This window comes from Sulfurimonas sp., from assembly GCF_050296975.1.
Lineage (GTDB): Bacteria > Campylobacterota > Campylobacteria > Campylobacterales > Sulfurimonadaceae > Sulfurimonas.
The window spans coordinates 57,672-115,342 of sequence record NZ_JBNKRX010000031.1; the positions used below are offsets into that span (position 1 = coordinate 57,672).

Annotated in this window: 60 protein-coding genes (1 of these 60 only partly in view); 23 read left to right on the forward strand and 37 right to left on the reverse strand. The window is 33.8% G+C overall.

The features are described from left to right. Positions 1-70 precede the first annotated feature (70 nt). The 26 genes from murD to ACQY56_RS09380 all read right to left on the reverse strand — a co-directional run bounded on the left by murD (position 71) and on the right by ACQY56_RS09380 (position 26,774). Positions 71-1,270, reverse strand: coding sequence for a UDP-N-acetylmuramoyl-L-alanine--D-glutamate ligase (gene murD / locus ACQY56_RS09255; RefSeq protein WP_428737965.1), 1,200 nt, complete (start codon positions 1,268-1,270; stop codon positions 71-73). After that, on the reverse strand, positions 1,267-2,010 hold the full coding sequence (gene murI / locus ACQY56_RS09260) for a glutamate racemase (RefSeq protein WP_428737966.1): 744 nt from the start codon (positions 2,008-2,010) through the stop codon (positions 1,267-1,269). The genes murD and murI overlap by 4 nt, the downstream gene beginning before the upstream one ends. Before the next feature lie 13 nt (positions 2,011-2,023). Next, positions 2,024-3,376, reverse strand: a complete 1,353-nt coding sequence (gene rho / locus ACQY56_RS09265; RefSeq protein ID WP_428737967.1) for a transcription termination factor Rho — start codon at positions 3,374-3,376, stop codon at positions 2,024-2,026. Between the two features lie 96 nt (positions 3,377-3,472). Continuing rightward, positions 3,473-4,561, reverse strand: a complete 1,089-nt coding sequence (locus tag ACQY56_RS09270) for a methyl-accepting chemotaxis protein (RefSeq protein WP_428737968.1) — start codon at positions 4,559-4,561, stop codon at positions 3,473-3,475. A 29-nt stretch (positions 4,562-4,590) separates the two neighbouring features. Further along, positions 4,591-5,388 (reverse strand): sulfite exporter TauE/SafE family protein, encoded by a 798-nt coding sequence (locus ACQY56_RS09275; protein WP_428737969.1) that lies wholly within the window; start codon positions 5,386-5,388, stop codon positions 4,591-4,593. 7 nt (positions 5,389-5,395) lie between these two features. Next, positions 5,396-6,181: a class I SAM-dependent methyltransferase gene (locus tag ACQY56_RS09280; protein ID WP_428737970.1), complete on the reverse strand. Its 786-nt coding sequence runs from the start codon at positions 6,179-6,181 to the stop codon at positions 5,396-5,398. After that, positions 6,172-6,642 carry a hypothetical protein gene (locus tag ACQY56_RS09285; RefSeq protein WP_428737971.1) on the reverse strand — a complete coding sequence of 157 codons (471 nt, stop codon included), beginning with the start codon at positions 6,640-6,642 and terminating at the stop codon, positions 6,172-6,174. Before ACQY56_RS09285 ends, ACQY56_RS09280 begins: the two co-directional genes overlap by 10 nt. After that, complete coding sequence (locus ACQY56_RS09290) at positions 6,632-7,384, reverse strand: hypothetical protein (protein WP_428737972.1); 753 nt, start codon at positions 7,382-7,384, stop codon at positions 6,632-6,634. The genes ACQY56_RS09285 and ACQY56_RS09290 overlap by 11 nt, the downstream gene beginning before the upstream one ends. A 9-nt stretch (positions 7,385-7,393) precedes the next feature. After that, positions 7,394-9,364 carry a TonB-dependent receptor plug domain-containing protein gene (locus ACQY56_RS09295; protein ID WP_428737973.1) on the reverse strand — a complete coding sequence of 657 codons (1,971 nt, stop codon included), beginning with the start codon at positions 9,362-9,364 and terminating at the stop codon, positions 7,394-7,396. 15 nt (positions 9,365-9,379) lie between these two features. Beyond that, entirely contained in the window at positions 9,380-9,793 is a 414-nt protein-coding gene (locus ACQY56_RS09300; RefSeq protein WP_428737974.1) for a TOBE domain-containing protein, read from the reverse strand. A gap of 11 nt (positions 9,794-9,804) precedes the next feature. Continuing rightward, positions 9,805-10,773 (reverse strand): LLM class flavin-dependent oxidoreductase, encoded by a 969-nt coding sequence (locus ACQY56_RS09305; protein WP_428737975.1) that lies wholly within the window; start codon positions 10,771-10,773, stop codon positions 9,805-9,807. Then, positions 10,770-11,780 (reverse strand): ABC transporter substrate-binding protein, encoded by a 1,011-nt coding sequence (locus tag ACQY56_RS09310; RefSeq protein WP_428737976.1) that lies wholly within the window; start codon positions 11,778-11,780, stop codon positions 10,770-10,772. The genes ACQY56_RS09305 and ACQY56_RS09310 overlap by 4 nt, the downstream gene beginning before the upstream one ends. Position 11,781: 1 nt before the next feature. Continuing rightward, the gene (locus tag ACQY56_RS09315; RefSeq protein ID WP_428737977.1) at positions 11,782-13,977 is read right to left on the reverse strand and encodes a TonB-dependent receptor; all 2,196 of its coding nucleotides are present in this window, start codon (positions 13,975-13,977) and stop codon (positions 11,782-11,784) included. A 15-nt stretch (positions 13,978-13,992) separates the two neighbouring features. Continuing rightward, a complete protein-coding gene (locus ACQY56_RS09320; protein WP_428737978.1) occupies positions 13,993-14,574 on the reverse strand; it encodes a globin in 582 nt (193 codons plus the stop codon). A gap of 10 nt (positions 14,575-14,584) precedes the next feature. Further along, the gene (locus tag ACQY56_RS09325) at positions 14,585-14,980 is read right to left on the reverse strand and encodes an ExbD/TolR family protein (RefSeq protein ID WP_428737979.1); all 396 of its coding nucleotides are present in this window, start codon (positions 14,978-14,980) and stop codon (positions 14,585-14,587) included. Positions 14,981-14,991: 11 nt separating this feature from the next. Next, positions 14,992-15,429 carry a TonB-system energizer ExbB gene (exbB, locus tag ACQY56_RS09330; protein WP_428737980.1) on the reverse strand — a complete coding sequence of 146 codons (438 nt, stop codon included), beginning with the start codon at positions 15,427-15,429 and terminating at the stop codon, positions 14,992-14,994. A gap of 12 nt (positions 15,430-15,441) precedes the next feature. Further along, the gene (locus tag ACQY56_RS09335; RefSeq protein WP_428737981.1) at positions 15,442-16,089 is read right to left on the reverse strand and encodes a class I SAM-dependent methyltransferase; all 648 of its coding nucleotides are present in this window, start codon (positions 16,087-16,089) and stop codon (positions 15,442-15,444) included. Beyond that, entirely contained in the window at positions 16,068-16,796 is a 729-nt protein-coding gene (locus ACQY56_RS09340; RefSeq protein WP_428737982.1) for a class I SAM-dependent methyltransferase, read from the reverse strand. Before ACQY56_RS09340 ends, ACQY56_RS09335 begins: the two co-directional genes overlap by 22 nt. After that, complete coding sequence (locus tag ACQY56_RS09345) at positions 16,793-17,812, reverse strand: ABC transporter substrate-binding protein (RefSeq protein ID WP_428737983.1); 1,020 nt, start codon at positions 17,810-17,812, stop codon at positions 16,793-16,795. Before ACQY56_RS09345 ends, ACQY56_RS09340 begins: the two co-directional genes overlap by 4 nt. Before the next feature lie 8 nt (positions 17,813-17,820). Further along, complete coding sequence (locus tag ACQY56_RS09350; protein WP_428737984.1) at positions 17,821-19,860, reverse strand: TonB-dependent receptor plug domain-containing protein; 2,040 nt, start codon at positions 19,858-19,860, stop codon at positions 17,821-17,823. A 70-nt stretch (positions 19,861-19,930) separates the two neighbouring features. After that, positions 19,931-20,899 carry an ABC transporter substrate-binding protein gene (locus tag ACQY56_RS09355; RefSeq protein ID WP_428737985.1) on the reverse strand — a complete coding sequence of 323 codons (969 nt, stop codon included), beginning with the start codon at positions 20,897-20,899 and terminating at the stop codon, positions 19,931-19,933. After that, the gene (locus tag ACQY56_RS09360) at positions 20,896-21,687 is read right to left on the reverse strand and encodes an ABC transporter ATP-binding protein (RefSeq protein WP_428737986.1); all 792 of its coding nucleotides are present in this window, start codon (positions 21,685-21,687) and stop codon (positions 20,896-20,898) included. Before ACQY56_RS09360 ends, ACQY56_RS09355 begins: the two co-directional genes overlap by 4 nt. Next, positions 21,678-22,706, reverse strand: a complete 1,029-nt coding sequence (locus tag ACQY56_RS09365; protein WP_428737987.1) for a FecCD family ABC transporter permease — start codon at positions 22,704-22,706, stop codon at positions 21,678-21,680. Before ACQY56_RS09365 ends, ACQY56_RS09360 begins: the two co-directional genes overlap by 10 nt. A gap of 8 nt (positions 22,707-22,714) precedes the next feature. Beyond that, on the reverse strand, positions 22,715-24,952 hold the full coding sequence (locus ACQY56_RS09370) for a TonB-dependent receptor (protein ID WP_428737988.1): 2,238 nt from the start codon (positions 24,950-24,952) through the stop codon (positions 22,715-22,717). Then, positions 24,949-25,974 (reverse strand): ABC transporter substrate-binding protein, encoded by a 1,026-nt coding sequence (locus ACQY56_RS09375; protein WP_428737989.1) that lies wholly within the window; start codon positions 25,972-25,974, stop codon positions 24,949-24,951. Before ACQY56_RS09375 ends, ACQY56_RS09370 begins: the two co-directional genes overlap by 4 nt. A gap of 11 nt (positions 25,975-25,985) precedes the next feature. After that, the gene (locus ACQY56_RS09380; protein WP_428737990.1) at positions 25,986-26,774 is read right to left on the reverse strand and encodes a TonB family protein; all 789 of its coding nucleotides are present in this window, start codon (positions 26,772-26,774) and stop codon (positions 25,986-25,988) included. A gap of 183 nt (positions 26,775-26,957) precedes the next feature. Here ACQY56_RS09380 and ACQY56_RS09385 point away from each other — a divergent pair, with 183 nt between their 5' ends. Further along, positions 26,958-27,569: a hypothetical protein gene (locus ACQY56_RS09385; protein WP_428737991.1), complete on the forward strand. Its 612-nt coding sequence runs from the start codon at positions 26,958-26,960 to the stop codon at positions 27,567-27,569. On the opposite strand, the gene ACQY56_RS09390 is transcribed toward ACQY56_RS09385, so the two are convergent. The 5 genes from ACQY56_RS09390 to ACQY56_RS09410 are packed head-to-tail and all read right to left on the reverse strand — an operon-like array spanning position 27,556 to position 32,174. Further along, positions 27,556-28,332 carry a TOBE domain-containing protein gene (locus tag ACQY56_RS09390; protein WP_428737992.1) on the reverse strand — a complete coding sequence of 259 codons (777 nt, stop codon included), beginning with the start codon at positions 28,330-28,332 and terminating at the stop codon, positions 27,556-27,558. The genes ACQY56_RS09385 and ACQY56_RS09390 overlap by 14 nt on opposite strands. Before the next feature lie 57 nt (positions 28,333-28,389). Further along, positions 28,390-29,841 carry a hypothetical protein gene (locus ACQY56_RS09395; RefSeq protein ID WP_428737993.1) on the reverse strand — a complete coding sequence of 484 codons (1,452 nt, stop codon included), beginning with the start codon at positions 29,839-29,841 and terminating at the stop codon, positions 28,390-28,392. Then, complete coding sequence (locus ACQY56_RS09400) at positions 29,838-30,638, reverse strand: metal ABC transporter permease (RefSeq protein WP_428737994.1); 801 nt, start codon at positions 30,636-30,638, stop codon at positions 29,838-29,840. Before ACQY56_RS09400 ends, ACQY56_RS09395 begins: the two co-directional genes overlap by 4 nt. Beyond that, positions 30,635-31,333: a metal ABC transporter ATP-binding protein gene (locus tag ACQY56_RS09405; protein WP_428737995.1), complete on the reverse strand. Its 699-nt coding sequence runs from the start codon at positions 31,331-31,333 to the stop codon at positions 30,635-30,637. Before ACQY56_RS09405 ends, ACQY56_RS09400 begins: the two co-directional genes overlap by 4 nt. Beyond that, complete coding sequence (locus ACQY56_RS09410; RefSeq protein ID WP_428737996.1) at positions 31,320-32,174, reverse strand: metal ABC transporter solute-binding protein, Zn/Mn family; 855 nt, start codon at positions 32,172-32,174, stop codon at positions 31,320-31,322. The genes ACQY56_RS09405 and ACQY56_RS09410 overlap by 14 nt, the downstream gene beginning before the upstream one ends. 135 nt (positions 32,175-32,309) lie before the next feature. Here ACQY56_RS09410 and dksA point away from each other — a divergent pair, with 135 nt between their 5' ends. The 19 genes from dksA (at position 32,310) to ACQY56_RS09505 (ending at position 49,611) form a co-directional block, all read left to right on the forward strand. Further along, entirely contained in the window at positions 32,310-32,687 is a 378-nt protein-coding gene (dksA, locus tag ACQY56_RS09415) for an RNA polymerase-binding protein DksA (protein ID WP_428743753.1), read from the forward strand. Next, the gene (locus ACQY56_RS09420; RefSeq protein WP_428737998.1) at positions 32,684-33,049 is read left to right on the forward strand and encodes a Fur family transcriptional regulator; all 366 of its coding nucleotides are present in this window, start codon (positions 32,684-32,686) and stop codon (positions 33,047-33,049) included. Before dksA ends, ACQY56_RS09420 begins: the two co-directional genes overlap by 4 nt. 11 nt (positions 33,050-33,060) lie before the next feature. Continuing rightward, the gene (ribA, locus tag ACQY56_RS09425; protein WP_428737999.1) at positions 33,061-33,636 is read left to right on the forward strand and encodes a GTP cyclohydrolase II; all 576 of its coding nucleotides are present in this window, start codon (positions 33,061-33,063) and stop codon (positions 33,634-33,636) included. Between the two features lie 47 nt (positions 33,637-33,683). Continuing rightward, positions 33,684-34,472, forward strand: a complete 789-nt coding sequence (surE, locus tag ACQY56_RS09430; protein WP_428738000.1) for a 5'/3'-nucleotidase SurE — start codon at positions 33,684-33,686, stop codon at positions 34,470-34,472. After that, entirely contained in the window at positions 34,465-35,106 is a 642-nt protein-coding gene (locus ACQY56_RS09435) for a tRNA threonylcarbamoyladenosine dehydratase (RefSeq protein ID WP_428738001.1), read from the forward strand. The genes surE and ACQY56_RS09435 overlap by 8 nt, the downstream gene beginning before the upstream one ends. Further along, on the forward strand, positions 35,103-35,345 hold the full coding sequence (locus ACQY56_RS09440) for a thiamine biosynthesis protein ThiF (protein WP_428738002.1): 243 nt from the start codon (positions 35,103-35,105) through the stop codon (positions 35,343-35,345). Before ACQY56_RS09435 ends, ACQY56_RS09440 begins: the two co-directional genes overlap by 4 nt. A 237-nt stretch (positions 35,346-35,582) precedes the next feature. Further along, positions 35,583-38,426 (forward strand): subtype B tannase, encoded by a 2,844-nt coding sequence (locus ACQY56_RS09445; RefSeq protein ID WP_428738003.1) that lies wholly within the window; start codon positions 35,583-35,585, stop codon positions 38,424-38,426. A gap of 170 nt (positions 38,427-38,596) precedes the next feature. After that, positions 38,597-38,836, forward strand: a complete 240-nt coding sequence (locus tag ACQY56_RS09450; protein ID WP_428738004.1) for a hypothetical protein — start codon at positions 38,597-38,599, stop codon at positions 38,834-38,836. A gap of 8 nt (positions 38,837-38,844) precedes the next feature. Next, positions 38,845-39,342: a transcription elongation factor GreA gene (gene greA, locus ACQY56_RS09455; RefSeq protein WP_428738005.1), complete on the forward strand. Its 498-nt coding sequence runs from the start codon at positions 38,845-38,847 to the stop codon at positions 39,340-39,342. Continuing rightward, positions 39,329-40,342: an N-acetyl-gamma-glutamyl-phosphate reductase gene (gene argC, locus ACQY56_RS09460; protein WP_428738006.1), complete on the forward strand. Its 1,014-nt coding sequence runs from the start codon at positions 39,329-39,331 to the stop codon at positions 40,340-40,342. Before greA ends, argC begins: the two co-directional genes overlap by 14 nt. Next, positions 40,332-41,060 (forward strand): UDP-2,3-diacylglucosamine diphosphatase, encoded by a 729-nt coding sequence (locus ACQY56_RS09465; protein ID WP_428738007.1) that lies wholly within the window; start codon positions 40,332-40,334, stop codon positions 41,058-41,060. Before argC ends, ACQY56_RS09465 begins: the two co-directional genes overlap by 11 nt. A 13-nt stretch (positions 41,061-41,073) precedes the next feature. Continuing rightward, positions 41,074-42,015, forward strand: coding sequence for a chemotaxis protein CheV (locus ACQY56_RS09470; RefSeq protein ID WP_428738008.1), 942 nt, complete (start codon positions 41,074-41,076; stop codon positions 42,013-42,015). An 11-nt stretch (positions 42,016-42,026) separates the two neighbouring features. Then, complete coding sequence (locus tag ACQY56_RS09475) at positions 42,027-44,441, forward strand: hybrid sensor histidine kinase/response regulator (protein ID WP_428738009.1); 2,415 nt, start codon at positions 42,027-42,029, stop codon at positions 44,439-44,441. A gap of 15 nt (positions 44,442-44,456) precedes the next feature. Then, complete coding sequence (locus tag ACQY56_RS09480) at positions 44,457-44,948, forward strand: chemotaxis protein CheW (RefSeq protein WP_428738010.1); 492 nt, start codon at positions 44,457-44,459, stop codon at positions 44,946-44,948. 12 nt (positions 44,949-44,960) lie between these two features. After that, positions 44,961-46,076 (forward strand): MlaE family lipid ABC transporter permease subunit, encoded by a 1,116-nt coding sequence (locus tag ACQY56_RS09485; RefSeq protein WP_428738011.1) that lies wholly within the window; start codon positions 44,961-44,963, stop codon positions 46,074-46,076. Further along, positions 46,076-46,810 (forward strand): ABC transporter ATP-binding protein, encoded by a 735-nt coding sequence (locus ACQY56_RS09490; protein WP_428739817.1) that lies wholly within the window; start codon positions 46,076-46,078, stop codon positions 46,808-46,810. The genes ACQY56_RS09485 and ACQY56_RS09490 overlap by 1 nt, the downstream gene beginning before the upstream one ends. After that, entirely contained in the window at positions 46,807-47,745 is a 939-nt protein-coding gene (locus tag ACQY56_RS09495; protein ID WP_428738013.1) for an MlaD family protein, read from the forward strand. The genes ACQY56_RS09490 and ACQY56_RS09495 overlap by 4 nt, the downstream gene beginning before the upstream one ends. Positions 47,746-47,749: 4 nt before the next feature. After that, on the forward strand, positions 47,750-48,334 hold the full coding sequence (locus ACQY56_RS09500) for an ABC-type transport auxiliary lipoprotein family protein (protein WP_428738014.1): 585 nt from the start codon (positions 47,750-47,752) through the stop codon (positions 48,332-48,334). Further along, the gene (locus ACQY56_RS09505) at positions 48,331-49,611 is read left to right on the forward strand and encodes an aminopeptidase P N-terminal domain-containing protein (protein WP_428738015.1); all 1,281 of its coding nucleotides are present in this window, start codon (positions 48,331-48,333) and stop codon (positions 49,609-49,611) included. Before ACQY56_RS09500 ends, ACQY56_RS09505 begins: the two co-directional genes overlap by 4 nt. A 19-nt stretch (positions 49,612-49,630) precedes the next feature. On the opposite strand, the gene ACQY56_RS09510 is transcribed toward ACQY56_RS09505, so the two are convergent. The 5 genes from ACQY56_RS09510 to ACQY56_RS09530 all read right to left on the reverse strand — a co-directional run bounded on the left by ACQY56_RS09510 (position 49,631) and on the right by ACQY56_RS09530 (position 54,045). Beyond that, positions 49,631-51,676 carry a TonB-dependent receptor plug domain-containing protein gene (locus ACQY56_RS09510; RefSeq protein ID WP_428738016.1) on the reverse strand — a complete coding sequence of 682 codons (2,046 nt, stop codon included), beginning with the start codon at positions 51,674-51,676 and terminating at the stop codon, positions 49,631-49,633. After that, complete coding sequence (locus tag ACQY56_RS09515; RefSeq protein ID WP_428738017.1) at positions 51,673-52,083, reverse strand: ExbD/TolR family protein; 411 nt, start codon at positions 52,081-52,083, stop codon at positions 51,673-51,675. The genes ACQY56_RS09510 and ACQY56_RS09515 overlap by 4 nt, the downstream gene beginning before the upstream one ends. Next, positions 52,076-52,651 (reverse strand): MotA/TolQ/ExbB proton channel family protein, encoded by a 576-nt coding sequence (locus ACQY56_RS09520; RefSeq protein WP_428738018.1) that lies wholly within the window; start codon positions 52,649-52,651, stop codon positions 52,076-52,078. Before ACQY56_RS09520 ends, ACQY56_RS09515 begins: the two co-directional genes overlap by 8 nt. Positions 52,652-52,653: 2 nt before the next feature. Then, on the reverse strand, positions 52,654-53,277 hold the full coding sequence (locus ACQY56_RS09525) for an energy transducer TonB (protein ID WP_428738019.1): 624 nt from the start codon (positions 53,275-53,277) through the stop codon (positions 52,654-52,656). Positions 53,278-53,367: 90 nt separating this feature from the next. Continuing rightward, the gene (locus ACQY56_RS09530; protein WP_428738020.1) at positions 53,368-54,045 is read right to left on the reverse strand and encodes a DUF4386 domain-containing protein; all 678 of its coding nucleotides are present in this window, start codon (positions 54,043-54,045) and stop codon (positions 53,368-53,370) included. An 82-nt stretch (positions 54,046-54,127) separates the two neighbouring features. Here ACQY56_RS09530 and ACQY56_RS09535 point away from each other — a divergent pair, with 82 nt between their 5' ends. Together ACQY56_RS09535 and ACQY56_RS09540 are read left to right on the forward strand one after the other, a co-directional pair. Then, on the forward strand, positions 54,128-54,802 hold the full coding sequence (locus ACQY56_RS09535; protein ID WP_428738021.1) for a response regulator transcription factor: 675 nt from the start codon (positions 54,128-54,130) through the stop codon (positions 54,800-54,802). After that, on the forward strand, positions 54,799-56,535 hold the full coding sequence (locus ACQY56_RS09540; protein ID WP_428738022.1) for a sensor histidine kinase: 1,737 nt from the start codon (positions 54,799-54,801) through the stop codon (positions 56,533-56,535). The genes ACQY56_RS09535 and ACQY56_RS09540 overlap by 4 nt, the downstream gene beginning before the upstream one ends. On the opposite strand, the gene ACQY56_RS09545 is transcribed toward ACQY56_RS09540, so the two are convergent. Beyond that, a complete protein-coding gene (locus tag ACQY56_RS09545; RefSeq protein WP_428738023.1) occupies positions 56,532-56,966 on the reverse strand; it encodes a hypothetical protein in 435 nt (144 codons plus the stop codon). The two genes, ACQY56_RS09540 and ACQY56_RS09545, sit on opposite strands and share 4 nt — an antisense overlap. An 82-nt stretch (positions 56,967-57,048) precedes the next feature. On the opposite strand from ACQY56_RS09545, the gene ACQY56_RS09550 reads away from it, so the two are divergent. Continuing rightward, on the forward strand, positions 57,049-57,671 hold the 5' portion of the coding sequence (locus ACQY56_RS09550; protein WP_428738024.1) for a diguanylate cyclase. 619 nt of this gene lie beyond the right edge of the window; only the first 623 of its 1,242 coding nucleotides appear in the window; the start codon lies at positions 57,049-57,051; the stop codon falls past the right edge of the window.

Below are 57,671 nucleotides of genomic sequence, written 5' to 3' on the forward strand. Positions count from 1 at the left end.
ACGAACCCTTTTTTATAATGAATAACTGAGATTATATCTTAATAAAAATAAATTTATTTTGTTTGTAGTTTTAGAGTTGTGCTATAGTATCTTTAAATAAATTCCCTCTATGAGCATATGATTGAAATTCATCTAAACTTGCAGCTGCTGGGGAGAGTAGGGCTACTTGGTTGGCTTTTAGGTTTTGATCTATCGTATGTACTGCATTGACTAAGTTTTGACATTTGTGTGCGCTAATATGGTAGTTTTGTGCGAGTGTCATTAGTTTGTCTTTATTTGATCCAATCGCATAGATTTTTAAATTTTTGTCTTGTAAAAACTCAAAAAGTTCACTAAGATCAACTCCTTTATCATCCCCGCCCAATATAAGATGAATATACTGATCTTCGTAGCGTTTTACAGCAGCGATCGTCGCATCTAAGTTTGTTGCTTTTGTATCGTTTATCCAGAGGCGTTTTTGAGCATCGTAAAACTCCTCTTGGCGATGTGGATCGAGAACAAAGCTATTTATTTTGCCATATTCAATTCGATCAAAAACTATTTTATCTACAGCTATAGCCAAAAGAGCATCCATTAAAAATGCCCCTTTGAAGTTTACTTTTTCGATGTTTATGCCAAATTGTTCAGCCAAGTCTGCTTCATTTTTATAAGTGATGATGTTCGCTTGGCTTTGGATATCTTTATAAGCCTCAGGGATGATGGCAGTTGAGCCTTTTTTCATCATACTAAGTGGTTTTAGTTTTGCATTGACATACTCTTGCATATTTCCATGCCACGAGAGATGATCGGGGCTAAGTGGTAAAAGTACATAGATATTTGGTGTAGCCTCGTTTGTGTAGTGCATTGTAAAAGAACTTGTTTCTAGTATCCAAATAGGTGCTTTGCCATCAAGCGCTCCAAGAGGTGTACCAATATTCCCACCCGCTACACTTTTTTTATCTTCTAAGAGATGTTGCATCATCTGTGTAGTGGTAGTTTTTCCATTTGTTCCGCTGATCCAGATTTTTAAGTTCATCACATCTTTAAAGTAGTCATACTCACTTATAAGGTGTTTTGCACTTTTTATGAGTGGATGGTGTGGTGGTATTCCGGGTGAGGGTATCTCTAAGTCTGAAAAATCGGGATTAAACTCATTTGAAGGACGGATAATGAAATTGTTTTCATCAAAATATGGCTCTTTTACATTGTCATCGTAAAAAACGGCATTTTTTATTTTACTACCCAAAGCTTTTGTAGTAACTCCATAACCAAAAAGGGAGACGCGTTTCATAGTCCAAGCCACTTGTGTGCTATTTGGCGAAGTGCTTCAGGGTTGTCTGAGGCAAAAAATTGAAGTTTTGGTTCAGGGTATTTTTCACTCAAATCAAATTTTTGATTGAGGTACTCTACGATTGCATCGCCAGAGTGGATCAGTTTTGTATTCTGCCCAAAATGGTTTTGGAGTTGTCTTTCAATGATTGGAAAGTGTGTACATCCAAGTATAAGTGCATCAGGAGATGTAACATCTTTGAAGTAGTGTTTCATTGTTACATCTAAGATTTCACTCTCTCCTAGCTCTTCTTCTACGATAGGGACAAAAAGAGGAGTGGCAAGTGAATTTACATTATTAAACTGTAGGGATTTAAGACCATTTTCGTATGCTTTTGATCGCACAGTCGCTTTTGTACCAAGCACTAAAATATTTGCATTTTTATCTTCTAAAACATTTGCACAAGCTAAAACTCCAGCTTCAACAACACCTATAACTGGACATGATGCAGTTGCATTCATATCATTAAGTGCATAAGCACTAGCAGTATTACACGCTACTACGATCATGTCAAGTTCAAAGTTTTTAAACATTTCAACCGCTTCGATCCCGTAGCGGATAATAGTGTTTTTATCTTTTGAACCATACGGTACACGGGCTGTATCACCGTAGTAAACAATCTCTTCAAAAAGTTGATGTTCTAGTAGTGATTTTACAACTGTTAAACCACCAATACCGCTATCAAAAACGCCGATTTTCATTGTGCAATCCGCCTTATTTATCCGAATTCATACTCTCTAAAAACTCAGCGTTTGTCTCTTTTTTACCCATAGTGTTATAGATAAATTTGAGCGCTTCAACTTCATCATCTTGTTTATGTAGCATTTGACGTAAAATAAATACTTTTTGTAGTGTATCTGCGCCAATGAGTAGATCATCTTTACGTGTACCAGATTTAAGGATATCAATAGCAGGGAAGATTCTTCTGTCTGCAATTTTACGATCAAGAACAACCTCAGAGTTACCAGTACCTTTGAATTCTTCAAAGATAACTTCATCCATTCTACTTCCAGTGTCGATAAGTGCCGTTGCAACGATCGTTAAACTGCCACCTTTTTCGATGTTACGTGCAGCACCGAAGAAACGTTTTGGTTTATGAAGTGCATTTGCATCTACACCACCAGAGAGCACTTTTCCACTTGAAGGTGTAACAGTATTGTACGCACGAGCAAGACGAGTGATCGAGTCAAGTAAAATGACCACATCACGACCAAGTTCCACACGACGTTTTGCTTTTTCGATCACCATCTCAGCAACTTTAACGTGGTTTTTTGCAGGCATGTCAAAAGTTGAACTATATACTTCACCTTTTACACTTCTCTCCATATCTGTAACCTCTTCAGGTCTCTCATCAACAAGTAAAACCATCAGATCAACTTCAGCGTGGTTATGTGTAATACCATGAGCGATCTCTTTTAAAAGTTCTGTTTTACCTGAACGTGGAGGTGCAACAATCAAACTTCTTTGCCCTTTACCAATAGGTGCAAAAAGGTCCATCATACGACCTGTTAAACCTTTTTCACGGTATTCTAGTTTGAGTTGTTCTTGTGGGTAGAGAGGAGTTAAGTTATCAAAAAGTGGACGTTTTTTAGACTCTTCAGGCGGGAGTGAGTTTACAGCTTCTATCTTAATAAGTGCATAGTATCTTTCTTGATCTTTTGGAGGGCGAACTTGTCCAGTTACAACGTCTCCGTTTCTTAGTGCAAAACGGCGGATTTGCGTGTTAGATACATACGCATCGTTGATTGATTCATTGAATGATTTATCGATTGAACGGATAAAACCGTATCCATCTTGCATAATCTCTAGTATTCCACTAAAGAGGATGTAACCACCTTGTGCAGTTTGTGCTTTTAATATCTCAAAGATTACATCTTGACGTTTGAGTTCATTTGGATGTTCAACTTCAAGCTCAGTTGCAAGAGCTACTAACTCTTCAATACTTTTAGTACGTAACTCTTCAACACTTGAACCACTTACAGGTGTATGTGTACGTTTTGAGTTATTGTTGTTTTTGTTATTTGGCTTGTTGTTTTTGCGGGGTTGTGATTGCGTATTTTCGCTCATGTAAGTGTCTACCTTGATTGTTGTGATTGTGATGTGAGAAAGAAGTATTTCTTAAGAAATTTTTGTTGTAATTTTACACTATTACGTTTATGAAAGTCAAGTTTTGAGATTTGCTATGCCATCAACTATGGCTGAAACCTCCACTTTTACTTCACTTAAAGTCTTTTGAGTACGCTCTGCAAGTTTACGAACTTCATCAGCTACAACTGCAAAGCCACGACCATGTTCACCTGCTCGTGCAGCTTCTATAGCAGCATTGAGTGCTAAAAGGTTTGTTTGATCTGCTATATCTGCAATGGTATCTAACACGGAGTTAATATCTTTGCTTTGATTCTGTAAAGCTATGAGGCGCTCATCAAACTCAAAAATCTCCTCCTCTTTTGAGTGCTCATCAACTTGACAACTATCTAATTCTGCACGTAAGGCTTTATTCGTTTTGTGTTCAGTTGCAAGTTGTTCTTTGATAGTGGAGAGTTGCTCATCTAAATTTGTTTTTTCTTCATCAAATTGCTGTTGCAAATTTGTGAGTTTTATTTCATAAGATGATTGCATACTTTTTGTCTCTAAAGTTTGGAACTCTAACTCTTGTTGTGTAGTGTCTTGTGATGCTTGAAGTGAAGTGATTTGTGTTTGTAACTCTTCATTTTCTCGTTTATATTGCTCTTGTAAAGGTGTTGTGTCTTCATCATTTTTAATCGATTTTTGCATAAAAAATCCAGCTATAAAACCGATAACTAATGTAACGATTGAAAACAAGATTGTATAACCCCAAGAGTTTTGTGTTACAACTTTATCTTTGTAAACAACCTTGTCTTTATACACAACTGTTACGTTTTGAGGTTTTTGTTGTGCGATAAGCTCTTTTGCCTCGGCATTTATCTTTTTGTAGAGTTCTTTTATCTCTTGGAGTTTCTTTTTATCTACTTTAGTGTTTAAAGTTTCTATCTGAGATAATGTTTTTGTTTGTAGAGAATCAAGTGAGCTAACCTTTGTTTCATCAAGGCTAAGTGCTGATGTTATTTTGTCATGGGTTGAGAGGACAAGATAATAAAGAGCTACTTTCTCTTCTGCACTCAAAGTTGGTGATATTGCATCAATTTTCGAGTTAAGTGTTTTGTAATCAGTTTCGATCTCTGCAGCAAAAACACAAGAGATAAATAAAAGGATAAATAGTATTGTTTTCATCCTCAAATGATACCAAAATTTATATCAATTTAGTGCTTTTTTTGATGATGAAAACTCTTATATGCAGATATGACCAATATCAATGACAATAACAAAATCAATACATCACTCGAAACTATCCATAACATTGCTGAACCCAATGCACTTCCAATTAGAGAACCAATGGCTAAAGCGATAAATAAATTTCGTTCCTCTTTTAAAACAATAAAAGCTTCACTCCGTGTATACCTTGTAAAACCTATAATCATCGTAGGTAAACTAATAGCAAGAGATAAACTCCCAGCTAGTTTTATATCAACACCATATAAAAGGATGATAGCTGGTATAAGTAACTCACCACCTGCAACTCCAAGTATCGAAGCAACAGCGCCGATAAAAAATCCAGCAAGTACACCTGCTGTTATTTGGAGATAAAAAGTTTCAAATAATGGTGTGGTATTGTGATCTAAGTAGAGATGCTCTAACAACAAAACACCTGCGAGAAAAAGGAGTAATACAAAGATAAACTTATCTAAGAGCACTTCATCTATTTTCATAGCAAAACCTGCACTAAGCCAAGCACCTATCATGGAGCCAAAGAGTAAGTTGAAAATAATTGTCTTATATTCCCATAGTTGTTCTAAAGGGATTTCGTATGAGCGAAAAAGAAGTGCAAAAAATACAACGACCAAAGATGTGGCTTTGTTAAGTATGACAGCTTTTAAAGTTTTGAGTTGAAATACACTTTTTAAAAGTGGTAATCTAAATTCTGCACCACCTAAACCGATAAGTCCAGCTAAAGTTGCGATAATTGCTCCGCCACAGAGTCCTTGTAAAAACTTTTTCATGCTCTTATTATACTTTCCAACTAATAAATGCCCATTTAAAAGGTTTAGGATGCTTTTGCTCTTTTTCAATGAAGCGATCAAAATACTCTTTTGCCTTTTCCTCTTCGGCCTCACTCAGTGAGCCAAAACTCCAACGAAGAGATGAAACAAAACTCTCTTTTGTATAACTTTTTATACTCCCTTTTGTTGCGATATACGCAATAGATGCCAAATAACCTTTTGTGTATAAGATTAAAGGGATATACCAATAATCAGGTTTTTTTACAATAGGCTTTTGTATATAGTTTACGATATCCATATCTACATAACTCCCACCAACTTTATATGTAAGATAACACGCTTTTTTAGCAATATAGCTCATCTTAAAAAGTGCTTTTTGCATATCGCTTACCTCCATACTTCTTGAAGCAACGGCTATATCTATATGAGGTAAAAATGACCAATCATCTTCCCAACCAATATGATAAGTTGTGATATTTGTAATTCCTTCATCTTTAGCATATTTTTCCAACTCTTCTAACATTTGTTTTGAAAAGTCTATGGCTATAACCTGTTTTACTTTTTTTGCAAGAGGAATGGCTAATGTACCTGGTCCACACCCTATATCTAAGATAACATCTTCAGAATTAATCTCCATTTTTGAGATAAACTCATCAACATAGGATGATTTTTGCATAGAGGGTGCCATCTCTTTTGATTTGGCATCCCAGTCTTTTTGATTTTTTCCTTTGAAGATAGTATTTTTTTTGTGTTCTATGTACATTTGAGCGAAGTCTATTGGCTCTAAAAACATTTTGTCTCCTTGTTAAAATGTAAAGCAATAGCCAAAATTAAAGAGGCTATTTCAAAAGGATCATAATTACTATAAAGGGCTAACTCCTCTAAAGAATGATCTTTACTTTTTATGACTATATCTCGTTGTAAAAGTCTTGCTCTTAAGACTCTAAAATCAATATTTAACTGTTTGCATAACTCCTCTACAGTCTCATTTTTAAGATTTTTACAGAATTGATCTTTAGATGTTTGTTCTACTTTTTTATGGTGTAGTGCATACCAAAATTCAAGAACCATTTTTTTGATTTTTCTTTTTCTCAAATAAAGATGTATGAGTAGAACAAATATGAAAATTCCAGCTAGAAGTTTGTGGATATCAAAATATCCATACTCTATAAATATTCCGCTGAGCACTACTCCAAAGATGAAAAATCCCATAAGTACAACAGTGTAAAGACGTAAAAAAGATTTAGTTTGCATTTTTTACTCGGTAGTGTAAAATTTTCTCTTTTTCAAGAGGAGTATAACAGTCATCTTTTTTTTCAACTAGTAAAACTTTTTGATGGTTGAGGTAAAGTGCTTTTAACCCTTCTTTTGTATAAATTTTTACAGAGGTATCTATAGATGTCTGATCTAGAAGTTCGATTTTATCAAAATAGTTATACTGCATAATTTCATTGTATGAGGTATAATCTTTTTGTAGCTTTAATGCACCTTTTAGAGCACCATCATTACCAGAAATTCTTAACGCAACAGCTGCTAAAGCACCGATAACTCCCTGTTTGTTTTCTTTTAATCCTAAAAGAAAAATATTTTGTTCTTTAGCGATTTTAAAAGCTTTTTCAATATCTAAAACTATATCTTTTGCATCAAAACCATACTCAATGAAAGTCTCTTTATTGGTAATATTTTGTTCACTACATATACATATACCAGGAGCAGAGGAGTTAGCTGCTTGATTGGTAACACTCTCTATAATAAACTTTTTGATATCTTCTAGATTGTAATTGTGTGATGTGATACCAAAACACATCGCACTATTGTGAGAGGTGTAAGGTACTTTTGCATCCATAAGTAGCTGATGTCTTGTTAAAACAGATGTTTGTAAAGAAAAAGTACTCTCAAGTTGTTGTTGAATGTTTAAAGCAATTTTTCCAGTTGATGTATGGTAGTTTAACTCATCAGTATCATCTATAGCTATATATGTTGTATATTTTTTCATCTTGTTTCTTTAAAATGTATACTCTAAAGAAGCGAAAAATTCACGTCCAGCCATTGGATATGCCATATCGTAACGTATTAGTTCATCTGTTAGATTTTTGATACCAATCTCTGTAGTTAAAGAATCTATCGGCTTATAAGTTGCTTTGATATCAAACACTGTCATACTTGGGTTTGTAACATAGGAGTAATCTAACTTTTGTTCATAGGCTCCATTTCTAAACTTCATATCTCCATAGAGTGAAAAATCTTCCAAAAATTTCTGCTCGGCAAATAAAAAGAGTTGATGTTTTGGTACATCAACAAGTTTTACACTCTCATCTTTTGTATTTTTAACTTTGAGATATGTATAGTTTCCACCAACTTCTAAGTCATTTGTTTTGTATGTGAGTTCAAGTTCTAACCCTATATGATTAAATGTTCCTACATTTTGGTTTTGTTTGAGGGAAGAGTTTTGATCCCATACTACACTTTGAATAGCATCATCAACACGTGTATAAAAACCGTTGATTTGTCCTAAAAGGTTATTTACTCTTTTTGTATAGCTAAGTTCATACTGGAGTGAATGCTCACTTTTAAGATCAGGATTTGGTACAGCAGTTCCAAGTTTTCTAGAGTATCTATCTTTCATAGTTGGCATATATGTTTTTGAAACTACACTCGCTCTAAGTTTTGAACTATCATCAATTGTATATATCAATGCTGCTTGTGGATTTACACTATGTTGAGTAGTCTTTTCTAGCATATCTTGATACGCTGTTGTAGTATCATAGATGTCATCAGCTTTTCTAGTATCGTAACTGATACCTGCTAAAAGTTCAAAATCTTTACTGATTGTATAACTATCTTCAATACCCAAAGAGATCGTATGATCTTCATAACGCTCTTGTAAGGTTGCACTATCATCTGTTTTAGAGATATCATAACCTCGGTGAACATCTTTTTTATAGTTTGCTGCTAGTGTAAGTAGATTAGTACTGAGTTCTAAGCCATATTCTAAACGTGCTCCATAACTATAGTCATCATAACGACTTTTCCATGCTTTACCTGTATTCATAGTCGTAAAAGTACTATCATCATATGAGTAAAGAGAGTTTTTACTCTTATCATAATAAGCAAGAGCTTTTAGGTAGCTTGATTCAAAGTTTTTTTGTCCTGTAACTGAGATAGTTTCTTTATCCCAATATGGCCAGTCCCAATTTTTATTTTTTGCATACTCTGTATCTGCTACAGGAGGTTGTTGTTTTTGCCCTTTTTGATTGGCATAGTTTAGAGCGATTTCACTCGCATCATCAGCTACGTAACCAACTTTAAAAGATACTTTTTTATCCTCGTTTTCACTTCGAAGACGCTCTCCCGCTGGTTGAGTACTTGTACCTTCAAACTCATCACTGATACGATAATGGTCTTGTTTTGAATACGCAGCACTGAGTTGTGCATAAAAGTTTTCTTGTCTTGTACCTACATTAAGAGATTCTATATGACGTGCTACTTTAGCATCAGAATCTAGAACAAGTGTCGCTTTTAAATTTCCCTCTAAAGTTTTTGTAGGTTTTTTTGAAACGATGTTTACGACACCACCCATAGTATTTGCTCCAAATGCAACACTAGAGTATCCTTTTGAAACATCAATTTGTGAGATATCACCTGTTAAAAATCTTGCATAATCAAAATTTCCATCATAAGGGACAGAGATTGGAATACCATCTATAAATACACCGATACGTCTTGCATCAAAACCACGAATATAGAGTGTTGATTCGCCACGTCCACCTTGAAGATCTTGATTGATACCACTGATACTATCAAGTGCATCATTAATCGTAAAAGAGTTTTGTTGCGAGATAGAATCCTCGGTAATTTGCTCTTCAAATATATTGATATCATTAATGTTCGTTTTTATATTTACTTGACCAAGTTCATAAGTATCTGCTAAAAGTACAGAGCTCAAAACCGATAAAAATAAAACCTTTTTTTTCATAATATACCCCTTAGATTATGCAAAAAGTATTACACTCGAAGCTTTGAAAAATGCATATACTTCATCACCAGTTTTAAGATTAAGCTCTTTACATGAGTCATTTGTGATGATTGCACATAAAGTTTGCTCTCCAACTGAAAGTTTTACTTCACAGTTTACTGCTCCAGGGATAATCTCTTTAATGGTAGTTAAAAAGTTATTTCGTGCAGTTGTACGAAGTTCTTCTTTACTTAAAAGTACATGAGATGACTTTATGATCGCAGATACATCTTCTCCAACTTTTAAATTAAGAGATTTTGTAGCATCATTTGTGATAGTTGCGAGAATTGATATCTCTGGTGAGATAGACATCTCTACTTCGCTTATAACTTGTCCATGTTTTATCTGTACAATTGAGCCGTTTAATTCATTTCTTGCTGTAGTTTTCATTTGTTTTCCTTTTAAATCTTTGGTTGAATCTCTTCATGGAAGAGTTTGAGTGTTTTTCTAATTCGGTTGGCATCGATAGATGCAGGCTTAAGTACTAGGTGTAATTTTTTTATCCTCCTTTTAATTTCTAAAATTTGCTGTGTACACTCCTTTACATTTCCTACAAGTGCACAACTCATAAACTTTTTTGCATCAAAAAACTGGTAACGTTGCTCAAGAAGTGTGTTGTAGTTTTTTTGATTGAAACTTGGTTGTTTTTGAAAAGATTTTAAACTGCGCATAGATTTTACAAAATGATCAGTTGCTACAACAGCATTTTCATATGCTTCTTTAGCATTGTGTGAAACATAAAATACACGCATCAAAACAACCTCTGGTGCAACACCAGCTATCTTTTTATAAAACGTTATAGCTTCTTCACACTCTTCAAGTGTAGCTCCTTGAGAAAACATAAGTCCAAGACGATGTTTTGCTGCAAATTCAAGAGTCTCTATAGAGGAAAAAGTTGCAATGTAAAAAGGTATCTTTTTTTGTAGAGATTTAGGGTGTAACTCCTCTTTGTCATAGATAGTTTTTTGTATCTCTTCGACAGTAGCAAACATCTTTTCTCGAAGTTCTGAGGCACTAACGGAGAAGTTTTTTATATCTGGGGCAAATCCCCCTTTGGCAAATCCAGCGTTAATGCGACCGTTTGAAAGATTATCGAGTGTAGTTATCTCTTCTGCAAGTCGCACACTTTGATAAAAAGGTGCTAAAAATGCAGCACTTCCTATACGGATTTTTGAAGTTTTGGCTGCTACATATGCCATCATAAGTGAGGGGTTTGGGATAACACTAAAAGAGTTAAAATGGTGTTCGGCAAACCAAACTTCATCAAACCCTAAAGATTCTGCATATATGGCTAACTCTGTATCGTTTAAAATTGCTGCATGGGAATTTGCATGATAACTCTCAGTTAATAGAAAAATTCCTAGTTTCATTGTATCTCCTTATGATAAAAAAAGTTTTTATATTCATGGTTAGTTAGTGAATAATTGTAAAAAGTTTTAAAAAAGTATTTTGTCTCTTTAGATAAATCTAAACCTTTCATCTCTTTTGGGTATAAAACTTTACTTAACCACATGATTCCTAAAATAGCTTCTGGAGAAGGTCTATCCCACCAAAATCCACCAACAGGAGACACATAAACCTGCTGATTTTGAACAGCTTTTACATTTTTATAAATATTGTTTTGAGCTAATTCTTGTGGTGATAAAAAAGCACTTTTATTGTTGGAAAGAATAATGATGTCTGGATTAAAAGCGATGAGCTTTTCAACTGATATATCTGTTTTTCCTTCAAAATTTTCAACAATATTGATAGCTCCAGCTTTGGTTAGAAAGTCATTCCCCCACATATATTTGCCTTCACTAGAAAGCTTATTTGTTCCATTGACATAAAATACTTTTTTTTGGAATGGTTTTGCAGGGATATGTGTCTGTATATAATTCAACTGTAATTGCCAGTAGTTTATAAGTTTAGATGCTTTTGTTTGCTGATTTGTTAATATACCAACATTTCTAAATTCTTGTAATAATGAATCGATATTGTGCTTACCGATTCCAAGGGTAAAAACTTCAATGCCAAACTCTTCAATACGTTTATTTGTAGGTAAAGATGTAACTCCTGCAAACACTATATCTGGCTTAAGTTTTAAAAGAGTTTCAAAATTAATTTCATTAAATGTCCCAATTGTTGGTATGCTCTCTAATTTTGGAAATATTTGTGCAAAAAAAGAAAATCTTTGTGTCCCTGGATGCGCTACAATCGTTTTTGGATCTAGAAAGAGTGATATTTCTTGTAAAGCTCCTCCATAACATGTAATAGCAATTCTTTGCAGGGTATCTTTTTGTATAAACTCTTTGCCAAGAAAATCTTTAGCATAAGAGCTTTGAGTTGTTGCAAAAAGAGACTCTATAAAGAAAAAAACTAAAAATAATATACGCATTTTAAAACTTATAACTCACTGAACCAAAAACAGTTCTCGGTGCACCTACTGTATAAGAGATGTCAGGTTTAACATTGAGTTCTGAAGCTGAAAAAGTTGAAATGTATGCTTTGTCAAACAGATTTGTACACGCTAGTGAAAGCTGGAGTGATTGATCTTTTGTAAGTATAAACTCTTTGTTGATCGAGATATCCATCAGATAGTGTGGATCAATTGTGTATTGGTGTTCAACATCCACATATCTTTTCCCTAAATAACGCACAATTGGGACAATTTTGTACCCTGCAAGGCTATATTCAGCAGAGATATTTGCAAAAAACAGTGGCACATCTGGGAGTTGATTCCCTTTTGTTTGTATATATGCACCAGAGGAAGACTCAATATCTGTTGTAAAAGCATAATGGTTGTAGGTTGCTGCACCCCTTAGAAGCAATGTAGGGCTAAAGTTGTATGCTCCACTAAGTTCTAAACCATACGATTCTGCTTTTGCCGTGTTTTGTTGATAAGTATAGTCTAAGATTGGATCATAAAAATTTCCCCCTACATTTTTCACTTGTGAGTAAAAGAGTGTCGATGCAAAATTTGTTTTTAACCCCTCATATTTATAGCCTAGATCAAAATTATCTGATTCTTCAGGTTTAAGAGCAGCCCACATCTCTTGCATTTTGGCTAAGTCTTTATTTACAGCTGAACTTGTAAAGTACTTAATCATACTCCCACCAAAACCATAGCTAGGGGTATTGTAGTTGCGACCATAACTTGCTTTAAGCGAAGAATTTTCATTTAAAAAATGAGTTACACCTATATTTGGTAAAAAAATCTCATAGGTATTTGCGCGAAGTTTAAAGTCTATATCTGAGACTTGTGTTAAAGCTTCTTCATAACTCACATCACCTATACCAGTAGTGTTGTAACTGACAAGAGATGGGGAAGTTAACCAGAGGTATTTTAAACCAGCTTCTACAATAGTATTGCCAAAGGTTTGCTCATAGGTTAAAAATGGTGCACTAAATTTATGATTTTGTCTTACTTTAATAATGCGTTCCCATTTTATAAACTCCAAATCATCACCAGTGCGTAGTTTTCTACTTGTTGGAGGTCCAGGAGGTTCATCCTCTTGGTACCAGTATCCAGCTTTTACTTTAGCATTGTCAAATGTATGGGTATACTCTAAAACAGCTCCAAAAGTATCATGATCTACAATCCAGTCGATAACTTTGTTCCCACTTGATGAGTAGCTGTATCCTTTGTCATTTAAAAAATAGGGACGAAAACTCACTGTATCGTCTAAAGAGAGGGGGACTTCAACTTTTGCAAAAAGTGTATATGTTTGAAAGTCTTGTTTGTTGTGATCATAATACTGAGCATCAGATGTAGCATCTCCAGTTAACTCTGTATTGTAATCAGCATCTTTGTATCTAGAGAGGTCTTTACTTTGATCATATGTCAACCCTTTATAACTATGTTTTTGCTCATCGTTATAGATACCATAAATTTCCCATTTGATTTTTTGATCTGAAGTACTTGCTACACCAAATGCGAAATTTTTTCTTTTAGGAGATTTTCCTTCACCCTTAAACTTATCTGCTTGTGTATAGGAACCTGAGAGAAAAAATTTTGCTGTGTTAGCTACTTCACCACTATCTACTCGAAGATATGTTTTTGAAAAATTATAACTTCCAAATGCTTGTTTGAGTTCTGCTGAAAATTCATTTAATGGTCTTTTCATTTGCATGTTTACCATACCATTATCACTTCCATAACCAAAACCGCTATCGGCCTTAATAGCACCTTTTTCAATACTAATACTCTTAATATTTTCAATATCAACCATTGTTGAAAGCCCACCACCAGGTCCTATACCTTTAAGTGGTAAACCCTCTAATGTCTCTCCTATATTTCTATCTGCTTTTCCTCTGATTTTGTGTGTAACACTCATCCCAAAAGGATCATTCGTACGTATATCTACACCTGCTTCAAGAGATATAGCTTTGTAAGGGTTCAACAGTTCTGCACTGCTTGTAACTTTGATCTCCTCAGCACTTACACTACTTATTTCGCCTATGTTAGACTCCTCTTCAATCTGTGTACTTACTTCTGCTTTTTCTAGTACTATATCGCTAGAATCTGCGTAAAGCAGATCACTTGCAAGTAAAGAAAGTGTGATAAGAGAGAGGAGTATTTTCCTTTTTTTCATAATTTCCTCCATTGTTTAAAACTCTTTTTTTACTGTATGCCAATAATGGCGGGGGATAGCACTCATATTTGTACGACGGTTAATCATACGGATTGAAAGCGGTTCGATCCAATTCCAAAACTCCTCTAAAAGCTCTTTTGGGAAAGTGATCTCTTTGAGTGTTTTTTTGTACATTGCCAACCAGATTTCACGATCATTTTCAGTGATTGGTACTTTAAAATGACGCATTCTAAGGTGTGGCTCTCCATGTTGACTTGTAAAAACATCTCCTCCTCCTAAAGCTTCGACAAAAAAGTCTGCACTTTTTTCTATGGCGAGGTTTAGTGCTTCTGGATTACTTGGAAAAATGGTTTTGATCGTAGTTTTTAAAAGCAGTGCATGATGGTAGCGCACCATATCTCTAATCTTTTCTTCACCGAGTGCTTTAAAGATTCTATTCGATGGAAATGGCACAGGTGGAAATATGATGTCGATCATTGACTCCACGACACGAATCTCTTCACCGCCAAAACGGGGAGTAGAAGGTGGGCTAAGTGTTTCACCAAGTTGCGTAAATGATGTAATTTTACTGTTGTTACAATTTTGTTGGTTTTGCATAGTTTTTCCTTTATTGTTCTTTTGTAACTATATAGAGCTTTTCATGCTCTAACTTTTTTAAGATATCCATCACACTTACAAAGTCTTGGAATCTTGATTGTTTATCACTGCGAAGGATGATATTTGTATCTTTATCAACGGTTTTGAGATGCTCCTCTAACTTTTCAAGAGTTAGCTCCTCTTTATCTAAAAATATCTTGCCAGTATTATCTATGTAGATATTAAGCTCTTTAGGTTTATCTTGTTTCTTTTGTGCTTGTGCTTGGGGTAGATCAACTGGAATGATCCCTTGTTTTACAAAAGTTGCTGTTGTTAAAACCATTACTAATAGTACAAGCATAATGTCGATAAAAGGGATCACATTTATCTGATCAAAACGTTTGGGTGTTTTTTTACATTTCGCCATAAGAGTTACTTTTATATCTCATTTGCTATGTCATAGCTCGTGAGAATTTTTTCAACTTTTCTAATTAAAAAAGTGTAAAAAACAATAGCTGGTATAGCGACGATTAATCCCATAGCAGTTGCTTTGAGTGCAAGAGCGAGTGACATCATGATTTTTTTAGAATCGATACTTCCAGTATCTCCTAAGGTATAAAAAGTGAGCATGATTCCAAGGACTGTCCCAAGTAAACCTATATAAGGAGCATTTGCTCCTATAGCACTAAGTATGTTGAGATTGTCTGTAAGTTTCATCTCCAGTGCATCGCGGTGTGAATAAGTATCGATCTTAACACTAGAGTAAAAATATAAACGCTCAAACAAAAGGGTAAAAGTGACTATACTCATCAAGATAAGTACACCAATAATCCCATAATCAAGTAACAGTTCTGCATTATCTAATATTGCGTACATTTTTCTGCCTGTTTACTTCATCATTAAAACCCAAAAACCACTGTCATCATCGATAATCTGGTGGTAAGTGGGATTGAGTGATTTCACAATTTCTGGTAGTGCATCTTTTTCGGCTTTAAACTTACTGCTAAAAGATTTATTCCAGTTTGGATTTCGTTCTTTCATTGTTACTTTAATCTCATCACGCAGTGTGGCATTTCCAAATCCACCCCCAACATAAGCATAAGCACCAACTTTTAAAACTCTCAAGATTTCACTAAAAGCTTGATGTAAATCTTCCCAAAAAGGCATAGAACCTCGACTAATGACAAGATCCATCGAATTATCTTCAAGCCCTATATTGTGTATATCTCCTTGAAGAAAATTACTACGCTCTACAATAGATTCCTTAGTTGTGTATTGTTTCGCAAGTTCTAACATTTCCTCAGACTGATCAAAAAAAGTGATCTCTAAGTCTGTGATGTGTGCCATTGATCGCCCAAGTGCACCAGTCCCACAACCAGCATCTAAACATTTTCCATTTTTCACTTTGGTTGTTTGCACAATTTGTTCTGTGATAACAGGGTAAATTGGAGCAAAAACCTCCTGAACAATCTTGTCAAAACTTGAAGGGTTTGTCTGTTTTTTTTCTTGTTGTTTTATTTCCACATCTCTATCCATTTTCCATCATCTCCTTGGTGAATTTTAAAGTTTTTGATTTCAACACTTTGTAGTAGTTGTGCATAATCACGTTTCATCCCATCTCCATGAACTTTATGTTTGTTCATTCTTGGTTCTTTTCCCATCTCTTGAAGTTTTTTATCAATAGCAGCGCGAATTTCAGGTGAGCCTTTGCCACCGCCGACATATGCTTTACCACCAACTTTTAAAACTCTGTAAATCTCTGCGAGACCTTTCTCTGGATGTTCCCAAAAAGGGATAGAGCCACGGCTTATCACTAGGTCTATAGAGTTATCTTCTAAAGGGATACTCTCAACATTTGCCAAAAGTGTTTTTGCTTTTTTTTCAAGATGGTACTCTTTGATATGTTGATCGGCTTTTTTGAGTGCTTCTTTGGAAATATCTAAAAAGATAAAATCCAAATCTGTGATTTTTGATAAGGCTAATCCCATATAGCCACCACCTGAGCCAACGTCTAAACAAACACCTTGAGTGATGTTTGTCGTTTCTTTAATTTTATTTGCATAATAGTCATACATTGGTGCATTTATCCCCATAGCATTTTTGTCATAGTTATCAACTCTATGAGTTTTATCTTTTGCTTTTTTCTCAGCTTTAGGTATATCATCTGCCAAGAGAAGATTAAAAGGGTTAAATGACAAAGCGATAGCTGTACATATACTTAGATGTTTAAGTGAAGTTTTCATTTTGCCTCTCCTATATTGAGTAAAGTATTTATTTGTTGTTGTGTAAGATCAACATTTAAAAAGAGTTTGTAAAAATCTTTTGTCTCTTGTGTCATATCTATTGGGTATTCTTTTGGATAAAGATTGTGCATAACCCATTTAAGCCCCAAAATTCTCATAAATGATGGTGGACGATCAAACCAGTTAAATGGTGCTTTTGGGATAAGAAATACTCTTTTATTTTTTACAGCTTGAATATCTCTCCAAAGTTTTGAATCGTAGATTTTTTGAAAAAAGATTTCATCTTGCACTAAGATAACATCAGGATCGTATTGTAAAACTCGCTCCATTGAAAGTTTTTCAAACCCTTTATGACTTGAAGTGTGGCATTTATGGATATTGACATCCCCTGCAATTTGTAAAATCTCTACATGTATAGAATCATTACACTCAGTGCTAAGCCCATCAAGCCCCTCTGCATAGTACACACGAGGACGTTTCTCTTGTGGTACATTTTTTACAACTTTTTTGACATCATCAAAAGTTTTTTGTGTGTAAGCGGATAAGGCATTGCCTCTTTCTTCTAAAGAGAGAACTTCACCTAAAAACTTAAAAACTTTGACATAATCTAAAAGATTTTCATCTAATGCATACACATAAGGAGTGTTAAGGACTTTGAGTCTTTGCTCCTCTTTTTGAGTAAACTCGTTGACGTGTGACCACATCAGTATTAAGTCTGGATGCTTGGCAAGTAAAACTTCTAAGTTTGCCGATTGTCCAGCACCAAATACACGCCCTATAACAGGGAGCGTTTCCATCCTTTTATTGAGATAAGGATAAAACTTAGGATCGATATTGAAAATCCATCCAACAAGTAGATTTGGGTCCATCGCATATAAAGCGTACGAGCCATACGGTGAGGGTGCATACACTTTTTTAGGTGTATCTGGAATGGTTGTAGTGCGCCCTAACATATCTGTAATGTTTTTTGCTTGTAACTGTGTCATAATCAAAATTATGAAAAAAACTATACGCATGGTAAATCCTAGAATGCGAAGCTAAGCTCAGCACCGATAGTTCTCCCTCTATCGTAGTAATACCCAGTAGTGTAGCGAGTTGCATACTGGTCATTTGTCAAGTTCCTACCATAAAGTTTTGCAGTAAATGTATAGGTATCATAAACAAAATCTTTCATGATATTTGCATCTATACGTATATAGTCTCCTAAATGAACTTGACTTGAAACACCCATAGCACTTGTAGAACTACTATATTCACTTACGTGTTTTGCAGAGACATTAAAGTGATAGTCATTGTATCTATGAGATAAAAGTGCACTATAGATATCTTTTGGAGTAGATACTCCTACACTATCACTAGTACTACTACTTTGTGTTGTTTCATCACTTAACATATGTGTCCATGAAAACTTATAGTTAGTGTTTTTTTGAATTACACCATTAATAGTAACTTCAACACCTTTTCTATGGGAATCTTGTTCTGTATAGTAGTAGTACTCATTTCCATCAGCATCAGTATAGGTAGTATCTGTAGATGTTTTTTCATTTTTGATTTTTACATCAAAGTAAGTGATTGAAGGTTTAAAAGCTTTTGTAAATTCAGCTTGTACACCAACTTCCCAACGGTTTTGTTTTTCTGGATGCAGAGTTGAATTGTCTTCTGTTACAAGATCAAAATCCCCTGAACCTTCATCCCCTCTATAATAACGGGCATTCATCTTGATTGTGTCGTTTAAGTTATAAAGCATACCTAATGCGATAACTTTTGCAGGAGCTAAATCAACATCATTATTCGCCTCATCATGTGCAACTGTTTTGTTTGAACCTTTCCCACCTGCTGTTGTTGAGTGGTTTATATGTTTTTGGTCATATCTGTATCCTGCATCTAAAACTAAAGCATCGTTAAAAAGTGACTGCTCAAGAGAGATAGCATAACCAGTAACAGCTGTATCGTAGTTATTGTAAGATTTAGAGAGGTTTGGACCATACCCTTTACTTCTTGTTCTTTGTGCACCAAGATTTATCAAGGTATCTTCAAAAAAACGTGCTTTATGTCTTAAACTAAACGTTTGTGTTGTTTCTGTATAGTTTTTAACTGCAGTTGATGATGAATATTCATCTTGGGAATAGTTAATTTTTGAAGCACTAAAAAGTGTGATTTGATTTTCACTCCATAAAAGATTTCCATCTAAAGAGACAACATTTGTTTTAATTGGATCGTAGTACCACTCAACATCACTGATAGTACCATCTGTTGCAACACCTTTTTGCATCTCAAAGCGACCACTATCTTTATACCCCATAAGATTAAGTGTTAGCATCCCATAATTAAGACCTCCATTAATCATACCTGCATTTGCACTACTTCCATCAAACCAATCTTCTTTACTTGGACGATCAGTTCTTGAGAGCATACCACCGATATAACCATTAAGTGATGATGCATCACCAAAAGTTGTCCCAAGATAGATGTTTTGTCCATTTGCACGTGGTTGTGTGAGTGCTTTTTCAGTAAAACCACTGATAAGACCTTGTGTTTTTTTCGGATGTTTTGTTCTGATGATGATATATCCAACGGATGTCCCAGAACCACTGTTTGATGCACCTATATCTATAGAGGGTGCGAGTGTGATTGCAGTTGCAGTACGAACGATTTGAATCTCTTCAATAGCTGACATCGGTAGTTTTGTTAAAATTCTATCGCTTGTACCTGGAAGAATAGCACCATCTAAGATATATGTGATATCCCCGCCACCACGCATACGAATGAAGTAAGGATGTTTACGCCCTTGATAAGTTACATCCATACCAGTAGCTTTATTGATAAGATCAAAAAAATCTTTTGGTTTATAGGCCTCTATAGCTTCTTCGTCAAGAACTTCTACGCCAAATTGAGCAGATTTTTCTATCTGGTAAAGATTAGTTACACTTGATGGGTCTAAATCTTCACGAGATGAAGGTGTCGCATTGACATCAACTTGCTCTAAAACTGTTTGTGCTTGTAATAATGTACTTAAAAATGATGTCACTATTAATGACATCACAACTTTACTTTTAATTTTCATAATTTCCCCTTTATTTTCTTTATGATATAACGATAATATTTTTTTGAATGTGATGATTTAGGACAAAAGATTATTCTTTATAGTCCTTAAAAAAAAGCTCTTCAAATCGTTTTTGCTCTTGAAGAAGTGAATCGTTTAAAAGGTGTGGATAAAAAGTGTGTATCAACCAGCGTATTCCCATTAAACGCATAAAAGATGGTGGACGAGTGATATAGTTAAATGGGTGAGATGGCACAAGATATACACGTCTATTTTTTATAGCATCTAAACTTGAAAAACGGGCATCTATGTTTTTATAAAACTCTTTTTCCATCACTATAAACACATCAGGATTTGCTAATAAAATAGTTTCTAAAGATATTTGCTCCATTCCATAATTTGAACTCATCTTACAATCAAGCGCATTTTTTGCACCAGAGTATAAAAAAGGTTCAAGATGAAAAGAATCATCACATTCACTTTTTAATCCATCAATACCTTCGGCAAAATAGTAACGCACAGGAGGATGTTTTTTAAGCTCAGCCTGTAAAGAATCAATGAGTGAGAGTGTTTGTTTTGTATATGCTATGAGTTCATTTGCTCTTTTATAATTTCCAGTGAGTTTTGCATAAAGTTCAAACTGAGAAACAAGATCAGCAATAGAGCTGTTTTTCACAAGAACAACAGGGATATGAAGCACTGAAAATTTTCTAACTATTTTTTCAACACCAGTCATCCCGCCCCATACAAGGATAACATCAGGTTTACTAGCAGCTAAAACTTCAAAGTTTGGAGTTTGTCCTTGACCAAAAAAACCACCTGCTATTGGTTTTGTAAATGCCTTACCAACATAAGCTTTTTGTTTATCGTTAAATGGCATATTTAACGCAGCAATCAATGAAGGGTCAAACGCTAAAACACTCATAGTAAGCGGTGGTGAAGCTGCATATATTTTTGTGATCTTATCTGGGATAGTGACACTTCTTCCATAATCATCAATAATCACTTTTGCATCTAGGTGTAGTGTCAAAAAGATAAAAAGAAAGAGCAATATTCTCATATAACTTTCCTTGAAAAACTTGGTACACAGAGTGGATTTTCTTGATGATGAACAATATCTGCTTCAATTCCATAGAGTTGTGTGATCATATCTGAAGTGATTACCTCATTTGGAGTCCCATTTGCAATGATAGTACCATCTTTCATACTCACAACACGAGACGAAACCATCATTGCATGATCTGGATAGTGTGTTGTTTTTAAAAAGGTGTAACCCTCTTTGCTGAGGCTATGTATCATCTCCAAAAGACGGATTTGATTTCCATAATCAAGCCCGGAAACTGGCTCATCCATAACAAATGTTTTTGCTTCTTGGGTAAGTGCACGCGCAAGTAAGACCATCTGTTTTTGTCCACCGCTGAGTTGTCCAAACGGTTTGTTTTTAAGATGTGCGATGCCGATCTTTTCAAGTGCTTGAGTTGCAACATCAAAGTCATGTTTACTTGGAGATGCAAAAAGCCCTAGTTTAAATACTCTCCCCATCACTACCATATCTAAAACAGAGTAGTTAAACGGCACGTTATGATACTGGGGAATATATGCGATTTGTGATGCTATCTCATTTTGTTTGTAAGAGTGTATATCATTATTATGCAATAAAATTTCTCCACTTTTTCGCTTTAGCAGTCCTAAAATAAGGCGAATGAGGGTACTTTTTCCACAACCGTTTTCCCCTAAAAGACTGACAACTTCCCCTTTATAAAGGGCAAAATCCAAACCTTTTAAAACGGTGTGTTTAGGGTATGAAAAATGGAGATTTTTTACTTCTATAATTGGTGTTAGTTCCATGCTGCCCTCGCATTTTTAAGTACTACAATAAAGATGGGTATTCCAATGAGAGAAGTTAAAATCCCTATAGGTATCTCTACACTCATTGCTAGTCTTGAAACAGAATCTGCCAAGAGTAAAAAGAGTGCTCCAACTATTGCTGAGAGTGGTAGCAAGAGTGCATGTGAAGGTCCAATAGCCATACGGATGATATGCGGAATGATAAGCCCAATCCAACCAATAATCCCAGCCATGACAACGGAGAGTGAACTAGCCAACGTTGCTAAAATGATTGCAAGAGTTTTAATAAGTTTTACATTTACACCAAGAGCTTTGGCTTCTTCATCCCCAAGACTCAAAATATCGAAATATTTTCCCATTAGCACCATTGAGAAAATGCTTATAAGCATTGGGATGCTAATGAGTAGTACACCGTCAAGCTCAGCCATAGAGAGTGAACCCATCAGCCAGTAAACTATCGCTGGTAGTGTAGAGTAAGGATCGGCTACATATTTGATAACCGATAAAAAAGCAGTAAAGAGTGAGCCACTAATCACACCACCTAAAACTAACATGATGCTTGAGCGGGAGTTGTGCACCATTGAGCCAATAAGCACTGAAAATGCAACAGCGATAAAACCAAAACTAAAAGCAAGAAGTTGGATCATAAACCATGCTTCTGTGAGTAACATTCCAAGCGCTGCTCCAAATGATGCACCAGCAAGTACCCCTAAAATTCCAGGAGATACAAGAGGATTCACAAACATCGCTTGAAATACTGCTCCAGAAGTAGCGAGTGATGCTCCGATGAGAATTGCTAATAGTATTCGTGGTAGACGAATCTCTAAAATGATATTGTCTAAAAGTGTGATCGTATCTTGATCGAGTGTAGTTTGTGTATTAAAAAGTTTGTATGAAAGGTAACTCTCAAATGTATCTAAATCAATCGGGTATTGCCCCCATAACAGCAATAAAGTTGCTGTTATGAATAAAAGTAAAGTCCCTATGAAAATCCACTGAGTATTTTGTAAACGTAACATCTATACCCTTAATATTTCAGATTTAAACTTGCATACATACCAAAAGGTGCACCTGTTTGATACGTACTAGAAGTTCCGTATGCAGCTAAGGCATTATCTGCTGAGATAATAGTCGCTATATATTTTTCGTTTGTTAAGTTTGTAACTGTCAGTCTAAATAGACTCTCACTAGAGCCAAACATTTGAGGAGCTTTGTATGCTACATCCAAATCTACAAGTGCATACGCATCAATTTTTTCTGTGTTTGCAACATCCCCGTATCTGCTTGATGTATATCTTACACTTGGAGTAAATGTCCAGTCATTCAGACTATAAGAGATTGCCCCTTTTGCCATGAACTCAGGTGCATCTGGGAGTTGATTTCCTTTTATATTGGTTGTAGTTGTCGCTGATGATTGGAAATCTTCAGTGAAATAGTACTTATTGTATGAAAGTGAAGCGATAAACTCTAAGTTTTCAGTAATAGCACCATTTGTTGCAAATTCAGCACCATACCCTAAAGCTTTTCCAACATTTGCTGGATAATTTACACCATTTGCATAGATAGTTGCTTGTTTATTATTTACAAAAGAGACAAACACACTAGGGTTTAGTGTAATAGCACCTACGCGTATTTTTGCACCAAGATCGATATTGTCCGATGTTTCTAATTCTAGATCATTCCACAATGACTGTAAAGTAATGTTTTGAGCTACAAATGTAGCTCTATTACTTGCGTATGTTGGAAATAAGTTGACATCAAATCCATATGTTCTTGAGTAATCAACATAGATTGTGTCAGTAGAACTTAGATCATATGCAAGGTATAAAGCAGGGATAAAAGTATTGAACTCTTTTGCATCAACACTAGAGTATGGATCAAGTGTAGCCTGTGTGATCGCGGTATCGTGGTCATAACTTGTTGCAGAAGTAGTTCCAATATAGTTGTTTATAGATGCAAGTGTAAAAGTTTGGTATTGCATCCCAACGCTATAATGTACCTTATCCATATCACCACTTACTTCAACAAAAGGAGTTTGCAGTGTATGGTATGATGTATCTGCTAAGATACCGTACCCTTTGTAAGAGAGATTTCCACTTGCATCAACAGTATATTTTTTTTGATCTGTTGGAGGACCAGGAGGGAGTTGTTTATGGTACCAGTACCCAATTTTTGCTTTTAATGCTTCACTAAATGTATGTTCATATGAACTTAAAGCTCCATAAAGATCATGATCCATCTGCCAGTTCATAACCATATGATTTGTACCTTTTGTTTTACTAAACCAGTACTCACCTTTATCTTGTTTATAATAGGGTTTGATTACGATAGCATCATTGGCGGTAACATTAAATAAAAGGTCAGCAACCACTGTAGTTGTATCAAAACTTTGTTTATTCCAATCATAGTAGTTGTTATCGTTTGCAGATGTTGGTTTTGTAGTTGAGAAATCTTTTGAATAGTATGTACCTAAATCTTTTGCCTGTGCATAAGTTAAACTAGCATAGTTATGGTGATCGTCAGAGTTTCTCATGATATAAAGTTCTGAAGAAAAAGCCTCATTTGGTTTATACGATAATCCTATCATCCCATTGATTCTTTGTTGCTCTCCTTCACCTTTTGTTTTATCACTATTTAAAATTGAAAGAGAACCAAAAGCACGTAGATCACCAAGTGAACCACTATCAAAACGGGTAAAAGTTTTACTAAATGAGTTACTTCCAATAGATTGTGACAGTTGCGCTCCTACTTTGTTCTTTGGTTTTAAAATATTGAGATCAATTTTTCCGATCAAACTTGAAAACCCTAAGTTTTTATCTACACTTAAGTAGCCTTTATGCAGATCGATTGAAGCAACATTTTCCAAATCAAGTGTTTGTTTTCCACCACCAGGATTACTAGAAACTGGTGTTCCATTAATCATATAAACACCACCAGGACCTGTTTGACTTTTAGCACGTATACGGATTGGATCATGGTATGAGGGTTCATTAGAACCTGTTTGATCAACTGGTGTAAAGTTCACTGATGGTGAAAACTGAATAACTGTGTATGGATTCATATTGGCTTGTGTTGAAAGAGTAGATAAACTTTTTTGTGTAAAAGTTTGTTTATTTTGTTTTGCATCTTTTGCCCCATCACCAAGATACATTGATCCTTCATCTTCTTGGATTGTTGAATTGACCACAATTTTTTCTACACTTAGCGGTGATGCTTGTAAGGCAGCAAATGCTACAAGTGAGAGTATTGGCAACTTTAGTTTCATTTTTCTTCTTCTCCTAATATAGTTTTAATCTGCTTGGCAGATATGTTTTTGTGTAAAAATAGTTTGTAAAACTCTTTGATTCGATCATTTAAGTTTATGTTGTACTCTTTTGGATGAAACGTATGAGCTAACCACTGAATCCCGATAATTCTCATGAAAGAGGGTGGACGATCCACCCAGTTAAAAGGTGTATTTGGTACTACATAGACTTGTTTGTTTTTGACTGCTTTTAGATTTTGGAAGATATCATCATAAAGCACTTGATTGTAGATATAATCGTTTTGTGCGATGATAACTTCTGGATTATATTTATAGAGGGTTTCAACATTGATTTTCTCTAGTCCTAAAAGATTACTTTGTGTACATTTATGAACATTCTCTCCACCTGCAAAGTTCATAGCTTCAACGTGAAAAGATTTATCACACTCAGTTGAGAGCCCATCGATACCCTCAGCATAGTAGTAACGTACAGGTTTGACATCTTTAAGCGAAAGTGTTATCTCATCAATAATTTTTTGTGCGTAGTTACTTAAAACTTTCCCCCTTTGCTCTTCATCAATGGCAATAGCTCCTACTTCTATGGCACGTGGCATAGAGGTGATTTTTCTAAAAGGGATGGTAAAAGTTGGGAATTTGGCTTTTTTTATAGACTTTTCAACAGTCGCAACCATCATATCATCTTCCCAAACAAGAATAAGATCAGGTTTTCGTAGTAAAAGTGTCTCTAAGTTTATATTTTTTCCACCACCATGAAAAGAACCTATAATAGGCAGTGATAAAAAATAGGAATCAAGATACTCTAGGGTTGCATTATTGTTTGGATTTTTGGCACCAAAATTAAGTCCCACCATCTTTTTTGGATTTAGAGCATAGATGAGATAGTTCATAGGTGGAGATGAACCAAAAACTTTTGTAACTTTATCGGGAACTTCTACTTTATGGGAGTAAAAGTCCTCTACGGTTTTGGCTTCGAGTGAAATAACTAATGACATAGCTATCACTATAGAGATGAAAAAATTCATTTAAATTTCCTTTATGATTGTTGTTGGAGTGAAAACGCAATAGGAATTTTCAAATCAACTTTTTTATCTAATTGAGGGAACTCTCCATCTAAGGAAGAAACAGTCTGGAGAGCTCGTTTATCCAATACAGAGCTAGAGCTACTTTGTACAAGTTGTAGGTTTGATACTTTTCCACTTGTGGAGAGTGAAAAAGAAACGACTACAACTCCTTCAAGACGCAATTTTTTGGCAATTGTGGGATATCTTAAAGCACTTTGGATCAAAGATCGAATTAGAGCTAGCTGAGAAAGTTTCTGTTCGGACAAAGGAGAATTTTGCGAAGCTAACTCTTTTTTATTAATAAGAGGTTTATCCTTTTGCTCTGTATGTGGAATTTGAGGCGTAAACGCCTCAAGAGGCTCAACAACGGCTTGTTTTTGTTGAGTCTCTTGAAGAGTTTTCTCTTGTATAGGTTTTACTATGTTAGGTTCTTTGATAACTTTTTTCACCTCTTTTATTTTTTTAGTTTCATGTTTAACAGCTTTTTTTGGTTCAACTTTTTTATGTTGTTGAACAACTTTCGTTTTTTGCGGTAAAGCTTCAGGGGTGATTGTATAAGAAGCTAAAGAGATAACAGTGCTTGTTTGAACTTTTTTACTTTGTTTTTTCTCAAAAGAAAAATGTTCATCTATTGTATATATGATTAAAACCAATAACAGAAGATGCAAAATTAATGATATGCCAAAAGCTTTGAATTGAATCAACTTTTCTTGTTGTATTTGTAATGATATAACGCTTGGTGAAATTACAGCTACTGACATTTTTACTCCAAAAGAGATAGGTTTTACTTCTTATTTATTTCATTATATTCTTTAAGATATAGCGAATTGTATATAAACTTTTCTTAAACTTTTATAAGATTAATATTTATTTAAATATTTCTATGATAGCATTGCATAAAAAAATTATTAAATGTTAAATACAGTTAGTTAAAGCGGGATATTTTGAAAGGGAAAGCACATAAGTTTATAACTGAAAAAGTTTTAGAATATTTTTCAGAGGAATTTGACTTCTCAGAAAATGAGAGGTATTGGATAGCTAGAGGAAGTACGGCGGAAGATTCTATATTTCTTCCTACTAAGGGTGCTAAATGGCATTTTTATCGATATAACAGTTTTATAAAAAAGCATATTGGGTTATGTATTAACCCAATATCAGAAACTAGACTTAAAACATTGAGTGCAAGAATAAAATGGTTATTAGGGGATGAAAATAAAGCTGAAACTTTAGGGAATATTATTCATCATATTCAAAATATGAATACACCTAAGCATGTATTGCCTATATATCAAGAAGTAGGCAAAACAGATTCATATGAAAAGTATATGATGAGCAGGATAAAAGATATGGAGTTTTTGTCTACAATTAATAAAAGTATAACTCCAAGAGATTGGTTTGATATATATGATTCTAGTGCTCAACTTAATTGTTCTAAAGTAAATAGAAAAGCTACTCACAGAGAGATTGATGCTGTTTATGAAGATTTTACTAAGCAAACTGCTCAGACTACATATGAGGCTTTAAAATATTTTGTTATAAAATTTAAGAACCAATAATGATTTTTGAGTAGTTTATAAGTGCATAAGCTTTTTGTCCCTCTTGAATCAATTTTGCTTCTTCATTAGGTAGTAAAGCAACTAGGGCATATTTTTCATTGATTTTTAAACTTACTTCACTATGAGTCTTATTGCTTAGTATTGACTCTATTGTACCTTCTACAATGTTAGTGTTTTCATCTTCTTGTGGTTTTTGAGTAGTTAAACTTATATCGCTTGATTTGATGATCCCATAGACTTCATTACCAACACTAAGGTGCATATTTTCTGCAGATTTTGCTGTGATAGAAGATGTCAGTGTCCCACCACCAGCAATTTGCATAGAGATAATTGCATGTATTTGATTGATTGTAATTTGTGTGATAGTTGAGAGGATTTGATTTCTCGCACTTGTTGTTAAGAAGTGGCGGTTTAAGATTTGTGCTAAATGTTCGGGGTTATCTCCAGCTTCAGAAAATCTGTTGATAAATTGGCGATGGAGTTCGTTGAGTCTTTTGTAAGTATTGATAAGCTCGTATGCGTATTCTGTTAAGGTAGTTCCTCCACCACCTTTTCCACCAATAGTTCTGTTTATGATTGGATGATCCGCTAACTCATTCATAGAATTGATGCGTTCCCATGCAGCTTTGTAACTCATCTTCATCTCTTTTGCCGCAGCATTGATCGAACCTGTTTGTGCAATTTTTTCTAAGAGTTCGATTCTGCCTGCTCCCAAAAAGCTTTTATCATTTTTCGTCAGCCAAAATCTTCCATCAATTTTCATATGCACAAACCTTATTTAAATTTTTAATCATATCATAGCAAAAATTTAGTTTGAGTTTTATGTGAAAAGGAGTAAAACACCTAATAAAAAGATAATTGTTAAACTCCCAAACTCTAAGTATTTTTTTAAGTTGTTGTTTTTTAGTGCTGTCTTTTTACGAATAGAGACACTCAGTAGTGCTGAAAAATAGATAATCGTACTCATCCCTAAACTCATAACAAGTGCCGATAAAAATCCAGCAAAATACAACCCTAAAGAGATTGCAAAGATAAATATAGTTGTAGTCCCAGGACATGGGATGATCCCAGCAGAGATGATAAGTGCAAAATCTGTAGAGTTGTTTTCTACCTTGCATGATGCACACGAACAAGTAGCTACATGGGGCGTTGTGCTAAAACTCATTTTTGGAGTTTGATTGGACTCTAGTTTCTTAATCTGTTTATACGCTTTGTATTTTGTATAAAACAGATACAAAGCGATAGAGATGATAATGAGTGCAGATATTTTTGTAGTGAGATAAACACTATCTTGCATAAATTGAGATAAAAAAGTACTCACTCCAAAATAGATAATGAGTGTGAGTAAAAAAGCTGAAAAAGTATGCACAACTCCAATTGCCAAAGAGACAAAGAGAGCTTTTGTGTATGAACGATCATTTGTGAGAAAATAACTCGCCACTAGTGTTTTTCCATGCCCAGGTCCAAGTGCATGGATCAAACCATATATGTAGGCAAATAGTAAGAGAGTTATATATGTTAGAGGGTTTGTTTCATCTTTTATGGATGAAAAAAGCTCTTTTATCTTTAGGATACTCTGTTTTAAAAGATTGGTTTGTGCATTTTCTTGAGCTGGAGGTGTAATCTCTGGAGCTTTTTGAGGCACTTTCTTTGGAATTTTTTCAAGAGTTTTTTCTGGTGTTTTCACTTCATTTTTTTGTGTTGTGACATTTGGAGTCCTTTGTTTAAAAACAATGGAAGCAGTGTAGAGATAAAGATTTGGCTTAGATGAAAACTCTTTTGAATCTATCTCAAGATCAGTCACAACAAAAGCAAAAAAACTATTTTCATCTAAAAACACAAAAGAAAGAAGCGAATTGTCTTGAGGGGTGATTTTTACATCTACATCATAGGAAAAATTGAATCTGTCATTTTTTAAATCAATTGAAAAATTTTTAAACTTTGCCTTTATCTCTTTTGCATCTTCATTAGCATCTTTAGCAAAGTATACTTTTGTTGCCATGTGATTGACTTGAAGATAATCTAAAAATGCTTTTTTTATGGTTTGAAGTTCACTTTTATCAAGCTCATCATTTTTATTTTTATCATATTGCAGAAGTAAAGAAGATACAAATGTATCTGTAAAAATCCACTCTACATGAGTAGTTTTGAGTGTATTGTTTTGTTCTTTTAGTTGCAGATGTATCTCTGCTGTTGGTATCATTAACTGACATGCAGCACATCCAAATACGATGTTTTGAAAAAGTAGTAAAAAAAGTATAAATTTTTTCATCGTGTTCCTTTAAAAAGTAAAAAAAATATAAAAAAAAGTGCTGATACCAAGATGATACTTGCACCTGATGTCAAGTTAAATGTATAGGACAACCAAAGACCACTTAAGGTAAAAAAAGATGCTATAAAACCAGAAAGTATCATCATCCTTGCTAATGAGGAGGAAAGTTCTTGAGCTATATAGACTGGAATTGTAAGGAGTGCTATGACAAGGATAAGCCCTACAACTTTGATTGCTATGACGACGCTAAGAGCAGCCAATACAAGTATAAGTGTATAAAAAAATTTTACATTTATACCACATAAAGCTGCATATTCACTGTCATATGATACTGCTAAAATTTTACTATACCAAAAAGCAAGTATCAGCAATATTGTAACAAATAAAACTCCCATAAAGTAAAGGTCGCTTTCATTAACGGCAAGTATAGAACCAAAAAGATAACTCATAAGATCAACATTATATCCAGGTGTTAGATCAACAAATATTATCCCAATTGCCATGCCAACTGCCCAGATAAGCCCTATAAATGTATCTAATCTCTCTTTTTGTTTGAGAGTGACACCAACCATAATGAGAGCTGCTAGTACAGCAAAAACAGATGTTCCCAAAAATATTGGAAGACCAAAAAACAGAGCTAAACCTATACCGCCATAAGCTGCATGTGCAATACCTCCAGCCAAAAAAACCATTCTGTTAACTACAACAAGTGAGCCGATAATTCCAGATACAAAACTTACTAAAACTCCAGCGATAATTGCGTGTTGTATAAATTGATAAGAAAGAGCCTCTATCATTTGTATCCTTGCATCATCTCGAGGAGTTCTACTTCGCAAAAATGGTTTGGTGAGGTATGTAGATTTTGTTGCAAAGAGCTTATATCATGAAAAGTGAGTGTTTTATTGATATGTGCTACTTTATTGGCGTATTGAAGTACGACAGAGAGATCATGACTCACTACTATAATAGTGATGTATTTATTAAGTTTTTTAAGCAGGTCATAAATCTGTTTTTGTCCATTTACATCTATATTTGATGTAGGCTCATCGAGTAATAGTATCTGTGGATTAGCAAAAAGTGCACGTGCAATCATAACACGTTGACGTTGTCCGCCTGAGAGAGAGCCTATCTTTTTATCTGCAAAATTTTGCATACCAACTTGTTTTAAAACATCCATAGCGTTTGCACGAGATTTGTTTGATAAATCTCCCATCATAACAACTTCTATCGCTTTGATTGGGAAGTTTATATTGATGTTTGTGTTTTGTGGTACGTAAGCGATTGTATCTGAATAGATTTTGATTGAACCACTTTGAGCTTTGTAAAGCCCAAGTATGAGTTTAAGGAGAGTTGTTTTACCCCCTCCATTAGGTCCTATCAAAGCTAAAAAATCTTTCTCATCTACACAAAGGTTTATATCTTCTAAGATAGATTCCTGTTTGTGTTTGAATGAGAGAGATTCAATCTCTATAAGATGTTTATTTATCTGCAATTGCTCTTGCCATCTGTATAAGATTTTGAGACCATTGTGGATTTAAAGGAGATATTTTTTTAACTATGACACCTGTTTCTTTAGCGATTGTTTGAGCACTTTTATCGGAAAATTCTGGCTGTGTAAAGATAACTTTTACATCTTCCTCTTTAGCTTCTTCAATAATGTTAATCATCTCTTTTGGTTTTGGACTTTTACCTTCAACTTCAACAGAAACTTGTTTAAGATGATATTCTTTTGCAAAGTAGCCCCAAGAAGGATGAAATACCATAAATGATGTATCAGGTTTTGTATCTTTGAAAATCTCTTTGATCTCTAGGTCAGTTTTGTTAATCTCTTCGAGAAAGTTAAGAAGGTTTTTTTTGTAAAACTGTTGATGTTTTGGGTCTAGCTCTGTTAAGCTTATATAGATTGTTTGTGCCATAACTGCTACATTACTTGGCGATGTCCAAACATGTGGGTCCATCTCATCATGATCGTGTTGATGTTCATGCTCATGCTCATGATGGTGTTCAACCATTTCTATCTTTTCAATTCCAGCATTCATATCTATAAATTTTAGAGTTTTATTTTGAGATTTAAATTTGTCTAACCAAGCTTCTTCAAACTCTACACCGATACTAAAATAGATATCGGCTTTTGAGAGTGCGACCATTTGTGAAACTTTTGGCTCATAACTGTGTGGTGAGGCACCTTGTGGCACCATTACTGTGACTTCTGCCATCCCTTGTGCAATTTTATCAACAAAAGTTTTTTGTGGCAATATGCTCACGACAATAGTCGGCTTGGCAAATATACTCGTTTGCAAAAAAAGAAAAAATAATACAGATAATAGTTTCATAGAAACTCCTTTAAATAAAGTTGAATTGTATAGGTAGAGTACTTAAATGCAACTTAGTCGCATTTATATAAGTTTGATTAAAGAGAAAAAGGGGTACTATGCGCTTCAATTGTTAATATGGGAAAAGGATACATGATGCAGATGAATGAACTTGAGTTTTTCAAAGAAACTTTAAAAGATCGAAAAATCCAAATTTTAAAAAATATTGGAGGATTGCAAAACGAACTTGAGGAGTTAAGCAGATGTGAGCTTAATGATGAAGGGGATTATGTCTCGATAAGTAATAATGCAATGATTGAAAGTGCTATTGGTTTACAGCAACAAGAGGAATTGAATGCGATAGACAGAGCTTTGGCTAAAATCGCATCTGGTGAATATGGTACGTGTGAAATGTGTGGCGATGATATAGGATTTCAAAGATTAAAAGTAAAACCTCATGCGATTTATTGTATCCATTGTAGAGAGATTATAGATAAACCTACAAAACAAAAACGTGGGAATGCTTCGCTATGAAAATAGAAAATATTATCGAAGAAAAAAACTTAAAACGCACCCCCGCACGAACAGAGTTACTTGAAATATTTTATACTCAAAACAAACCGATATCTTATGAAGATATCAAAGAAAATATCAAAATGGATAAAGCAACATTTTATAGGAATGTTTCTAAGTTTGAACAGGAAAATATTTTAAATAGTTTTGAGTCAAATGATAAGAAAAGATATTATGAAATACAAAAAAGTCCTCATGCTCATTTTATATGTAACGCATGTAATACGATAGAGTGTATACAAGATATTGATATGCCAAAACTTGAAGGTTACAAGATTGAAGATGCAATTTTTAAGGGGCTTTGTAAACACTGTAATGAATGAAAGCAAAATAAATGAATATAGAAAAATCAACTGAAGCAAAACTCCCAACAAAATATGGAAACTTTACAATCAAAGTATATAAACAAAATAATCAAGAACATTTAGTTTTTATGAGTGAAAATTTTCACGATCTAAAAATTCCAAATGTAAGAATTCACTCTGAATGTTTAACTGGAGATACTTTTGGAAGTTTAAAGTGTGACTGTCAAAATCAGCTAGAACTTGCGATAAAGTTTATAGCAAAAGAGGGTGGTATGATTATCTACCATCGACAAGAGGGGCGAAATATCGGACTTTTAAATAAAGTCAATGCGTATGCACTTCAAGATCAAGGTAGAGATACAATCGAAGCAAATATAGAACTTGGTTTTAGAGATGATGAGCGAGATTATAGTGTTGTTAGAGAGATTTTTGCAGATTTGGGTCTAAAAAATATAAAGTTGATTACGAATAATCCTGAAAAAATAGCCTATATTGAAAGTATAGGTGTAAATATAGTCTCCAGAATACCTGCTATAACACCGATAAATGTTCATAATGATGGGTATATAAGTGTAAAAAAAGAGCAGATGGGGCATTTGTTATAACTGGACAATATGTCTTAAATGTAATATTTAGATGTTAAAATACCTCTATGGAAAAAAGATACACTATATTAGTAACGAACGATGACGGATATGAGGCAAAAGGGCTTTTGGCTCTAAAAGATATTTTACAAACTATACAAAATGTAGATGTGATTGTAGTAGCACCTGCAAATGAAAAATCAGCTTGTGGGCACTCTTTAACGTTGGTTCGACCTTTGCGTTTTATCTCTGTTGAGGATGATTTTTACAAACTTGATGATGGGACACCTACTGATTGTGTCTATCTTTCACTAAGCACTATGTTTGAAGAGAAAAAACCAGACCTTGTGATTAGCGGGATCAATCGCGGCTCAAATATGGGTGAAGATATCACTTACTCTGGAACTGCCGCTGGAGCTATGGAAGGTGTACTACATGGCATACCTTCGATCGCAATATCTCAAGTGATGGATTTTACAAATCCAGATGGAGATTTTACTCTCGCACAAAATACGATAAAAAGTATTGTTGAAAAAATACTAGCAGGAGATTTTCCACTTCCTGATCGAGAGTTTTTAAATATTAACATCCCACCAGACGTCGATCAAGCAGATATAAAGGTCACATACGTCGGGTATCGCCACTACGAAAATGATTCACACGTGCATAGAAATCCTCGTGGGGAAGAGTACCATTGGTTAGGATTGCATCCACTTTCATTTTCTCCAAGGGATGGAGTAGAGGTTATGAGTGATTTTGAAGCGATACAAGCTGGATATATTTCGATCACACCTATTATGCTTGATCTGAGTGCTTATAAAAGTATAAATCAACTACAAGAGTGGATAGATGCCTAGATATGCTAGAACAAAACTCCTCTTTGGAGATGATTTTGAGAAATTGCAAAATGCAAAGCTCATATTACTTGGAGTAGGCGGTGTTGGCAGTTTTTGTTTAGATTGTTTATACAGAAACGGGATAACCGACATTACGATTGTAGACTTTGATACCTACGATATAACCAATCAAAACCGCCAAATGTGGTCTGAATTACATGAAGATGCAGTAAAAGTGGAAGCTCTTAAAGAGCATTATCCAGAGTTGACAATTATACATACACGAGTGGATGAAGAGTGGGTAAAAGCATTTGATTTTGAACCTTACGATCTAGTCCTTGATGCAATTGACGATACAAAAGCAAAACTAGCCCTTGCCCAAAAGTGTTACAAAAAACTGATCTCATCTTTTGGAAGTGCAAAAAGAGTTGATCCTACAAAGGTACAAGTAGCAGACATCTGGAAAAGTTACGGCGATAAATTGGGTGCAAAAATCCGCTATGAACTCAAACGTAGAAAGTTTACGAAAAAATATAAAGTGATCTTTTCAAGCGAGGAAGCACAGATCAAAGAAAAAGGGAGCTTTATGGGGGTAACTGCAACCTTTGGACTTACTATGTGCGCAGAAGCGATCAAGGCGCTTCGTAAAAAATGAACTACGATCTAAATTCTCCCCTTGTTTGCGAAGGGATTATAGGCGATGGCTGTGGCGGTGGACGCATATTTTTTGTTGAAGATGAAAAACTGCAAGTTTATGATCCAATGACAAAAGATATTATGGTGCTTTTAGAAGAGTTGATAGATGTGAGCTCTATAAGTAAATTAGGCTGTATAATAACCATAAAGCAAGAGGACAAAACTATAGAGTTTAATCTCTCAACATTTAAAAGTTAAATTTTTTCCTCGTTCTCAAGTTCTCTGTGATAACGCATAAAAATATAAAGATTTATACCACTAATTTTATGAAGTTTGTTCATGTTAGCTTTGAAAAAAAGAGAATTAAAAAAGATGTTTTCTTCAAAGTAATGAATATTTTAAAGGTAGCTATTTTTATTGTGAGTGATAAATTGAATTTTTCTCAATATTTCATTAATATTCAAAATATATAATTTGACTGCAAAAGGAATAAGAATGACAAAAGCTTTTTATAAAACTATTTTATTTTTTCTATGTGGTGCACTCTTTCCATCACTTTTAAGTGCAAGTTATGACTTAACATTTAGTTTAAATAAATATACAATCAAAACATTTAATCTTAACGGCAAAGAGATAAAATATCGTGCGTTTGAAAATATAGTTTATGTAAAAAATCCTGTAGATATAAAGTTCCAAAGTATGAATTTTTATGTACCTGAGGCTTACTATGCAGGTAAGAAAATAAGAGATTTTACGAAAGATACTGCACCTATATTTTTACCAAATGAAGTGGGAGGGTATATGCCTGGGAGCTCTGAAGTTCCAGGGATAAGTAAATTTACAAACCAACCAAATGCCACAATTGTAGCGTTATCAAAAGGCTATGTTGTAGCATCTCCAGCTGCACGTGGAAGAATACTAAAGGATAAAGATGGACATTTTACAGGTAAAGCACCAGCTGCGATTGTTGATCTAAAAGCAGCAGTTAGATATCTTCGTTATAATGATAAAGTTATGCCCGGTGATGCTCTTAAAATTATCTCAAACGGTACAAGTGCAGGAGGAGCGTTATCTGTACTTTTAGGTGCAAGTGGAAATAATAAAGACTATGAACCATATCTAAAAGCACTTGGAGCTGCAGAAGCAAACGATGATATATTTGCGGTATCTGCGTATTGTCCGATTACAAATCTTGAACATGCTGATATGGCATATGAATGGCAGTTTAATGGCGTAGATGATTATAAAAAAATCTCTATGGAGATGCTTGACTTTAAAATGCAACGTCAAGAGTTTGCTGGGACATTAAGTGAAAAAGAGAAAGAAATATCAAATAAGTTAAAACCGCTTTTCCCTACATATCTCAACTCACTAAAACTAAAAACTAAAGACGGCACACAACTCAGCCTTGATGAAAATGGTAACGGAACATTTAAAGAGTATGTAAAATCTTTTGTAATAGCTTCGGCTCAAAAAGAGCTAGATAAAGGACAAAACCTTTCATCGTTAAAATGGTTGAGTATTAAAAACAGCAAAGTTATCGATATAGACTTTGAACAATATGTTAAATATATGGGTAGAATGAAAACTCCTCCTGCATTTGATGCTTTGGATTTAAAAAGCGGCGAAAACAATCTTTTTGGTACAAGTAGTGTCGATAATATGCACTTTACAGATTTCTCAAAGCAAAATGATACGGTAGGTGGTCAAAGTGCATCTAAAGAGATTGTCAAAATGATGAATCCGATGGAATATATTCATGCGAGATGGACGGATACGACAAAATACTGGCGTATTCGCCACGGTTCAATAGACAAAGATACATCTTTGGCTATTTCTGTGATGTTGGCAACAAAACTTCAAAATGATGGAAAAGTTGTTGATCTTGCATTTCCTTGGGGTAAACCTCATAGTGGAGATTATGATTTAGATGAGTTATTTGCTTGGATGGATGATATCTCTAAACACAAAGTTTGGGATAAATCATACGGTGGTGTAGATAAAAGCTATGACGATAAACTTTTAACAATGCGTGACAAGATTGCCCCAAAATTTAAAAGACTTCAATTTAAAGATAAAATTACTGGTAAAACAATGGATTATAATCTTTATATTCCAAAAAACTATGACTCAAAGAAAAGCTATCCGCTGGTACTTTTTATGGCAGATGCTAGTACGACAGGTAAAGGGATATGGTCTCCTTTGATGCAAGGTTACGGCGGTATTATCTGGGCTACGGTCGAATCTCAAGCAGAGCATCCAAGTTTTGTACTAGTACCTGCTTTTGCAGGTCCAGATAATGTTACTCATGATGACTGGAGTGTAAGTGATGAGCTTGGCATTGCACTTAGACTTTTAAAAGACACGGTATCAAAATACAGCATTGATAAAGATAGACTTTATACTACAGGTCAATCAATGGGTGGTATGATATCTTTTTATCTAAATGCAAACTATCCTGACCTTTTCGCAGCTTCAATTTTTGTAGGTAGTCAATGGGATATAAATGTGCTAAATCCACTTACTAAAAAGAAATTTTTCTATATAGTATCCAAGGGAGATGAAAAAGCTTCAAAGGGTATGAAAGAGCTAGGAGATATGTTTAAAAGTAAAGGTATAGAGTTTGGTTATACAAAATTTGATGCAACTTTATCAGATGAACAAAAAGAGGAAAAAATCCAAGATCTTTTGTCTTATGGATATAGTAGAAACTTTGTGCAGTTTACTGAAGACACGGTTACACCTAAAGATGAGAGTGGACCAGGTGGAGAGCATATGTACTCTTTTGATTATGCATATCAGTTAAAAAGTGTGCGAGACTGGCTTTTTAAACAGTCAAAAAAAAAATTTGATAGAAATGAAAAAGCAAGAACAGTCTTTAATACGGCACTAAACTATTTTAACGGTGACATCGTAAAGCAAGACTATAAAAAAGCTAAAGAGCTTTTAGAATTAGCAACTAAACAAGGAGATATGAAAGCTCCAAGATATTTGGGTGTTTTATATCAAGAAGGCTTAGGGATTAAAATTGATTATAAAAAAGCTTTGACGTTTTACAAAGAGGGGGTAAAACGTGGTGATATAACTTCTGCTGAAAAAATTGGTATCTTATATGAAAAGGGTTTAGGGGTAAAACAAAGTTATCAAGATGCTCTAAAATGGTATTTAGTAGCTGCTCCAAGTCCAGAAGAGGCATCTAAAAATATACATCCTCGTATTCATGCAGTACAAAGGCTTGGGTATTTTTATGAAAATGGTTTGGGTGTGAAACAAGATAAAGAAGAAGCAAAAAAGTGGTATGCTATTTTTCTTCATAGAAGAGTAAAACATATAGATTAAACTGTGTGGATTATCTTCTAAAAAAATATAAAATTTCAAAGTACATTAATATAAAAAGCTTTTAAACTGACAATATACACTTCAATACAGTACATTGGAGCAAGTAGAAGAAATACTGATATAAGCTAAACTTTTGCTATAATGGTAAAAAATTATTTTAGGACTTTTAAATGAAAAAAATTCTTTTAGCAAGTATGTTTTTAGCAACACTACTTTTTGGTTTTGATATGGGAGCTGCTGTAGACGCTGTGGATAAAGAAAAAGCTGTAGATTCTGTAAATCAAGAAAAAGCAGTTGCAGCAGTTGCAAAAGGAAGTGATATGACGGTGGATGATGTTGTTGAAAGTGTTGATCAAAACAAAGCTGTAGAAGCAGTTGATCAAGAAAAATTAATGAAAGCACTTTATTAGGAAAATAGATGAACAACGTAGAACCGATGACAATTTTTGGCTATGAAAAACTCCAAGCTGAAGTAAAAGACTTAAAAGAAGTGAAACGCCCAGGTGTTGTAAAAGCGATCGAAGAGGCGCTAGAGCATGGAGATTTAAAAGAAAATGCAGAATATCACGCTGCCAAAGAGATGCAAAAAAATATAGACAACCGTTTAGCAGAGCTTCAAGAGCTTCTTGGAAATGCACAGATAGTTGACCCAAGTGAACTTGAACATGCACGTGTAAGTTTTGGATCAACTGTTGTTATGACAGATATTGATACAGATGAAGAGGTTACATATACTATAGTTGGTGGTGCTGAGAGTAATCCAGATATGGGACTTATCTCTTTTAACTCACCTTTAGCAAAACAACTTTTAGGAAAAGAGGAGGGCGACGAGGTAAAAGTTCGTCTTCCAGGTGGAGAAAAAGAGTTTGAGATCGATGAAGTAAAATATCAGGAGATTGTTTTTGACTCACATTAATGTAGGGGTGGTTGGTGCTAGTGGTTATACTGGATTAGAGCTCATTAAAATCTTAGTGCAACACCCAATTTTTCAGATCACTTATGTTGCAACAAGTGAGGGTGGAGTAGAGTTAGATAAACTTCACCCTGCTATGCAAGATGTTTTTTCATCTCCTGTAGAAAAAGCGGATGTAAAAGAGATTACTACAAGATGTGAACTTGTATTTTTAGCACTACCACACCAAGCATCTATGGGATTTGCAAAAGGTTTGATCGATGAAGGTATAAAGATAGTTGATCTCTCAGCAGATTACCGTCTAGAACTTGAAACATACGAAAAACACTATTGTCCACACGAAGATAAAGAGCATTTAGATCAAGCTGTATATGGTTTACCAGAGCTGTACCGTGAAGAGATTAAAAAAAGCTCACTTGTGGCGAATCCTGGGTGTTATCCAACTGCTTCGATTTTGGCTCTAGTTCCATTTACAGACTATATAGATGAAAATTTTCCTATATTTATAGACGCCAAAAGTGGTGTGAGTGGTGCTGGAAAAAAATGTAATGAGTCTACACACTACATTAGTATAAATGAAAATATTTTCCCATATAAAGTGCTTTCTCATCGACATGAACCAGAGATCAAAGAGAAGCTTTTTAAACAAAGCAATAAAGAGTTTGATATCAATTTTGTCCCTCACTTGATTCCAGCTACACGTGGAGAGTTGATCGATGCATATATGCTTTTAAAAGAGGATATCGATCCATTGCAAGTACTTCGTGAGTTTTATAAAGATGAGCCGTTTGTGCGAATTTTTGATAAACCAGTAGATATAAAATCGTGTTCGGGTACAAACTTTTGTGATATCTATGCACAGAAAAAAGGAAATAAACTTTATGTAAATAGTGCAGTTGACAATATCTTACGTGGTTCATCTTCCCAAGCTGTTGCAAATGCAAATTTAATGTGTGGGTTAGCGGAGAATTTGGCATTGCCAATCATTGCGTATGTCCCATAACTTACAGATAAAAGAGGGTGCATTTGTTATAGCAGATGCACACTACTGCAAAGAGCGACCACAACTTCTTGAACTTATAAAAGCTATCCACTCTAAGAAACTTCAACCACCTCAACTCTTTTTAATGGGTGATATTTTTGACGCTTTATTTGGTTCGATTGAGCATACATATAAAGATAATATGGAGATGATTAAACTACTCCAAGAGATAGCTCAAACAATGGAAGTGATTTACTTTGAAGGAAACCACGACTTTAATCTAAAAGCTGTTTTTAACAACATTCAAATCTTTACAATCAAGCAACAACCAGTACTATGTAGTTTTGAAGATAAAAAAATATATTTGGCACATGGGGACTTTGATGCACCTTTGGGGTATCAAATATATACATCATTTATTAGAAACCCACTTATGCTGAAAATTTTAAAGCCTTTAGATAATCTTTTTAACCATTTCATTTTAAATTTTGTAGATAACCATTTAAAGAAAAAAGAGGATTGCAAAGAGCTTGATTGGTTTGATGATTTTATAAAAAACCGTTTTCAAAATAAGTATGAATGTGACTTTTTTTTAGAGGGGCATTTTCATCAAAATAAGTTGCTCAAATTAGAAAAAATGAGTTATATCAACTTAGGTGCTTTTGCTTGCAATCAAAGATATTTTATAGTAAAATCGTTGCATAACAATACAATATTAGAAGAAAAGCAGTTCTATTAAAGGGATATAAAAGATGGATGACAACTCTTTAAAAGTTGGTTCTAATGAGATGGAACTTGTTGACTTTCGCATCTTCAAAGAGGAAGATGGAGAGATATACGAGGGTATCTATGGTATTAATGTTTCAAAAGTTAGAGAGATTATAAAAGTACCTTTTTTAACTGAACTTCCAGGTACACCTGAGTTTATTGAGGGTATTTTTGATCTTCGTGAAGTAGTTATACCAGTAGTAAATCTTGCGAAGTGGATGGGGATTACTGAGCCTGAGGATAAAAAATTACTTAACTCTAGAGTAATTATTACAGAGTTCAATAATGTCCTTATTGGTTTTATCGTGCATGATGCTAAGAGAATTAGAAGAATCTCTTGGAGTGACATTGAACCAGCTACATTTATAAGTTCAAATAGTGGCATCGATGGTAGTAAAATTACTGGGGTTACTAAAATAGAGGGTGATAATGTTTTACTCATCTTAGACTTAGAAAGCGTAGTACAAGACTTAGGTCTTTATGAACCAGATACAGAGATACAAACCAAAAGTATCGAGCATTTTTCAGGAATTGCAATGGTTTTAGATGATAGTGCTACTGCTAGAAAAATAGTTACCGATGCATTAGAGAAAATGGGCTTTGATGTGATAGGTGCTGTAGATGGTGAAGAGGGACTTCATAAGTTGGAAGATCTTTATAAAAATTATGAAGATAATATTACTGATAACTTAAAAATAATTATCTCTGATGTGGAGATGCCAAAAATGGATGGTTTCCATTTTGCCGCAAAAGTAAAAGAGGACCCACGTTTTCATCAAATACCAATAGTATTTAATTCATCAATTAGTGATCATTTTAGTGAAGGTCGTGGTTTAGAAGCTGGAGGGGAAGCTTATTTAGTTAAGTTCCAAGCTGGAGAATTTTATGAACAAGTTGCACGTGTAGTGCACGCACATATGAAGTAGGAGTATAAAATATGGATGAATTTCAAGAGATACTGCAAGACTTTTTAGTTGAGTCGTTTGAGCTTGTTGAAAAACTGGATGAAGATTTAGTTGAATTAGAGACAAATCCAGAAGATTTAGAACTTTTAAATGGAATCTTTCGTGTCGCACATACCGTAAAAGGGGCTTCATCGTTTTTAAACTTTGATATTTTGACACATCTTACTCACCATATGGAAGATGTTTTAAATAAAGCAAGACATGGGGAACTTACTATTTCTCCTGATATTATGGATGTTATTTTAGAATCAGTTGATTTAATGAAACAACTTTTAGAGCAGATTCGTGATACAAGTGAAGATGGTGGTATTGACGTAGCTGATTGTGTATCAAGACTTGATAAAATCAGTGGAGGGACTGGTGAAGTCGATACTCCAGCTGCAGAGGCTCCAGCACAAGAACCTGAAAAAGAGGAAGTTCAAGAAGAAACTTCTGCTGAGGAAGAGAGTGCAGGTGATAATATCGATCTCGAAAATATGTCTGATGAAGATGTTGAAGCTGAGATAGCAAGACTTTTAGCCGAGCGTCAAGAAGAAGATAAGAAAAAACGTGAAGAGAAAATTGCAAGAGGGGAAAAAGTACCATCTTTAGAACCAGATTCTGAACCAGAAGAGGGATTAAAAGAAGAAGGTGGGGTCGCTACACCTCCACCACCGCCTCCACCACCATCAGCCCCAAGAGCTTCTCGCGGGAGTGGTTCAAATGGAGATTCGGAGCCAAAAGCTGGTGCACCTGCAAAAAAAGCTCCTGCAGCAGTTGATCAAACTATTCGTGTAGATGTTAAAAGACTTGACCACTTAATGAACCTTATAGGTGAGCTTGTTCTTGCAAAAAACAGACTTATTAAAATTAATGATGATGTTGAAGAGCGTTATGAGGGTGAAGAGTTTTTAGAAGAACTTAATCAAGTTGTTTCTATCGTTTCACTTGTAACAACTGACCTCCAAATTGCTGTTATGAAAACACGTATGCTTCCAGTTGGAAAGGTGTTTAATAAGTTCCCAAGAATGATTCGTGACCTTTCACGTGAACTCAATAAAAAAATTGAACTTGTTATCTCTGGAGAAGAGACAGAGCTTGATAAGTCGATCGTTGAGGAGATTGGTGATCCATTAGTTCACATCATCCGTAACTCTTGTGACCACGGTGTTGAAGCTCCAGACGATAGAAAAGCAGCAGGAAAAGAGGAAATTGGTACGATTATGCTTAAAGCATATAATGAAGGAAACCAAATAGTTATCCAGATAGATGATGATGGTAAAGGGCTTGATGCAGATGCATTAAAGAATAAATCACTTGAAAAAGGGATTATCACTGAAAAAGAAGCAGATTCTATGAGTGATAAAGAAGCATTTGGACTTATCTTTAAACCTGGTTTTTCAATGGCTAAACAAGTCACCAATGTTTCTGGTCGTGGTGTTGGGATGGATGTTGTAAAAACAAACATCGAAAAACTAAACGGTATTATTGATATAGACAGTGAGATAGGAAAAGGGACTTCTATGAAGCTCAAAATTCCTTTAACACTTGCTATTATCCAAGCATTGCTTGTTGGTGTTCAAGAGGAACATTATGCGATTCCACTTGCATCAGTTCTTGAGACTGTACGTATCTCAACAGATGAGATATATACAGTTGAAGGTAAAAGTGTTATGAGACTTCGTGATGAAGTATTGTCACTTGTACATATTGGTGATATTTTTGAGGTTGAGCGTATTCTTGATGCGAGTGAACACGCTTATGTTGTAGTACTGGGGCTTGGTACAAGTAAACTTGGACTCATTGTTGATACTTTGGTTGGTCAAGAGGAGATCGTTATTAAATCTCTTGGAGAATACTTAAAAGGTATTGATGGAATTGCTGGTGCTACTATTCGTGGTGATGGTGGTGTAACACTCATTGTTGATGTGGTCGCTCTTATGGATATGGCAAAAAATGTAAAAGCAACAGCTTTAACAGATGCTTCTAGTAGTGCAGGGTCTGCAGTAAATGAGAAAAATGCTCCAAGTGACTACACAGTTATGATTGTAGATGATTCTAAAACAGACAGAACTATTATGCGTAAGGCATTAGAGCCTATGGGAATAACACTTGTAGAAGCGAGTGATGGTCAAGAAGCACTCAGTGTTTTAAAAGCTGGTGAACACAATTTTGATGCTATGCTTGTAGATATTGAGATGCCAAGAATGGATGGCTATTCTCTTGCATCAGAGATCAAAAAGTATAATAGATATAAAAACTTACCACTCATAGCAGTTACGTCTCGTACAGGAAAATCAGATCGTATGCGTGGTGTTGAGTCTGGTATGGTTGAGTATATTACAAAACCATACTCAATGGATTACCTAGCAAGTGTTGTTCAAAGAAACATTAATTTTAAATTTTAAATCGGAGTTTGTATAATGGCTGATAAACTAAAAGATATAATAAATAAACAGCAACAAAAAGATAATATTGTTGAACAGCTTGATAATGTTGTACAACTTGTTGGCTTTATGATTGGTGATGAAGAATACGCTGTGCCTATTTTATCTATTCAAGAGATCATCAAACCTTTTCCTTGGACTAGAGTTCCTCAAGTTCCAAAATATGTGATGGGTGTATTTAATCTGCGTGGAGCAGTTATCCCACTCATTGATTTACGTACAAAATTTGGATTGCAGCCAAAAAAACATGGTGAAGATACACGTTTTATCGTTATGCGTAATGGTGATGATGTTGCTGGATTTGTGATCGATAGATTAACAATGGCAATTCGAATTAAAAAAGAAAACATAGGACCAGCACCAGATACTATCAATGATGAAGATACTATTATCGATGGTGTTGGAAAACAAGAAGATAAAATCATCACTCTATTGAAAGTTAATAAGCTATTAGAGAGAGATTTTTAAAAACTCCAGATAATGGATACGCTACTCCAAATTATCAGCAACAAAAGTGAGCTTCTCTTGAAATTTTCAGGAGAGATCACAGTATACCAACTCCCAAAAATTGAACAAGAGGTTTCAGGTGTCAATTTTTCAAAATATTCCCATATACACTTTGATTTAAAAGAGCTTACATATTTTGATAGTGCTGTAGCACTTTATTTGGATAAAATTTTTCAACAATTAGAAAGTGCTAAATCGTCTTACACTATTTTGATTGAAAATACTACACTACAATCAACATTAGAATTGGTAAAATCAAAACGTATAACAATAGATAAACTCTCAAAAACAAAAACAAAATTTGCAGAAAAAGTGGGTAAAAAAGTATACACTTTTTATACTGCATTTATCAGTTTTATACAGTTTCTTGGAAAAGTATTTGTATCGTTTTTGCTCTATCTTAAATCACCACATACAATTAGATACAAAGAGATATTTTTTGAGATCAATGAGAGTGGCATAAAAGCTATAGGGATCATTGCTCTAACAAATTTTCTTGTTGGACTTGTTGTAGCATATCAATCGGCATATCAGTTAAAACTCTATGGTGCGAATATTTTTATAGTAGATATGTTGGGACTTTCAATTTTAAGAGAATTAGCACCGCTTATTACAGCTATAGTTATAGCTGGACGAAGTGGCTCTGCATACACAGCTCAAATTGGTGCCATGAAGATAACACAAGAGATTGATGCAATGAAAACGATGGGGTTTGAGCCCTTTGCTTTTTTGGTACTTCCTCGAATTATAGCACTGAGCATCACAATGCCTTTACTGATCTTTTTAGCAGATATGATGGGGATGTTTGGGGGGATTCTCATTGCAAACCTTGATCTTAAAATAACGACCGATATGTTTATCGATCGTTTTCATGAAGTAATCGCTGCAAAACATTTTTTTGTAGGGATTTTTAAAGGTCCATTTTTTGCCTTTTTAATAGCAACTATAGCTATTTATAGAGGTTTAATGGTCAAAGACGATACACAAAGTATAGGGTTTAACACTACAAAAAGTGTTGTTGAATCTATCTTTGCAGTGATTGTATGTGATGCAATTTTCTCAATCGCTTTTACAAACTTGGGGATATGATGAGTTTGATAGAAGTAAAAAATTTAAAAACTGTATTTGGTGATAAAGTTGTCCATGATGGGGTCAACTTAAGTGTCCAAGAGGGTGAGATATATGGACTCTTAGGACCAAGTGGATGTGGGAAAACTACACTGCTTCGTGAGATTGTAATGTTACAAGAGTTTCATGGTGGTTCAGTGAAAGTTTTAGGAAAAAAGATAGAGACACTTACAACAGATGAGATACTCTCGCTTAAACGTCAATGGGGTGTTTTATTTCAATTTGGAGCACTTTTTTCTTCCCTTACCATCGCAGAAAATATTGCATTGCCACTTGTTGAGTATACAGAGTTATCTCGTAGTATGATTGATGAGATTGTAAGGTTTAAGATCAATTTAGTTGGTTTAAAAACAGAAGATGGTGATCTATACCCCTCCCAAATCAGTGGAGGAATGCGGAAAAAAGCTGGACTTGCACGGGCTTTAGCACTTGATCCAAAACTACTTTTTTTAGATGAGCCTACAAGTGGACTTGATCCTATCTCTGCACGAGAATTTGATAGTTTGATTTTAGATTTACGTCAGATGTTAAATTTAACAATTGTAATGGTTTCTCACGATTTGCGTTCAATTTATGATACTTTAGATAGAATAGCTATAATTGATGATAAAAAAATAGCATTTGAGGGCTCTTTAGATGAGATTGATACACTCCAAAACGAGTTTGTAAAAACATTTTTTAGGCAGAAACTATGAACAATAAAGTAAATTATACACTTGTTGGACTCGCTGTTCTTATCAGTTTTGGTATTTTATCTGTATTTTCATACTGGATGTTAAAACCTTCACATATGGATGAAAACAAGCATTATGTGATCTATTTTGATGAGTCTGTATTTGGACTCAACCTTGATGCTCCTGTAAAGTTTCGTGGTATTCGTGTAGGAAAAGTTTCAAAACTTCGTATAAATCCAAATAACTCGGAACAAGTTGAAGTACAAGTAAATATTTTAAAAGATACACCTATAAAAAATAATATCGTTGCAATTCTTACAGCACAAGGAATTACAGGTTTAACATATGTAAATTTAACTGTTGGAGATACGTATGCAACGAAAACAGTTATGATTGAAGATGAAGAGTTTCAAGTTATTGCCACTGCTCCATCAATCTTTAAAAATATTCAAAAATCTCTGGGAAATGTTTCTGATCATTTAACAACAACGCTCTATCAAGCAGAAAAACTTTTAGATGATAAAAACCAGCAAGAGATGATGAAGCTTATAAGCTCTACTAGAGATACTATGGAAAAACTCTCAAGAGCATTGGATGATAAAACAATCGATCATTTTCATAGTGCAGTGGCAAATCTAGATTCAACAATTGAAAAATTTGAAGGTTTGATAGATCATACTGTAACTTGGGAAAACAAGATAGCAACCTCTTTAGAGTCAATTATGAACAGTTATAAAAAAATAGATGCTGCAATGACAGAGTTTAAAAGAGCAGTCAGCAGTGGAGAGTTTAATGTTAAAGAGATATCTGCTGAGGTAGTACCAAATATCAATAATACATTGATACAACTTCAAGAGAGTATGATAAAACTTGATGGCACACTTAAAGAGTATGAAAGAAGTCCATCAGATATACTATTTAAACGTCAAGAGATCAAAAAAGCACCAGGGGAGTGAGGTTATGAAAATTATTTTAACACTAATTATTTTTTTACTAAGTGGATGTAGTGTGACCACTCCAAGTACAACAGATTATAGAATAGACCCAAAAGTTACAATAGATGATAAAACAACCTCTACGAAACAATCTATCAAAATAGCTCCACTTTTTACAAATGTATCTTTATCAACAAATAGTATGCGCTATAGAGTTGGAGACTACAAAGAGTATACTTTTACACAATCAGCATGGGTAGATAATCCAAATAGATCGATTGCAAACCATCTTGTACATGCTTTACAAAACTCTGGCTTGTTTGAAGGGGTGTATAGTTATAAGTCCTCTAAAAGTGCTGATTTGCTTTTAGAAGTGAGTATAGATGAGTTTATCCAGTCATTTAATGAAGCAGAGGATAGTTCATCTGTGACACTTTCAATCTCTTACAATCTCATAGAGAAAAAAACATCAAAACTTCTTGGCGCAAAAAATTTTACAAAAACTATGCAAACAAAAACAGTTGATGCGCAGGGTGGGGTGGAGGCTTTAAACACGCTGCTTTCTCAAACTCTAGAAGAAACAACTATTTGGTTAGGTAAATCTTTATGATAAAAGAAAAAGAGTATAAAAAACGTAGAGATCATTTTGCTCAAAAACTACAAAAAAATTCAGTCGCGGTTTTATGCGCAGCTCCACAAAGAGTACGCTCAAATGATACAGAGTACCCTTATAGACAAGATAGTAATTTTTACTATTTAACAGGTTTTAAAGAGGATAATGCAGCACTTGTATTTGTAAAAAAAACTACTGAGTGTAAGGTATATCTTTTTGTTCAAAAAAAAGAGCCAACACTAGAGCTTTGGACTGGAAAAAGATTAGGCTCTAAAGAGGCAAAAAAGAGATTTTTGGTTGATAATGTATATATTATCAGTAAGTTAAACCCAAAAACAAAAGAGTTTCTTGAAGGAGCGAAAAACCTTTATTATGACTTTAAAGCACAAAATGAAAAAATTGAGCAACTAAAAACTCTTTCAAAAAATATTTTAGAGTTTAAAAACGCTGCATCAATTGTTGAAAAGATGAGATTGATTAAATCAAGTTCTGAGATAGCACTCATTAAAAAAGCGCTCAAAATTACCAAAGAAGCACACCATAAAGCGATGTGGGCGAGTAAACAGCTCTCTTTCGAGTATGAGCTTCAAGCTGAGATAGAGTACATCTTCAAAAAAAATGGTGCATATAGTGATGCGTATACATCTATAGTTGCTTCAGGTGATAATGCAAACACTTTGCATTATGTAGATAATAACAAACCTTTAAAAAGTGGTGAGTTGATTTTGATAGATGCTGGGTGTGAGTATGATTACTATTCCAGTGATATCACTAGAACTATTCCTGTGAGTGGTAAGTTTACAAAAGAGCAAAAAGAGTTGTATCAAATGGTGCTTGATGTCGAGAAAAAAATTATCTCCATGATACAACCAAACATCTTAAGAAGCAAATTACAAAGTGAAGCTGAAAAGCTTCTATGCAAAGGGATGGTAAAACTTGGGATTTTACAAGGGGATGTAAAAAAGCTCCTTAAAGAAAAAGCACATAAAAAGTATTTCCCTCATGGTATAGGGCATTATATGGGGCTAGATGTGCACGATCAAAACCCTTATAAAGATAAAAAAGACAAAGAGATATCACTTAAAGCTGGGATGATTTTAACAATAGAACCAGGTATATATTTACCACAAGATGATAAAAAAATCCCGAAAAAATACAGAGGTATAGGGATTAGAATAGAGGATGATATATTAGTTACAAAAGATGGCTATAAAAATCTCTCTATTGATATTAAAAAAGAGATAAAAGATATAGAAGTTTATAGCTCATTATGAGCTATAAAAGAATAAAATTTTAGAATTTATAAGTCACATCAAACCAAGGTAAAAGAGGTAGTTGTTTATAGTAACCTATCTCATTATAATTATCATCGTATTTAATATCTGAAATATTTTCATGATTTGTTAAATTCATGATTTCAAATGACCACTCGAGTGAACTTTTATCTGGATATTTTATCTCTTGAGATATTTTTAAATTAAGTGAAAAATAATCTGGAAGTCTCGAACTAAAAGGATCACCATAAATTGGGCGTACGCGTCCTGAACCACTTTCTGTATAAGTTCCAATAACTTTTGTATATGGTGCTCCACTATGATAGTTTAGTCTTGTTGATAGTGCCCAGTCATCCCAAAATCTAATACTACCTATAAGTTGTAAAGTATGGGGAATTTCACCATAAAATCTATAAAAATTATCTGTGAGTGTGCTAATCTGTCTTTTTGATTTTATATATGTATATGCACTAAAGAGGTACAAATTGTCTCTTCTGTATTTTAGACTTGTGTCCACTCCATATGCATAACCATCTCCAACATTTAAGTATTGTGAAGCATTATCATCTATAAGTAATTTATCATAATCTTTGTAAAAAGTATCAATATTAAAAGTAAGCCCATCAATAGCATTGTTGTCATAATGAAGTGTATAGTGTTTTGCTTGTTCGTAACCTGCTTGTGGATTTCCTATCTCTTTAAATATTTTGTATGCTTCAGGAAGTTGCGTATAAATACCTGTGGAAAATGATAAATTGTTTGTATCGTTTAATGTATATAGAAATGAGATTCTAGGATCAAAATAATCCCCAAAATTATTGTAGCTCACATACCCATAACGTGCACCATAACGAATTGTAAATTGATTACTTAAATTATAAATATCTTCCATAAAAACAGCAAACGTATTTATATTTAAAGTCTCATTTATATAGTACTTTTGAGCTGTAGTAAAGTCATAATCTATATCTTCTGGTGAAGGTGGTTCTGAAATGTTGAGGTCTAGAGGTGTATAAAAGTGTTCATATTCACCTCCAATAACGAGTTTGTGATTAGAGAGTGTATAAGTGCTTTGGTGAAAAATCCCTGCTTCATAATTGTCATAATCGACAAAATACTCATCAAAAAACTCTGTCCTTTGTGTGTCTTTTTTAGTATAGAGTAAAGTATTTGTTTCGTAGTTATTATAGTAACCTAAATGTCTCAAACCTAGAGTTGCAAAGCTATATTTTGCACGTACATTTCCTGTAGCTTCTGGATCTTTAATAGCATTTTCTTGTGTATCAATCTCTAAAGAATCTCCCGCACCAACAAGTTCCAAGGAGTAGAGGTTATTACTGTCAGCTTGATACTTTGCCATTATTGTAAAGTCATAGTAGTTTGGGAACTCTGTATATGTTGTGTTAGAATCTTCATCAAGTGTCCCAGTTGATTTTCCAATACTATTTAGAAGTAGATCATAATAACTTCTTCTAGCTCCAACAAATACACTTATTTTGTCATTTATAGGAGCATTGATACCGGCTGAAGAATCATAAATTCCAATATGTACATAACCATTATAGTTATTATCTGGATATTTTGGAGTGACATTAATTACCCCTCCCATAGCATTTCCATAAGTGACATCAAAACCCGACATATAGGCATCTATTTGATCAATTGCATTTGGTGAGATAACAGAGTGTAATCCACCCATATGAAACAAGTATCCAATAGGAAGATGGTTAATCGTTGTTTTTGATTCTTGAGGTTTTGAACCATAAATAAACATCTCTCCACTCACATCACCAAGGGATGTAACCCCGCTCAAACTCTGCATAGCTTTTACAGGATCGCCTTGAACACCAGGGATAAACATCGCTTCTTTTGTTGTAATCCTTTTTTGTGAAGGCATAGAATTGATATATTCTGAACTCTCAATATATTCAGGCTCTTCAAAAATATCATTAAAGCTCTCTTGTTGATTGTCTGTTTCATTTTCCCCTGTAACATTGATTACACCAAGATCAACACCAAAACTCAAACTTGAAAGACAACTCAGAAAGAAGAGTGTTTTTTTCATTTTAATTCCTTTGTTAATATAGAGATATTTTCAATACTGTTTTGTTGGAAAATATCTAACACTTCCACAAAACATTTGTGTGGAGAATTTTCATCAGCACCTATTTGGTAGATTGATTTTTTGTTTGCGTTGTATGTCGTTTTTATTGAGTTAGACAACTCTTGTTTTGTAACCTCTTTAGCATTAAAAAAGAGTGTACAGTTTTGCTTAATATTAACAACATATGTAAGTTTCTTTTTATACTCCACATGAGTATTGTTTGCATGTGGCAAATTTAGTTCAATTACTTTGAGTTGCAAAAAGCTTGTCGTGGTTACAAAAAAGATCAAAAGTACCAGTAAGAGGTCTATAAGGTTGACTGGTGCTATATCTAAATGAAACACATTTTTTCTTTTACCTCTACGCATTATGTCCTCGAAGTAGTCTATAAATTTTTTCCTCAAATAAAGAGACTATTTTTGTACTAAAAAATTCAAATATTTTGTAAAATACCATAGCAACTACTGCTAAAATAAGTCCAGCCATAGTATCGACAATAACTTCTTTAATCCCTTTAGCAATTACTGCTGGATCGTTTAAGCCAATATCTCCTACACCATCAAAAACATGCCATACACCTATAAATGTTCCTATAAGACCTAACATAGGACTTAAGATGGCGATAACACCAATAAGTGTTACAAAACGCATACTATACTGCTCGATGAGATCAAGTTTCACTCCTATAAATGAGTTGAGTAAAACTTTGTCATCATCCTTAAAAGATGTAATCTCTAAAAGTGTATTTTTCATGATTCCTTCTGGAAGATTTTTTGCAGCTTCAAGTGAATTGATTGTATCTAAGTTTTTTAATTCTTTGTAAAGTTTATAAAACTGATATATCTTTTCAAACGACATAATTAAAACGATACAGAATGTAATAATTAAGATTTTGATAATAAAATCTCCATGAACCCAATAACTTGCTATATTCATTGTTACTCCTCTATATGAAAATTAATAGTAATATTAACCTCGAAAGGCAACTGTAAATCTTGGGGTGGTTTTTCAAATTTTTTTAATTTTTTAAACACTCTTTTTACTTCATTGTTCAATGTTTCATAAGGTGCTACATGAATGATTTTGAAGTTATGAATACTTCCATCTTCATAAAGATCAAAACGAACACTTACTTCTCCCTCTTGGTGAAAACGTAATGCTTTTTTAGGATAATGTTTGTACTTCTCAATAGTATTATAAAGCTTTTGATAATAAAGCTCTTTTTGTGTAGCAGCAACTTTAGATAGAGTTACTGATTCAACTATTTTTGGAGTTTGTGAAGCTGTTTGCATAACTGGTTGTTCTATGGGCTTTGGTGTGTCAACAGGTTGTTTTGGCACAGTTTTTTTTAAAGGTTTCTCCTCTTTTTTTGGTTTAGGTTTCTTTGGCTTTTCAGGTCTAGGTTTTGGTTTCTCTTTAGGCTTTGGTTCTGTTTTTTTTTGTATTGTTTTTTCTTGTACTTTGGCAACAAGTTGTACAGCAATACTTTTTTGTATATGCTCTACGCGTTTTTTATTTGAAGAAAGTTCAATGGGAAGAAACAAAACAATCAAAACAATCATAAAGTAAAGTATAAATCGCACAAAGTACCTTTTAATTTTGCAAATATTAACATAATAAGATAACTATAAAAATCACATGTGTTAAGATTTTTATCTAATAAAAAGTTTTTCATGCTTCTGTTTCAACATTAAAAGCCAAAATGCAAAACTACTTTCTACAATAAAAGGGATTATATAAGCTACTTTGATTATAAAAAGGTATTGTGATGCAAAAAAATGTATAAGACTTCCAATCAAATATACAATAGATGCCATCAATAGACCATATCCTAAAAGTTTTGGAAGGCTAGTAGAAGATATAAATAAAATACCCAAAGCTAAGTTTGAAAATGCAAAAAAGATTAGTCCAAGATCATACCCATATGCATGCAATTCTAAAAAAAGTTTTATAAATACTTTATTTTGTACAGATACTAGACTATTTTGTGTAGCTATAAAAATTGCAAAATAGAAAAATAATAGAGCAATCAAAACAACTACACTATGCAAAAGCCTAAAAACAAAAGCACTCAAACTTAGATTTTTGTTTATAGTTTGAAAGAGTATATAAAAAACAATGGCAAGTGTTATATCACAGATGAGCATAAGTAGATCAAATCCAAAAGCAAAATTAAAAAAACTACGGTATTGGAGTAAGTTTGCTAAGGTTATAGTCATGTCTTGCATATTTATAAACGGTGAGCGAACAAGCATCTCGCTAGAAATACCACATATTATAATTATAAAATATAAAATCGAAGCAAAATGTGCAAGGCGTATAGAGCTCATAGTATTTCCTTTGATTACTAAAATTTTGAAAGAAGTTTAAAGAAAAAAAAGGTTTTTTTTCGGGGTTGTAGTACAATGTTGGATGCAAAGTTTTAAAAGTATAAAAATATTATATATTGAAGATGAAGAGTTTATACGAAAAAACGGTGTGGAATATCTTGAGTTTTACAGTGATTATGTTTATGAAGCTACAGATGGCATAGATGGTTATAAACAATATGAAGCTCTCAGACCAGATATAATCATTTGTGACATTATAATGCCACAAATGAATGGCTTAGAGCTGATAGAAAAAATCCGGAAAACAGATAAAACAACAAAAATAATTGTACTTACTGCTCGAGTTGATACCCATTTTTTACTTAAAGCTGTTGAACTTGGACTTGTCAAATATATCACAAAACCAATTACAGAGAGTAAACTCTTAGATGCACTTCAAACTAGTGTTAAGCTTATAAATGCATCAAATGAAAACTTGGTAAATATGCCAAATAGTTTTGTATTTGATATTTTAAACAAAACACTTTTTCAAGAAAAATCAGTTGTAAAATTAACAAAAAAAGAGCTTCTATTTTTAGAATTATGCATTAAAAATGGTAGTCGTGTAACTACATATGAAGAGTTAGAAAACTATGTTTGGCAAGGTTATATGACAGAAGAAGCTTTGCGTTCAATTGTAAAATCACTGCGATCTAAACTAGGTAAAGAGAATTTGAAAAATATCTCTGGCATTGGTTATAAACTATCATTAATATGAAAAAAATTATTTTTTTAGTTTTACTTGTAAGTTTCTGTTTTGCAAAAGATGTTTTTGACGTTGCAATCATTAAAGATCAAAATAGTTTTAATTTTGAAAATATTAAATATGAACAAGGTTTTCAAAAAACAAAAGCACCTATCATTATTCATAACGATTCAAATAATTATTGGATGCGTATTACACTACACAAAGAGTTATTGACCAAAGAGGTGTATTTTTTAAATATCGCTTCAATTTTTGGGGCAAATCCAATCATAGTAGATCCAAGTTATAAAAAACATCTTCTTGATAGAAGTATGCGTATAGATCAAACAACACCAAAAGTACTCTATTTTAAAATTGTGAATTTACAAAACCTTGTCTATATTGCTATTAATATTACTCCAAAAGAGAGCTTTTTACAAACAAAATATGTAAAAACAAAACTTTATGGTGTCGCTTATGGTATAACTTTTACTGCATTTTTATACTACTTACTTTTTTTTATTTATAATAGAAAAAAAAGTTTTTTATATTACTCGTTAACACAATTTTTTGCGCTATTACTTTTAATTTTCTCTACAGATTCTAGCTACTTATCATATGACTTTGTTTCTCTAAGATTTATTTCTCTAGGATTTGTTGTTTTTTCTATACTCTTTACAAAAGAGTTTTTAGAGACAAAAAAGTATCTTCCAAAAATAAACATTGTGTTGACATTAATGATCTATATAAATATTTTTGACACATTTTTCCCTTTACGAAATATTTTTCCTGTGTCAATTCTTATGATTGTCTATCCAATAGCAGCGATTTTAGTTTATAGAAAAACAAGACAAAAACCTATATTGTTTTATTTAACTGCATGGAGTCTTTTAGTTTTTACCATTACTCTTATAACAGTAGAGATGTATATACACAGTTTTTTTAATTACTCTTTGGACTTTTTTGATCTCCTTCACATCGTTATCCCATTAGAGTCGATAATTCTGGCATTTGCGCTCTCGTATACTATGAAGCTTAATGAAGATGAAAAAAATGAGAAAGAAAAACTACTTATTTATCAAAGTAAACTTGCCTCTATGGGAGAGATGATTAACAATATTGCTCACCAGTGGAGACAACCAATTACTCATCTAAGTTACATTATTATGAATATCAATAAAGCGTATGAGCATAATAAACTCACAACTGAGTATCTTGATAAAAAAATAACAGAAGCGACACAGCAAATTGAGTATATGTCGCATACTATCGATCTCTTTAAAGAGTTTTATATACCAAAAACACTCTATACAGATGTAAGTATAAAAGAAGAGATCAATAAAGCGATCCAAATTTTAGAGAGTGTTTTACAAGAAGCAAAAGTGGAGCTTAAAATAAGTGGAGAAGACTTTGTAGTAAAAGGATATACTGGAGAGCTTTCACAGGTTATACTCAATCTCGTTTCAAACGGGATTGAAGCACTTGTAAGTAAAGCAATTGAAAAACCATTTATAAAAATAAATTTCAATCAGGGGACTATTACAATTGAGGATAATGCTTTGGGGATAGATGCTAGAACAAAGGAGCAAATATTTTTACCTTATTTTACAACAAAAAAAGAGGGTAGTGGCATAGGATTATATATATCTAAAACGATTATTGAGAAACATTTTGCAGGAAGTTTAACACATAAAAATACAAATAAAGGGAGTCTTTTTATTATTAGGTTAAAGGTTATCTTAAACGAAAAGAGGAGAAATTTTTAAACGTTATAAGAGTAACTCCATCCAGTTAAGTTTTTTATCTTTGCTTCATCAAATTCATTAGAATTTGCTAAAAAATCTATAACATGCATAAGTGTATGAGGGATACTTGCCATATCTTGTTGTTTTACAAGCAACATCGGCATAGGTGTATCTTGTGTGCTAGATATTGCAAAACCAACAGGCATTAATTGACTGAGTACTTCAGTTGGATTTTCGATCTTATAATCACTACAAAATTTCTCTAAAACTGGTTGCTTGATTTCTTGTGGGAGTGCCTCTGGTGTATTTAAAAAGATTGTAAAATGGATAGGTGTTTCTTTATAGTTATCTGGGGATGGTGTAGCCATAATGATATACTCTACATTTTCAAGATGTTTTGTTATTTCTAAGGTGTCTAAATATTTATCAGCTTTGATCGCTTTTGCTTCCATTTTTTCACTTTTTATTTTTAAAAATTATACTCAGATGTGGCACAAGAAATGCTTAATAGTAGACATTATATGAGGAGTGGATTTGAAGTTTATAGAAGCATTAAAACTCAAAAATAAACTATTTTTCCTCTTTGTATTGATAACGTTAGCACTTGTATTTGTCGGGGTAGTAGGGGCTAGTTATATCAATGCAATGAAGAAAAATATGGACTCCTTGTATTTTGGTTCATTAGTTCCAGTGACAGAACTTAATGAAATTATTCATTCGTATAGAAATGGAATATCTGACTCTATCCACAAAGCGACTAGAAAAGAGATATCGCCACTCCAAGCAAGTCAAAGTATAGAAAAATCTTTAAAATATATTGACAAAACATGGAAGAGTTATTCACAACATTTTAAAAGTGAAGATGAATTAGCATATGTAGAGTATGTTGATCTTGAGATTCAAAATACGAACAAATCATTTCAAACTATTTTGCACTATCTTCAAAATGGGGGAGAGGCAAGTAAAATTTCACTAAATACCGTTGAAGATAAGATATATAAACTGCAAGGGATTATCCGAAAACTTATAAATTATGAGATTGAAGTAGCTCAGTTTGAGCGAAAAAAATTTTTAAACAAATACCAAGATATAGCACTAAACATAGGACTAACACTTATTTTTGTAATAGTAGCGGTATTTGTTATATCTACCTATGT

Bases quoted from the DNA above. Each gene is read 5' to 3' on its own strand.
- murD (WP_428737965.1), bottom strand. From the start codon at position 1,270: ATGAAACGCGTCTCCCTTTTTGGTTATGGAGTTACTACAAAAGCTTTG.
- murI (WP_428737966.1), bottom strand. From the start codon at position 2,010: ATGAAAATCGGCGTTTTTGATAGCGGTATTGGTGGTTTAACAGTTGTA.
- rho (WP_428737967.1), bottom strand. From the start codon at position 3,376: ATGAGCGAAAATACGCAATCACAACCCCGCAAAAACAACAAGCCAAAT.
- ACQY56_RS09270 (WP_428737968.1), bottom strand. From the start codon at position 4,561: ATGAAAACAATACTATTTATCCTTTTATTTATCTCTTGTGTTTTTGCT.
- ACQY56_RS09275 (WP_428737969.1), bottom strand. From the start codon at position 5,388: ATGAAAAAGTTTTTACAAGGACTCTGTGGCGGAGCAATTATCGCAACT.
- ACQY56_RS09280 (WP_428737970.1), bottom strand. From the start codon at position 6,181: ATGTTTTTAGAGCCAATAGACTTCGCTCAAATGTACATAGAACACAAA.
- ACQY56_RS09285 (WP_428737971.1), bottom strand. From the start codon at position 6,642: ATGCAAACTAAATCTTTTTTACGTCTTTACACTGTTGTACTTATGGGA.
- ACQY56_RS09290 (WP_428737972.1), bottom strand. From the start codon at position 7,384: ATGAAAAAATATACAACATATATAGCTATAGATGATACTGATGAGTTA.
- ACQY56_RS09295 (WP_428737973.1), bottom strand. From the start codon at position 9,364: ATGAAAAAAAAGGTTTTATTTTTATCGGTTTTGAGCTCTGTACTTTTA.
- ACQY56_RS09300 (WP_428737974.1), bottom strand. From the start codon at position 9,793: ATGAAAACTACAGCAAGAAATGAATTAAACGGCTCAATTGTACAGATA.
- ACQY56_RS09305 (WP_428737975.1), bottom strand. From the start codon at position 10,773: ATGAAACTAGGAATTTTTCTATTAACTGAGAGTTATCATGCAAATTCC.
- ACQY56_RS09310 (WP_428737976.1), bottom strand. From the start codon at position 11,780: ATGCGTATATTATTTTTAGTTTTTTTCTTTATAGAGTCTCTTTTTGCA.
- ACQY56_RS09315 (WP_428737977.1), bottom strand. From the start codon at position 13,977: ATGAAAAAAAGGAAAATACTCCTCTCTCTTATCACACTTTCTTTACTT.
- ACQY56_RS09320 (WP_428737978.1), bottom strand. From the start codon at position 14,574: ATGCAAAACCAACAAAATTGTAACAACAGTAAAATTACATCATTTACG.
- ACQY56_RS09325 (WP_428737979.1), bottom strand. From the start codon at position 14,980: ATGGCGAAATGTAAAAAAACACCCAAACGTTTTGATCAGATAAATGTG.
- exbB (WP_428737980.1), bottom strand. From the start codon at position 15,429: ATGTACGCAATATTAGATAATGCAGAACTGTTACTTGATTATGGGATT.
- ACQY56_RS09335 (WP_428737981.1), bottom strand. From the start codon at position 16,089: ATGGATAGAGATGTGGAAATAAAACAACAAGAAAAAAAACAGACAAAC.
- ACQY56_RS09340 (WP_428737982.1), bottom strand. From the start codon at position 16,796: ATGAAAACTTCACTTAAACATCTAAGTATATGTACAGCTATCGCTTTG.
- ACQY56_RS09345 (WP_428737983.1), bottom strand. From the start codon at position 17,812: ATGCGTATAGTTTTTTTCATAATTTTGATTATGACACAGTTACAAGCA.
- ACQY56_RS09350 (WP_428737984.1), bottom strand. From the start codon at position 19,860: ATGAAAATTAAAAGTAAAGTTGTGATGTCATTAATAGTGACATCATTT.
- ACQY56_RS09355 (WP_428737985.1), bottom strand. From the start codon at position 20,899: ATGAGAATATTGCTCTTTCTTTTTATCTTTTTGACACTACACCTAGAT.
- ACQY56_RS09360 (WP_428737986.1), bottom strand. From the start codon at position 21,687: ATGGAACTAACACCAATTATAGAAGTAAAAAATCTCCATTTTTCATAC.
- ACQY56_RS09365 (WP_428737987.1), bottom strand. From the start codon at position 22,706: ATGTTACGTTTACAAAATACTCAGTGGATTTTCATAGGGACTTTACTT.
- ACQY56_RS09370 (WP_428737988.1), bottom strand. From the start codon at position 24,952: ATGAAACTAAAGTTGCCAATACTCTCACTTGTAGCATTTGCTGCCTTA.
- ACQY56_RS09375 (WP_428737989.1), bottom strand. From the start codon at position 25,974: ATGAATTTTTTCATCTCTATAGTGATAGCTATGTCATTAGTTATTTCA.
- ACQY56_RS09380 (WP_428737990.1), bottom strand. From the start codon at position 26,774: ATGTCAGTAGCTGTAATTTCACCAAGCGTTATATCATTACAAATACAA.
- ACQY56_RS09390 (WP_428737992.1), bottom strand. From the start codon at position 28,332: ATGAAAATTGATGGAAGATTTTGGCTGACGAAAAATGATAAAAGCTTT.
- ACQY56_RS09395 (WP_428737993.1), bottom strand. From the start codon at position 29,841: ATGAAAAAATTTATACTTTTTTTACTACTTTTTCAAAACATCGTATTT.
- ACQY56_RS09400 (WP_428737994.1), bottom strand. From the start codon at position 30,638: ATGATAGAGGCTCTTTCTTATCAATTTATACAACACGCAATTATCGCT.
- ACQY56_RS09410 (WP_428737996.1), bottom strand. From the start codon at position 32,174: ATGAAACTATTATCTGTATTATTTTTTCTTTTTTTGCAAACGAGTATA.
- dksA (WP_428743753.1), top strand. From the start codon at position 32,310: ATGCAGATGAATGAACTTGAGTTTTTCAAAGAAACTTTAAAAGATCGA.
- ACQY56_RS09420 (WP_428737998.1), top strand. From the start codon at position 32,684: ATGAAAATAGAAAATATTATCGAAGAAAAAAACTTAAAACGCACCCCC.
- ribA (WP_428737999.1), top strand. From the start codon at position 33,061: ATGAATATAGAAAAATCAACTGAAGCAAAACTCCCAACAAAATATGGA.
- surE (WP_428738000.1), top strand. From the start codon at position 33,684: ATGGAAAAAAGATACACTATATTAGTAACGAACGATGACGGATATGAG.
- ACQY56_RS09435 (WP_428738001.1), top strand. From the start codon at position 34,465: ATGCCTAGATATGCTAGAACAAAACTCCTCTTTGGAGATGATTTTGAG.
- ACQY56_RS09440 (WP_428738002.1), top strand. From the start codon at position 35,103: ATGAACTACGATCTAAATTCTCCCCTTGTTTGCGAAGGGATTATAGGC.
- ACQY56_RS09445 (WP_428738003.1), top strand. From the start codon at position 35,583: ATGACAAAAGCTTTTTATAAAACTATTTTATTTTTTCTATGTGGTGCA.
- ACQY56_RS09450 (WP_428738004.1), top strand. From the start codon at position 38,597: ATGAAAAAAATTCTTTTAGCAAGTATGTTTTTAGCAACACTACTTTTT.
- greA (WP_428738005.1), top strand. From the start codon at position 38,845: ATGAACAACGTAGAACCGATGACAATTTTTGGCTATGAAAAACTCCAA.
- ACQY56_RS09465 (WP_428738007.1), top strand. From the start codon at position 40,332: ATGTCCCATAACTTACAGATAAAAGAGGGTGCATTTGTTATAGCAGAT.
- ACQY56_RS09470 (WP_428738008.1), top strand. From the start codon at position 41,074: ATGGATGACAACTCTTTAAAAGTTGGTTCTAATGAGATGGAACTTGTT.
- ACQY56_RS09475 (WP_428738009.1), top strand. From the start codon at position 42,027: ATGGATGAATTTCAAGAGATACTGCAAGACTTTTTAGTTGAGTCGTTT.
- ACQY56_RS09480 (WP_428738010.1), top strand. From the start codon at position 44,457: ATGGCTGATAAACTAAAAGATATAATAAATAAACAGCAACAAAAAGAT.
- ACQY56_RS09485 (WP_428738011.1), top strand. From the start codon at position 44,961: ATGGATACGCTACTCCAAATTATCAGCAACAAAAGTGAGCTTCTCTTG.
- ACQY56_RS09490 (WP_428739817.1), top strand. From the start codon at position 46,076: ATGAGTTTGATAGAAGTAAAAAATTTAAAAACTGTATTTGGTGATAAA.
- ACQY56_RS09495 (WP_428738013.1), top strand. From the start codon at position 46,807: ATGAACAATAAAGTAAATTATACACTTGTTGGACTCGCTGTTCTTATC.
- ACQY56_RS09500 (WP_428738014.1), top strand. From the start codon at position 47,750: ATGAAAATTATTTTAACACTAATTATTTTTTTACTAAGTGGATGTAGT.
- ACQY56_RS09505 (WP_428738015.1), top strand. From the start codon at position 48,331: ATGATAAAAGAAAAAGAGTATAAAAAACGTAGAGATCATTTTGCTCAA.
- ACQY56_RS09510 (WP_428738016.1), bottom strand. From the start codon at position 51,676: ATGAAAAAAACACTCTTCTTTCTGAGTTGTCTTTCAAGTTTGAGTTTT.
- ACQY56_RS09515 (WP_428738017.1), bottom strand. From the start codon at position 52,083: ATGCGTAGAGGTAAAAGAAAAAATGTGTTTCATTTAGATATAGCACCA.
- ACQY56_RS09520 (WP_428738018.1), bottom strand. From the start codon at position 52,651: ATGAATATAGCAAGTTATTGGGTTCATGGAGATTTTATTATCAAAATC.
- ACQY56_RS09525 (WP_428738019.1), bottom strand. From the start codon at position 53,277: ATGATTGTTTTGATTGTTTTGTTTCTTCCCATTGAACTTTCTTCAAAT.
- ACQY56_RS09530 (WP_428738020.1), bottom strand. From the start codon at position 54,045: ATGAGCTCTATACGCCTTGCACATTTTGCTTCGATTTTATATTTTATA.
- ACQY56_RS09535 (WP_428738021.1), top strand. From the start codon at position 54,128: ATGCAAAGTTTTAAAAGTATAAAAATATTATATATTGAAGATGAAGAG.
- ACQY56_RS09540 (WP_428738022.1), top strand. From the start codon at position 54,799: ATGAAAAAAATTATTTTTTTAGTTTTACTTGTAAGTTTCTGTTTTGCA.
- ACQY56_RS09545 (WP_428738023.1), bottom strand. From the start codon at position 56,966: ATGGAAGCAAAAGCGATCAAAGCTGATAAATATTTAGACACCTTAGAA.